This window comes from Rhodococcus sp. IEGM 1366 (assembly GCF_033142425.1).
GTDB classification, from domain to species: Bacteria; Actinomycetota; Actinomycetes; order Mycobacteriales; family Mycobacteriaceae; genus Rhodococcus_F; species Rhodococcus_F globerula.
Window position 1 is genome coordinate 332,800 of sequence record NZ_JAWLRZ010000003.1, and the last position, 57,671, is coordinate 390,470.

The following is a 57,671-nucleotide window of genomic DNA, read 5'->3' on the forward strand; positions in this document are numbered from 1 at the left end:
ACACCCCCGGGGCGGGGGGGGGGGGGCGACACCCCCCAAGAATGGGGGGGGCGCGTTGTCCCCCCGGGGGGGTAAAACACCGCCCCACAGCAGATTTGTCAGAGACGCTCGATAATCGTCACATTTGCGGTGCCGCCACCCTCGCAGATGGTGAGCAGGCCGTAGCGCCCACCGGTGCGCTCGAGCTCGTTGAGCAGCGTTGCCATCAGCTTGGTGCCGGTGGCGCCGAGCGGGTGACCGAGGGCAATTGCGCCACCGTTGACGTTGACCTTGGCCGGATCCGCGCCGATTTCCTTGATCCACGCGAGGACAACGGGAGCAAAAGCCTCGTTGATCTCGACGATGTCGATGTCCTCGATGGTCAGACCCGTCTTCTCCAGCGCATGCTGCGTTGCCGGAATGGGCGCGCTGAGCATGAAGATGGGGTCGTCACCGCGGGCGCTGAGGTGATGAATCCGGGCGCGGGGCTTGAGGCCGTGCTTCTTGACGGCTTCTTCCGACGCCAGGAGCAGTGCGCTCGCTCCGTCCGAGATCTGGCTTGCGACAGCAGCTGTCATCCGGCCGTCTTCGACGAGGACGTTGAGCGACGCCATCTTCTCGAGGCTGGTCTCACGGGGGCCTTCGTCGACGGTCGCGTCGCCCATGGTGACGATCTCGTTGTCGAAACGGCCTGCTGCGATGGCAGCCTTGGCGCGCTCATGGCTCCGCAGTGCCCACTTCTCGAGGTCTTCGCGGCTGACATCCCACTTCTCGGCGATCATCTCTGCGCCCTTGAACTGCGACACTTCCTGATCGCCGTAGCGCTCCGTCCAGCCGACGGAACCGGAAGAGGGAGTGTCGAATCCGTACTGCTGGCCGACGATCATCGCTGCCGAGATCGGGATCTGGCTCATGTTCTGCACGCCACCGGCGATGATCAGGTCTGCGGTGCCGGAGAGGATTGCCTGTGCACCGAAGTGGACGGCCTGCTGGCTGGAACCACACTGACGGTCCACCGTCACACCGGGAACGTGCTGGGGCAATCCTGCTGCGAGCCAAGACATGCGGGCGATGTTGCCGGCCTGGCCACCGATGGCGTCGACGCAACCGAAGATGACGTCGTCGACCTCTGCCGGATCGATACCGGTGCGCTCGACAACGGCCTTGATGACGTGTGCGCCCAAATCGATGGGGTGCACTCCCGACAGTGCGCCGCCGCGCTTACCGATCGGGGTGCGGATGGCATCGACGATGTAAACCTCGGACATGATCTTTACTCCTAGTTCGATAGTGCAGCAGTAGTTTTGGGTGCGGCAGCTGCCGCAGACGGATCAGAGAGTCCGTCGAGAACAATTGCGAGGTACTGAGCTGCAACGGTGTGCGCGGTCAATGTGCCACCCGGCCGGTACCAACGCACGGCAACCCAGACGGTGTCGCGCATGAAGCGGAAGACCAGTTCGATATTGAGATCGGAGCGGAAACTTCCGTCAGCGACCCCCGCCTCGAGTACTCCCACCCACAGGTCCCGGAACTCGGTGTTGCGTTCGACCAGGTACGAGAATCGCTCGTTTGCGACCAGGTGCTTGACCTCGTCCTGATAGATCGCGACGGCCGAATGCGACGCGTCGATCGCTTCGTACGACGTGACGATCAGCGCTTCGAGCGTTGCCCGACTGTCAAGACCTGCAGCCACGATCTCGCGGTACTTGCCGAACAAGTCGTCGAGGAACTGATGCAGAATCTCGTCGACCATCGACTCCTTGGAATCGAAATGGTGATAGAGACTGCCCGACAGTATCCCGGCTGCATCGGCAATATCGCGTACCGTCGTCGCCCGTACTCCGCGGTCGGCAAACAGGCCCGCCGCGATCGCGAGAAGCTCGTCGCGGCGACCGGATTTCCCTGCGGTGTCGTCGGAATTTCGGGATGGCGTCATGAATTCAATCCTATCCAGGGCTTCACTGTGCGCCGCTCTGGTAGTCGGTGCTACCACAAAGGCGCACGGCAGGCCTACGCCCTCTGCGAAGAAACAGAAACGATCTCACCAGTCATGTATGTCGTGTAGTCGCTCGCCAGCATCGCGATCACCGAAGCGATTTCCCACACTTCGGCCGCGCGGCCGTAAGCCTCACCCGACGCCAACTGGTCCAGCAGTTCTTCGCTGGTGACCTTTGCCAGGAAGGCATGGCGGGCGATGGACGGCGAAACGGCGTTGATGCGGACGCCGTACTCGGCAGCCTCGATCGCACTGCAACGCGTCAGGGCCATGACGCCGGCCTTGGCCGCTGCGTAATGGGCCTGCGAATGCTGTGCACGCCAGCCGAGAACCGATGCGTTGTTGACGAGCACACCGCCGTGCTCGACGCTCTTGAAGTAACGCAGTGCGGCGCGCGTCGCACGGAACGTGCTGTTGAGGGTGATATCGATGACACGATCCCACTGGTCATCGGTCATGTCGACGACCGGTGTTTCCCCGCCGAGGCCTGCATTGTTGACCACGATGTCGATGCGACCCAGCTTCTCGGCTGCGCCGTCGAAGAGTGCGTCGACCTGTGCGGTACTGGAGACGTCGCAGATGATCGATTCGACCTGCTGGCCGGGGAATTCGGCCTTCAACTTCTCGACGGTCTCACCGAGACGACGCTCGTGGAAGTCGGAGACGAGGACGTCGCCGCCTTCCATCAGGACACGACGCGCGGTCGAGAAACCGATACCCGTTCCCGCAGCGGCGGTGATGATGGCCTTCTTGCCCTTCAGCAATCCGTGGCCCGGAGTTTCCTCCGGCGCTACGGACAAGGGCGAAACCACTGTGGAGTCAGACATTTAGCGAGCCTCTCGGGGAAGACCGAGCACACGCTCGGAAATGATGTTGCGCTGAATTTCGTTGGAGCCGCCGTAGATCGTGTCGGCGCGAGTGAAGAGGAACAGTCGCTGCCACTCGTCCAACTCGAGATGTTCGGGATCGGTGATGTCCGATGGCTGGCCTTCGGAATTCTCCCACGGTGCGACCAACGACGACGCACCTTGGACGTCCATCGAGAGCTGCCCGAGGTCGCGATGCCAGTTGGCCCACAACAGTTTTGCGACGGATGCTTCGCCGCCACCGGTTCCGGCGTCGACCGCGTCGAGAGTACGCATAGCGTGGGCGCGCATGACGCGTAGCCCGACCCAGGCGCGGGCGATCTTCTCGCGGATGTGCGGATCCTGGTCGCTGCCATTGGCTTTCGCCAGCTTTACGACGCCTTGGAGTTCGCGGGCGAACCCGATCTGCTGACCGAGTGTTGACACACCACGCTCGAAGGTGAGCAGGCCCATGGCGATCTTCCAGCCTTCACCCGGTTCGCCGACCACGAGGTCTGCGTCAGTGACGGCGTCGTCGAAGAAGACCTCGTTGAATTCGGAGGTGCCGGTGAGCTGCTGGATGGGACGCACGGTCACACCGGGCTGATCCAATGGCACCAGCAGGAAGCTCAGGCCCTGGTGACGCTTGGATCCGACCTCGGTGCGGCACACGACAAAGCACCACTGCGCAACGTGCGCGAGCGACGTCCACACTTTCTGGCCGTTGATGATCCACTTGCCGTCTTCGAGACGGGCCGTCGTCGAGACGTTGGCAAGGTCGGAGCCGGCTCCGGGCTCGGAGTACCCCTGCGCCCACAGCTCGCTGACCGTGTTGATGCCCGGAAGGAAGCGACGCTTCTGCTCGTCGGTTCCGTAGGCGATCAGGGTCGGACCGAGAAGTTCCTCGCCGATGTGACTGACGCGTGCCGGGGCACCCGACTTCGCGTACTCCTGATGAAAGACAACCTGCTGGGAGATGGTCGCTCCGCGGCCACCGAACTCCTTCGGCCATCCAAGGCACGTCCAGCCCGCGGCCGCGAGATGCTTGTCCCACTCGAGGCGTTGCTCGAAGAACTCATGCTCGCTGCCCGGTCCGCCCTTACCCTTGAGCTGGGCAAATTTGCCGGTCAGGTTCTCTGCCAGCCACTGCGAAACTTCTGCCGCAAACTCGTCGTCGGTCATCTGCCCGTCCGGGCTCTCGCTCTGGTCCACATATGTAAGATAACCTACCAAGCACTTGCTAGGTAGCGTGTCAGGTAGGAGTCCAGTGACCGATCAACCGAGAACCATCCCATCAGCCCTTATCAGGGCCGCCGAGGAGTTCGGTGAGCTCGCGGCAATTGCCGATGGCGACACCCGACTGACCTTTGCACAGTTGCACCAGCGTGTTCGTGATTTTGCGGGCGCACTGATCACACGTGGAGTGAAGGCAGGCGACCGTGTTGTCATCTGGGCGCCCAACACCCACCACTGGGTGATTGCGCTTCTGGGCGCGCAGTACGCCGGAGCAGCAATTATCCCGATCAACACCAGATACACGGGCACCGAGGCACTCGACATCGTCGAGCGCGTCGACGCTGCTGCCCTGGTAGTCGTCGGCAAGTTCCTCAAGGCCGATCGATACCAGCAGTTGCTCGACGCTAATCCCGACCTGTCGATTCCGACGGTGATCCGCGTACCGGTAGACGGCGACGACGCTCGCGACGGCGTCATCGAGTTCGAGGACTTCCTCGCCCTCGCGACGGACGACACCCGCACCGAAGCCGACGCTCGGGCTACAGCAGTGACGCCCGACGATGTCAGTGACATCCTCTTCACCTCCGGTACGACGGGTCGCAGCAAGGGCGCCATCAGCGCTCATCGCCAGTCGATCGGCGTCGCACAGGCATGGGGAGACAATGCCGAGGTCACTGCCGATGACAACTTCCTGATCATCAGCCCCTTCTTCCATACCTTCGGATACAAGGCCGGAATTCTGGTCTGCCTTCTCAACGGTGCGACCATCGTGCCGGTGTCCGTCTTCAACATCGACGAGACCCTGTCACTGATCAACCGCGAGAAGGTCAGCATCCTCCCGGGCGCGCCGACGATCTACCAGACGATCCTCGATCACCCTCGCCGCGGCGAGTACGACCTCTCGTCGCTGCGCATCGCCATCACGGGCGCCGCACCGGTTCCCGTCGCGTTGGTCGAGCGCATGCAAAGCGAACTGTTCGACGCCGTCCTCACCGCCTACGGCCTGACCGAAGCAGTGGTGGCCACCATGTGCCGCACCGACGACGACCCGGTCACGGTGTCCACGAGCTCGGGCCGCGCGACGGCTGATTTCGAGGTCAAGATCGGCGACCAGGGCGAGATCCTGCTTCGCGGACCGAACGTCATGCTCGGATATCTCGACGATCCCGAGTCCACAGCCAAGGCCGTCGACGCCGACGGTTGGCTGCACACCGGAGACGTCGGAACCCTCGACGAGCGTGGATATCTCGACATCACCGACCGTCTCAAGGACATGTACGTCAGCGGTGGCTTCAATGTCTACCCCGCCGAGATCGAAGGAATGCTGGCTCGTCTGCCCGGTGTCCACGAATCGGCTGCCATCGGCATTCCCGATCACCGGATGGGTGAGGTGGGCCGTGTCTACATCGCTCAGCTCGACGGTGCCGGACTGACCGAAGAATCCGTCATCGCTTTCCTCAAGGAGAAGATCGCCGGATTCAAGGTGCCGCGCGAAGTGCGCTTCGTCGATCACCTCCCTCGTAATCCCTCCGGCAAGGTCCTCAAAACAGTTCTGCGCGAGGAACAGTCATGACCGTTCCTTTCGAAGCCGATGTCGTGACCTACGAGGTCCGCGGCACTGTGGCCGTCGTGACCCTGAACCGTCCCGAGTACCGCAATGCCCAGAACTCGGTGGTGACGTACGCACTCGACGCCGCTTTCCAGCGCGCTGTCGATGACGACGACGTCAAAGTCATCGTCCTGGCAGGCAACGGCCCGCACTTCAGTGCGGGACACGACCTGGGAACTCCGGGCCGCGACCATCACGTCGAGTACGAGAACAAAGCCGCCATGTGGTGGGATCACGTCGACAAGCCCGGTGGTGACCAACGTTTCGCGCGCGAGATGGAGGTGTACCTGGGAATGTGCCGCCGGTGGCGGGAGATCCCCAAACCCACAATCGCCATGGTCCAGGGCGCCTGCATCGCGGGCGGCCTCATGCTCGCATGGGTCTGCGACATGATCGTCGCCGCCGACGACGCGTTCTTCTCCGATCCCGTTGTCCGCATGGGCATCCCCGGCGTGGAGTACTTTGCCCATCCGTGGATGGTGGGCTCGAGATTTGCCAAGGAAATGCTCTTCACCGGCGATCGGTTCACCGCGCAACGTGCCTACGAAATCGGCATGGTCAACCGCGTTGTTTCCCGCGACGATCTCGAGAAGGAGACGTTTGCACTTGCCGAACGCATCTCCGAGATGCCGCGCTTCGGATTGGCACTCACCAAGAAGGCCGTCAACCAGTGTGAGGATCAGATGGGGATGCGTAACGGCATCGATTCCGTCTTCGGTCTGCATCACTTCGCTCACGCTCACAACGCCGAGGTAGGCAAAGACTCGCTTGGTGGTCTCGACGCCAAAGCTATGGCTGCCAGTGCTCGCACACCGCAGGAAGGAACAAAATAGTGGATCTCGTATTCGACGACGCCACAACCGCATTCCGTGACGAGGTCCGCTCGTTCCTGGAGGCGAATGTGCCCGCCACTCCCCTGAAGTCGATGGACACCGCCGAGGGCTTCGAAGAACACCGTCAGTGGGAGCACACTCTCGCCGACGCCGGCTACGCCGTTGTCTCATGGCCCAAGGAACTCGGCGGCCGCGACGCGACGCTACTCGAGTGGGTCATCTTCGAGGAGGAGTACTACCGCTCGGGTGCACCCGGACGCGTGAGCCAGAACGGCATCTTCCTGCTGGCTCCCACACTTTTCGAACATGCAAACGCCGAGCAGCTGGCACGCATCATGCCGCGCATGGCACGCGCCGACGACATCTGGGCACAGGCCTGGTCCGAACCCGAGTCCGGTTCCGACCTCGCCAGCCTGCGTTCGAGCGCGAAGAAGGTCGACGGCGGCTGGCTGCTCAACGGCCAGAAGACGTGGAGCTCACGCGCCAGCTACGCGGACTGGGGCTTCGGCCTGTTCCGCTCCGATCCGGATGCGCAGCGCCACAAGGGCATTACCTACTTCATGTTCGACCTCCGTTCGCCCGGCGTCACCGTGCGTCCGATCGATCAGCTCGACGGTGAGCCCGGCTTCGCCGAGATCTTCCTCGAAGACGTCTTTGTTCCCGACGACCCGGCCAACCCGGGTGAGTCCGGTGTGATCGGCAGCGTCAACGAAGGATGGCGCGTCGCGATGAGCACCGCCAGCAACGAGCGTGGCCTCTCGCTGCGTAGCCCCGGCCGCTTCCTCGCGACCGTCGACCGTCTTCTCGAGCTGTACAAGGCCAGCGGACGCACGGACGACAGCGCTCTGCGCAATCAGGTCGCCGACGCCTGGATCGGCGCACGCGCCTACCAGCTCAACACGTTCGGGACCGTCACCCGTCTCGCCGACGGTGGACAACTCGGCGCCGAATCCTCGATCAACAAGGTCTTCTGGTCCGAGTGGGACATCGCTACCCACGAGACCGCCCTCGAACTGCAGGGCCCAGAAGCCGAACTGGCCGACAACTGGATGGACGGATACCTGTTCTCCCTGTCCGGCCCGATCTACGCAGGCACCAACGAGATTCAGAAAAATGTCATCGCTGAGCGGCTGCTCGGCCTACCTAAGGCGGACCGATGAGATTCGCGCTCGACTCCTCCCACCAGGACTTCGCTGCGAGCATCGATGCGTTGCTCACCAAGTCCGACATGCCCGCCGTCATCCGATCCTGGAACGACGGTGACACCGCACCAGGCAAGAAGCTGTGGCAACGCCTCGCCGAGACCGGCGTCAACGGACTTGTCATCGCCGAAGAGCATGACGGTTTGGGCGCCGACGCCGTCGACCTGGTTGTTGCTCTCGAGCAACTCGGTCGCCATGCGGTACCTGGCCCGGTCGTCGAAACCATCGCAGTAGCACCGACTCTGCTGGCTTCTGTTGCACCCGAGCGCCTCTCCGCTCTCGCCGAGGGTTCGCTCGCCACGGTCGCAGCTCCCCCGCACACGCCGTTTGCGCTCGACGCCAACTCTGTTGACCTGGTTCTGCTGGCACAGGACGGCGCAGTCAGCCTCGGTGTTCCCGGCGAAGCCAAGGCGTCGGTTGACCTCTCGCGCAAGCTCTTCGAGGTATCCGCCGGCGAGTCGCTCGGCTCCGCCGACTTCTCCGCCGCATTCGACATGGGCGCCCTCGCCACTGCTGCTCAGCTTCAGGGCCTCGGGCAGACTCTCCTCGAGGTCACCACCGAATACGCAAAGCAGCGCAAGCAGTTCGGCAAGGTCATCGGACAGTTCCAGGCCATGAAGCACCACCTGGCCGAGGTTGCCGTCGCTCTCGAAATGGCTCGCCCGCTCCTGCACGGCGCCGCGCTGTCGGTGCGCGATCAGTCGGCCGATGCCTCGCGTGACATCTCCGCCGCCAAGGTTGCCTGCGGCGATGCTGCCTACAAGGCCGCTCGCGTCGGACTCCAGGTTCACGGCGCCATCGGCTACACGATGGAACACGATCTCTCGCTGTGGCTCACCAAGGTACGAGCATTGCTTACCGCGTGGGGCACTCCGTCCGAGCACCGCGCCCGGGTCGTCGCATCCCTGGTTGCGTCATGAGCATCGACACCGAAGACCAGGCAGCATTGCGCGCGTCGGTACGCGATCTCCTGAGCAAGCATTCAGACTCAGCTTCCGTCCGCGCCGCCATCACCACGGACAACGGTTACGACGCCGCGCTGTGGAGCAAGCTGTGCGAGCAGATCGGCGTCGCCGCACTGGCGATTCCCGAGGAGTTCGACGGCGTCGGAGCAAGCTTGGCGGAAGTTCATGTGGTCCAGGAAGAACTCGGACGCACGCTGACGCCGTCGCCGATGCTGGGTTCCGCGATTCTCTCTGCGCAGGCCCTGTTGCTCTCGGGCGATGCCGACGCCTGCTCGCGTCTGCTCCCCGGCGTTGCTGCCGGCGAAAGCACACTTGCACTGTGCTGGGCGGGTGCGAGCGGCTGGGATTCCTTCGGAGTCTCCGCCACTGAAGACGCGTTGAACGGCACCGCTGCCTATGTCCTCGACGGACACGTCGCCGATACCTTGCTGGTGCTGACGGCCGACGGCTTCTACGAAGTCGATCCCGAGGCCGAGGGTGTTTCCCGCCGACGCGTCCCCACCATGGACCCGACGCGCACGCTCTCGGAGATCACGTTCTCCGGTGTTCGCGGGCGGCCTCTCGCATGGTCTGCGGATCTGGTCGATCGCATCCGAACGGTTGTCTTGATTGCACTGTCCGCCGAACAGGTGGGTGCTGCCGCAGCCATCGTCGAACAGACGGTGGAATACACGAAGTCTCGCAAACAGTTCGGTCGCGCAATCGGGTCCTTCCAGGCCCTCAAGCACCGGATGGCCGACATGTACACGCTGGTCGAGACGGCTCGGTCCATGACCTACGCCGCGGTGGCCACACAGTCAGCCGGTGACGCAGCGATCGCCAAGGTGTACTGCTCGGAGGCCTTCCAGCAGATCACCTCCGAAGCCGTTCAGTTGCACGGCGGAATCGCGATCACCTGGGAACACGACGCTCAGCTGTACTTCAAGCGCGCGCACAGCAGCGCGCAGTTGTTCGGCCAGCCGAGTGCATACCTGCCCGAGTTGGCAACGGCCGCAGGCCTGTAGCAACGACACCCGAAGCCCCCTCAGCCTCACAAAGGCCGAGGGGGCTTTTGTGTCGAGCACACAGCACGATCACGTTACGAAGTTGCATCTTTCGCCCTAACGCTCGCCGAAGACCTCGCAGCAGGAATACGGTCAAAGAGCTTTGGCGTCAAACTCGCTCCACCCGTGACTCATGGCGGTTGGGGAATGCATGGTCGGCGAGCAGGATTCCTCCTTTCATCTCGCGGTGACCCGACCAGCGCCGCGCTACGTACAGCCTTGCGCTGTACGTAAATTGGATTGCGGCAGTGCGTTAACTGCCACTGGTTCGCTCAGCGTCGACTGCCACGTGTTCGCTCAATGGGATAACCCCTGGTTTCGAGCTTTTCTTCTCCGGAGAATCAAAAGTAGCAGCGCCGTTTTCTTCCACAGACCGGAGATTTTTCATGAACCGATTCGACAACAAGCGCGTCCTCATCAGCGGTGCCGGGTCCGGCATCGGGCAAGCCACGGTGGCTCGAATCCTGGAAGAAGGCGGCACCGTCGTTGCCGCGGATATTTCCGAAGCAGGACTCGAACTTACTCGAGCCGCAGCAGCTGCCGCCGGCCATGGCGACCGCCTCACCGTCGTCACCGTCGACATCTCGAAAGAGGACTCCGTTCGGCAACAGATCGGTTCTGCGATCACGGCACTCGGTGGTTTGGACGTCCTCGTCAATGCCGCTGGAATTCTGCGCTCCGAACGCACCCACGAGATGTCGCTCGACTTCTGGAACACCGTCATCGGCGTCAACCTCACCGGCACCTTTCTCATGACACGCGAGGCGCTACCCGCTCTGCTGGAAAGCGGCAACGGTGTTGTCGTCAACTTCAGTTCCACCTCCGCGACGTTTGCCCACCCCTACATGGCGGCCTATGCGGCATCCAAGGGCGGTATCCAATCCTTTACGCATGCACTCGCTCTCGAATACAGCAAGCAGGGACTGCGTGCCGTTGCCGTCGCGCCAGGAAGCATCGCGTCGGGAATGACCTCCGACCCCGGATTCCCCGCCGACATCGACTACACGTTGCTCGGCAAGCTGCTACCCGCGATCGGTGACGGTTTTGCTCCCCCGTCCGCGGTGGCAGGGGTGATCGCGATGCTCGCATCCGACGACGGCTCCTTCGTGACCGGAACCGAAATCCGCATCGATGGCGGCACGCATATGTGATCGCCTACTGTGCGCCTTTACCAACCGCCCGCGGTTAGTAAAGGCGCACAGCGCGAGGCGGCATACTTGTCCGAGAGTCCCCTGGAACCCGTCCGGCGGTACGAACTTCGGTGGGAGCGCGCGATGAGTGAACAGACAGAAACTACGAATCTCGAACCCGTATTGATCAGTCCTGTCGTCAGTGGAATGATCCGCACCTGGTCCGAGGACGAGACCCGTCTGTGGAGCATCGACAATCCCGAAGGTCTTGCCGAGCTGCTCGGTCGTGGACGTATCGCCCGTACCATGATGCCGGACAACAGATCTCGAGAAATTGCCTTCCTGGACGCACAGTCTGGCACCCTGTCGGTGCAACCGCGCTTCGCCTCTGCCGACAACGCCGAAGCCGCCGGATCGTTCCAACTCGGCGATCCCATCCCCGTCGACGGAGATCCGTGGGACGAACTCGAGCTGGCACTCGCACACGTTGCTCTCTCCGCTGCGGCGCGCAGCGAATTCTGGCTGGTAGAACAGGGTGGTTGGGACGCTCCAGCGCAGCCGCATTGTCTGTTTGCCGTGATCAGCGAGGACGGCGCAGCCAATGCCGTCATGGAGGCAGCACCCGCACCCGCCGATACCGGCGTCTGGCCTGAGGTTCCCAGCGATCAACCAGGGGTTTCCGTCGCGGCGCCGGCGTCGCAGGAGACCATCGAAGCGGCAGGCATCTTCGCCACAACAGCCATCCAGACGTGGAACGTCCATCCCTGGGATGTTGCTCTGACCTTCGGAAAGCTCGAGGATTTTGCCTGATCCACAGCCAAGTGAGTTCTACGTCTCCCGCCGCAACAGCAATCGCGGTTCGTCACAACACCCGGTATGACCACGACAGGACGACCTGCAATGGGCATACTGAGGGAACTGGGGTAACTCCCGGTCACAAATACCGTGAATCCGCGTCGGGGCGGAGATGCGGCCCTCACAACACGCGAGCGCTGGACAAACCGGCCGCTCCGAAAGGCTCAACCATGGCAACCGATCAATTGCAGACCGTTGTACTGCACGGTGACCAGCTGAAATACGTCGACCGGGGCAAAGGCCCCGTTGTCGTCCTGATCCACGGCCTTCTCGGCGCACATACCAATTGGGAACCGCAGATCGAGACGCTGTCGCGGCGCTACCGCGTCATCGCACCCGACCTGTTCGGGCACGGAGCGTCCGACAAGCCGGCCGGCGACTACTCCCTGAGTGCCCACGCCGCGACCGTGCGCGATCTCCTGGAAGCACTCGACATCCCCTCGGCCACGTTGGTCGGCCACTCCCTCGGCGGCGGTGTTGCCATGCAAGCCATGTACCTGTTCCCCGACCGCGTCGAGCGCCTGTGTCTGGTGGCCAGCGGTGGCCTCGGCCCCGAAGTCAGCCCACTCCTTCGGGCCGCAACCTTGCCTGGCAGCGAACTGGTTCTTCCCGTCCTGGCGTCCAAGACGCTGACCGACGTCACCGACAAAGCTCTCGAACTGTTCAACAAGATCGGGCTGTTCAAATTGGGTGCCAGCGCGAGTGAAGCCCGCAAGAGTCTTGCGACGGTATCCGACGCCGCAACCCGGCAGGCTTTCCTTGCCACTGCCCGCTCGGTGATCAATTACCAGGGCCAAACAGTCGCCGCAACACCACATTTCGCGAAGTTCCAGAACTTGCAGGCGCTCTTGGTCTGGGGCGCCGAAGACACCATCATCCCCAACGCGCACACCGAGAACGCCCGCGCCGAACTACCCCTGGGTCGGGTCGAAATCTTCCCCCGCGCAGGACATTTCCCGCACCTGGACTACCCGGACCGGTTCGATCGCGTATTCACGGAGTTCATGACGGATTGCGGTGTGGGCTTCGGACCGAAAGCCGTCACGGGCTGATCTACCGGCCCGCCGCCAATTCCTCCAGGTAGCTCGCGACGCCGTCCTCGTCGTTGCTCGCCAGCACTCGGTCTGCAAGTTCGAGAATTTCCGGTAGCGCGTTCGACGGCGCCAACGCCGTACCTGCCCACATCAACATCGGCAGGTCGTTGACGGCGTCACCTGCGGCCGCGACCTCCGACGGGTCAATGCCTTCAGCGGCGCACAACTGTGCGAGTGCACTGGCTTTGGACACCCCGGATGCTGCCATTTCCATGTACGGGGCACCGGAATGAGTGAGTTCGACGCCGGTAATTCCGGCTGCCGCGGCGGTTCGGTAGAGATCGGAACTCGACACGTCCGGATGCCGGGCAACAATCTTCACCATCGGTTCGATCTCCAGCGGTAACGTATCGGCAAGAACCATCTCGTGGACGTGCCTGTGGTGATCCGTGAAGTCGCACAGCGCAGCGTATTCGGGTTCCGCAAAGAACTGTGTCGGCCCGACATTCGCGAACACGACGCCGGGAACGAGTGTGCGGATTTGTTCCATTGCCGTTGCCGCCAAGGATGTTTCGATCGAGACAGTATCGACGATCTTCGGTGTACCGTCGGCAAGATCTAGTATCACAGCACCGTTGGCGCACACGGCCTTGCCCCGAAACCCGCATGAGCTCGCCAACGTATGCACCGAATGCCGAGCCCGAGCCGTCGCCCACACCACTTCGATTCCCGCCAAGCGTGCGCTCTCCGTCGCCTGCGCCGTCCGCTCCGAAATCGTTCGATCGGAGCGCAGCAGGGTGCCGTCGAGGTCGGTGGCAAACATTCGGATTCGGGTCACGTGAATACATGATGCCAGGCAATCCGTCTGCAGCCTCGCTAGCCTGAATACATGAGCATCCCCGACATCAGCCTGAATTCCGGAACCACGATCCCGCAACTCGGCCTAGGAGTCTGGCAGGCCACCAACGACGAAACCGAACACGCCGTGCGCTTTGCGCTCGACAACGCCGGCTACCGCCACATCGACACCGCTGCCGCGTACGGCAACGAAGAGGGCGTAGGACGCGGCATCGCGGCATCATCCGTTACCCGTGAGGACGTTTTCCTGACCACAAAGCTGTGGAACTCCGATCAGGGCTACGAACCGGCGTTGGCAGCGTTCGATACCAGCATCAAGAAATTGGGCGTGGACTACGTCGACCTGTACCTCGTCCATTGGCCGCTCCAGGACAAGGAACGACTGCTCCGCACCTGGGACGCCATGGAGAAGATCGCTGAATCAGGCCGCGCGAAAGCCGTCGGCGTCTGTAACTTCGAACCCCACCACCTGCAACTTCTTGTCGACCGAGGTGGGCTGCTTCCCGCTGTGGATCAGGTGGAATTGCATCCCCATCTCCCCCAGCACGCCATTCGTGAGAAGGCTGCCGAGCACGCAATTGCGGTCGAATCGTGGAGCCCACTCGGCGGAACCAGCAACGCGGGATGGGGTCCGGCGTCGAAGCCGAACACACTTTTGACGGACCCGATCATCACCCGAATCGGTGATCGGCACAGCAAGTCGGCCGCGCAGGTACTGATCCGCTGGCATCTGCAGAACGGCCTCATCGTCATTCCGAAGTCCGTGCACGATGCCCGCATCGCGGAGAACATCGACGTCTTCGACTTCGAACTCACCGAACTCGACCTCAGCGAAATCGCCACGCTCGACGACGGCACTCGCGTCGGCGCCCATCCCGACGAACTTAATATCGGTGCGCCACAGTAATTTTCGAGAGATCCTGCAGGGTTGCCATCACTCGCTCGAGGGGCTCGATGCTGCGCGTCGTCTGACACAGCGCGACGGCCCCCTCGATCGAGGCGATGGTCAGATTTGCCATCGATCGCGCCTGATCCGGCGGTGAGCCTGCCTCGCCGAGCGCCGTCTCGACAAGGGTCTGCCAACCCGCCAGAACCTCGGCAGCGGCCTGCGCAACTTCGGGTTCGCTCGCCCGGGCGAGCCCACCGGCGATGATCGGACAGCCGATCGCAAAATCGGAGTTCGCGAGGTTGCGACGCCAGATATCGCCGACGGCATCGATGATGTCGGCCGGCGATCCGGTAGCCGACGCCGCACTGATCCGACGCGTGATGACGGCGCCTGCAGCTTGCACGGCCTCGACCATCAGCTGAGTTTTGCCGCCAGGAAAGTGGTGGTAGATGGACCCGCGTGGGGCGCTGCTGTGTTTGATCACGTCGTTGAACGAGGTCGCGTCGACGCCGTTGCGGCTGATCAACTCGACGGCGCTGCGGATCATCCGCTCGCGCGAGGTCAGGCCTGCCATCGCAACTGCGCCTCCGTTCATCTCGTTCATCTGTCGGGTTCATGGTACGTGCCGGAGCTAGCACCCTTTCTGCACAGTGAGCACGGTTTCCTGCCTGCTGAAGTCCATGCTCACTCGAGACAAACCGTGCTCACTCGATCCTCGCCCAGTCCACAGACCGAGACGGTTCAGCAACCATGCGGGCACTCGATGTACCATCGGCTCGTGACCTTCCCCGCCCCGCACAGCTGGTGGCCTGACCGCTGACGGTCAGCCGCAACTGTGTGCTGCCCAGACGAGATCGGGTGGTCCGCAACGCTCCAGCATTGGATCACCCGATACCGCGAACCAGGTACCGAAATCCATGAAGGAGAGTTAGTTGACCACCACCCCACTCAACCGTTCGCTCGAACCATTGGGCGTTTCCATCCCGTCGAAGGTTCCGACGCACTGGTACAACCTGGCGGCCGACCTCCCCGAACCCGTTCCCCCGCACCTGCACCCGGGCACCCGCGAGCCACTCGGTCCTGAGGACCTGGCACCGCTGTTTCCGATGAATCTCATCGCGCAGGAAGTGTCGACGGAACGGTACATCGAGATCCCCGAGACCGTCCGCGAGATCTACGGCATGTGGAGGCCCTCCCCGCTCTTCCGCGCACACCGCCTCGAGCGAGCACTGGGAACGCCTGCCCGCATCTACTACAAGTACGAAGGCGTGAGCCCCGTCGGTTCGCACAAGCCGAATACCGCTGTGGCTCAGGCGTACTACAACGCCATCGAGGGAACTACCAAGCTCACCACCGAAACCGGTGCCGGCCAGTGGGGCGCGTCGCTGTCCTTCGCCGGCGCGCTGCTCGGACTCGACGTCGAGGTGTGGCAGGTCCGTTCGTCCTTCGACTCCAAGCCGTACCGCCGCATCCAGATGGAGGCCTACGGCGGAATCTGCCACCCGTCGCCGTCGGATCTGACGGAAGCCGGTCGCGCACTGCTGAAATCGCACCCTGACACCACGGGCTCCCTGGGCATGGCGATCAGCGAAGCAGTCGAGGTTGCCGCGCAGGATCCGAACACGCACTACTCACTCGGTAGCGTCCTGAACCACGTCATGCTGCACCAGACCGTCATCGGCCAGGAAGCCATGGTTCAGCTCGAAGAAGCCGGCGACGCCATCCCTGACACCGTATTCGGTTGCGCCGGCGGCGGTTCCAACCTCGCCGGCCTGACCTTCCCGTTCCTGGGACGGAATCTGCGTGAGGGCACCAAGACTCGTCTGGTTGCCTGCGAGCCGTCGGCCTGCCCGTCCCTCACCGAGGGTGAGTACCGCTACGACTTCGGTGACGTTGCCGGCCTGACCCCACTGCTCAAGATGCACACCCTGGGCAAGGACTTCGTTCCCCCGGCCATCCACGCCGGCGGACTGCGCTACCACGGTATGTCGCCGATGGTCTCCCATGCTGTCAACCTGGGACTGATGGATGCCATCGCCATCGATCAGGACGATGCACTGAACGCCGGTCTGATCTTCGCCCGCGCCGAGGGCATCATCCCGGCTCCGGAATCCACCCACGCAGTTGCGGGTGCGATCGCTCACGCGCGTTCCGTCACCGAACCTGAGGTGATCGTGATCGGCCTGTCCGGCAACGGTCAGCTGGATCTGCCCGCGTACTCGCCGTACGTCTGAGGCCCTGCGGGCCCTGTGCGCCTTTCTGGTAGTGCCGACTACCAAAAAGGCGCACGGGGCCGAAGGCCCTAATGCACCCGAGCCGGCCGCGCAATCACCTCTAGCGCAACCAACGCGAGCACTGTCACAAGCACCGTCACCGCTACGACAACACCCGACGGGTAGCGCCAGAAGACAAGTACAGCCACGGCGATGACAACGACCAAAACGCGAAGCGCCACAATATATTTTGCGCATATCGTCTCGATGGCACGTGGTTCACGATCCGTACTCGGTGATCTGACAGAGTCGACTGCCTTGCTGAATCCGCGGCGCACGGCAAGCGCCGACGACGATCCACCCGTCAGATAGCCGACGATCGCAATCACAACGCCGAGAACGAAGACAGCCCGCAGGCTGGTCTTGAGCGGCAGGAGAAGGGTGTCGACGATAACCCCGGCTGACGCGGGCGACAACACGTCTGCAGGAATGTCGTCCAGGTACACCGCGCGCCCGATGCTGAGTGCGACCGCGAGGAGCGCCATCGCCACGGCAACAGTGATTCCGACCAGCGACAAAGTCCGCAGACGCGATCCCTTGGGCGCGCACCAGATTGCCCCGGCTGCGAGAATGATGATCACCCACGGAAGAACCGAGGACGCTTTGTCCAGCGCAGACACAAGACGCTGAGCCTTGACCAACTTCGGGGATTCGAAGATCACGAAGGACTTGTCGACATCGGGAATCTTGTCGGCAAAAGCAAACCCACGATCGACGAGTGCGCTGCGCGCCTTCTCGATCAGCGGGGCCAGCGAGATGCTGACCTCACCCTTGTCACTGATATCGACCGCAGCTCGCGTGTCGCCGGTCAATACCGCCGTCAAGGATTGGTGGGCTTCACGATTCGCCTCGACCCACAGATTCTCGAATGCGTCCGAGGACACCACGGAGCCGACTGTCTGGTGGATGAACGATTTTGCCTGATCAGCAATGACCGGCGCGAGACCGACCACTACCTGCGGCACCCGCTCCGCATTCTCGGTCAGCGTTGCCAACGCGTCCGCTGTCACCTTCTCGATGTCCAACTGTGAATCGATCTCATCCGTGATCCGGTTGGTGATCTCACCTTGGATGACGGGATTCGACCCCAGCGGCGCCACCGTCTGCACGTAGCGTTCGGAATCGAGCAATTCGCTGCGTGCATAACGCGCGAGAACACCGGCGAACGACAGCACAAGAATCAAAATGAGCAAGATCCAGACGCCGATCCACCGAAGCCCCGAATGCTCAGCCCGTTGCCGCTCAGTCGGCTTGGTAGCCGCAAATTGGGCGCGTAACTTCTCGAGTTCGGCGCGTTCCGACTTACTGAGGGGTTCAGCATCAGCAGAGTCCATCTAGTGTCTCGTATCTCTCGATGAAGCATCGACAGCGGAGCATGCACAGAAGTACATACCCAGATACAAACGCACTCAACCGGCGAGATCGAACGACGCAGACGACTGCCTATTCGAAGAGGTTCGGCAGCCCACTCGACACAGCGTCAGGGAAGTCCGGCGTTCGCTTGGTGAGGAAAGCGTCAACCCCCTCCTTCACGTCGTCCGAGGTACCCCGCACATAGATGCCGATCGACTCCGCGCCGTGTGCCACTTCGGGACCCGACGCGCCCAGCATTCGCCACATCATTGCCCTGGTCAGCGCCACCGAGACCGGAGCGGTTCCCGACGTGAGTTGGCGCGCAACCTCGATGGCTCGCGGTAGTACCTGTTCGGCAGGAACCACCTCACGAACCAAGCCCCGTTCGAGTGCGTCCGCTACCGGAACCATCGCTCCGCCCAATGCCCACTCCAGTGCAGTGGAGATGCCGACTATTCGCGGCAGGAACCACGTCGAGCACGCCTCCGGAACCAGACCACGCCGGGTGAAGACAAACCCGAACTTGGCAGTGTCCGACGCGATCCGAATGTCTGCGGGCAGGGTCATGGTGACACCGACACCCGCCGACGGTCCGTTGATCGCCGCAATCACCGGTTTTGTCGACCGGTAGATGCGCAGAGCTACCTCCCCACCCGAATCCGCCGGCGCTCCGGACTCGTTCGGGTCCTTCTCCAGCACAAAGGTATCGCCGCCCGCAGCAAGATCCGCACCGGCGCAGAATGCGCGACCGGTACCGGTGATCACGATTGCCCGCACCGAATCATCGGCGTCGCACTCGTCGAAAATCTCGAGGATCCGATCCCGCATCTCGAGGGTGAACGCGTTGAGTCGATCAGGACGATTGAGTCGCACGATCGCAATCTCGCGATCCCGCTCGAGAACGACTACGGACTCACTACCGATACCAGTCACTGCATTTTCCAATCTTGATCATCCCAACGCGCAGTCAGCGCATCTTCTCGAATCGGTCCGCAACATCCGAGTATTCGGACCTGATGGCCGTCTTCGACAGTTTGCCGCTTGGTAAACGCGGCAGGGGCTCGTTTCGGATCACGATGTAGCGCGGCACTTTGTAGTCGGTCATCAAACGATCACAGTGCTCGATGATCGCAGCCTCGTCTACCGATCCGGTGACTGTGACGATCGCTGCCGGGGTTTCACCGAATCGCGGATCCGTTGCGGAAATAACCGCAACCTCCTCGATTCCGTCCATCTCGCCGATTACTCGCTCGATCTCGACCGGAGAAATATTGATCCCGCCGGTGATGATGAGATCTTTGAGGCGGTCGACAAACTTGACGCGTCCCTCGGAATCCCGCGTACCGAGGTCGCCGCTGTGCAGCCATCCGTCTCGCAAGGCAGCCGCGGTCGAGTCGGCATCATTCCAGTACCCCGGCGTGACACCTGGACCGCTCAGCAGGATCTCGCCCTCTTCACCTGGTTCGGCTTCGGTTCCATCAGGACGTACCACCTTCACAGACGTGAAGATGGACCCGTTTCCACAGGTGTCCGGATGATCAAAAGCTTCGGCGACGGGTGTCGCAGTGGCAACACCTCCCGCTTCGGTCATTCCGTAGATCTGACGGAGCGCAACACCCTTGGCAGCCCAACGCTCGAGCAACGCCGGCGCGACGGCAGCGCCGCCGACAATCGCAGTGCGCAACGACGACAGATCCGCTGTCTCGAACTCTGGTGCCCGCGAGATGGCGTCGAAGATCAGGGGAACACCGAATATTGCCTGAACGTCGTTTTCGCCCAGCAACTTTGCTGCCCGGCCGGGGTTGAAGTCCTTCTCGACGATGAGTGTGCCACCGAGCACGGTTGTCATCAACAGACCCCACACAAGACCCGGAGTGAACACCAACGGAAGCACCAGCAGAGTTGTTGTCCCCGGACGCAGACCCTCTTCGGTCAGACTGGCCTCGAAAACGATACTCAGCAGTGTTCGATTGGTGCAGATGACGCCCTTCGACAAGCCAGTCGACCCGGACGTGAAGATCAGCGCGGTGGGGTCGTCCGGATCGATGTCGACTCGGAAGTCGTCCGCCGATCCCTCACGTAGAGAGATGAATTCGTCGAACCGCCGGACGTCGAACCCACTGCCGAGTGCAACAGCCTCCGCGACGCCGCCGGCGTACTCCTCCGGCGTGATCACCAGAGTCGACCCGGAATCATCGACGATCTTCCGCAACTCGGCAGGCTTGAGCCGAGGATTGAGCGGTACCAGGACCGCACCCGCCTTGATCACACCGAGAGCCAGTACCGGCCACTCGAGTGAATTCGGACCGAGAAGTCCCACGCGGTCACCCGGCGAGATACCGGATTCGGAGAGTCGCCGAGCTACACGGCTCGACCAGTCCTGCAACTGTCGATAGGTCAGCACCTCGCCGTCGACGACAATCACATTCTGATCACCTTTGGTCCGCGCCCACCACTGCAGGGCAGAGCCAATCGTCGCTGCCATGTAATTCCTCAATCTCTCTGATTACTGTCTTGTTCAACTAATTTGGAAATATTCAGCCGGAATCAGGAATCGGAGCATCGCACAGCGAGGGGGCCCATGCCGCGCTTGGGACACGGCATGGGCTACGCATCACGCTTCCGGAGTGAACCTAATCGGCAGACGCGCACAACCACGCACCTGACCGGCATGAAGGATCGGCGGATCGGATTCGATCAATTCGTAGTCCGGGATTCGCCGGTGTAGTTCTTCGAGTGCCAACGACAACTCGATACGAGCCAGGTGCGAGCCTATACAACGATGCGCACCAGATCCAAATGACAAGTGCCGATTGGGATGTCGCTCCAGGTTCAGCTCTTCTGGATCCTCGAATTCGGTGTCGTCCCGATTTGCCGAGCACAACATCAGGATCAGTTGCTCACCCTTCTTGATCTGCACACCACCGAGTTCCACATCCCGGGTTGCGGCCCGCCCCGGTATCACCGCAGCTTCGATACGGAGGATTTCTTCGACCGCGCTCGGAATCAATGTCTCGTCGTCGACGAGGGCATCACGCTGGTCCGGATTGTTGAACAGGTGAATGATGCTCCACGCCAACGATCCCTGCACTGTATGCAGACCGGCGATGAGAAGAAGAAAGAACATCCGATTGAGCTCTTCATCGGTCAGCAGTCGCTTTCCGTCTTCGAGTTCGACCTCGGTGTGAATCAGCGTCGACGTGATGTCATCGCCGGGGTTGGCACGACGTTCGTCGACGATCTTCTGGAAGTACCCGATCATCTCGAGCCCGGCCGCAACGGTGGCCTGACTCGACGCCTCTTCGCTTGCACCAGGTTTTCCCATCAAGACGGTGTCGGTCATCTCGGTGAACATCGGTGCGTCGTCGGCAGGCCAGTCCATGAGAGTCAGGAACACGCGAGTGGGAAGCTCATGGGCGAACTCCGAAATGAACTCGGCTTCACCCTTCCCGGCAAATCCGTCGAGCAACTCGTTGATCACATCACGGATCTCATCGGTCAGCGCCTTCATCCGATTGGGACTGAACAGCGGTTGCAGTGCAACGCGATAGCCGGTGTGTTCCGGTGGATCGAGTTCGATCGGAATGAACTTACCCATGCCTCCCGGCCCGGTCACCAGGTTGTTCGGGTAACTGGAGAACGTTTCGGTGTCGCGAAGCACTTCGTGAATCTCTTTGTAACGCGTCACAATCCAGTGTCCGCCATGCGTTGGCGAGTAGACAACCGGGCCCTTACCCGCCAACTCCGCAACCCGCGCCTGGACCGTATCAACGGGTTGTGCGAGCGACTGGTCGTAGACATCGAAATCGACTACAAGGTTCGCGGGTATGTGTTCAGTGGTAGTCATGGAGCCACTCCTCGAAAAGTTGACGAAATCAAAGATGTTCGACGGTCAACACACGCTCGGGGCACACTATTGCGGCGGCGCGCAGGCCAACCGATCAGCTACAAGACGCACATCAGGCATCAGCGGTGAGCGTCGGCGTTCCTTGATCCTCGGGGAACCACATGCCGACGCGCGACAGTGTGCCACCATCGGTGGTCGGCAGAGTGACGCCGGAGATGTAGGCGGAGTCGTCGGAGACGAGGAAGAGCGCTGCATGCGCATTGTCGCGCAGTGACGGGGGGCGGTTGAGCTTGAGCGAAATCGGGGAGATACCCGAATCCCACGGTCCTGCAGTCTCTTCGTAGGACTGGCCGACGACGGGAGAGCCGGCGGGCATCAGGAAGTTGGGCGACATTCCGTGAGTGGGCGCAATGGCGTTGACGCGAATGCCGTACCGGCCCAAATCCAGGCTCAAGCCGCGCACGAGTCCGTTGACACCGGCCTTCGTGGCGGAGTACATCGCGATACCGTGGTAGGCCTGCAGCGACGCAGCCGACGAGGTTGCGAGGATGACGCCACCGCCGTTGGCGCGCAGGGCCGGAACTGCCGCCTTTGCGGTGTAGAACACGCCACTGAGGTTTACGCCCAGCACTGCCTGCCAGTCGCCGTCGGTGAGATCCTGAAACTCGACTACCTCGCCGCCGGCAACGGACGGCACGCCGCCGCGAGAGATCACGCCCGCATTGGCAAATGCGATGTCGAGCTTGCCGAAGGCATCCACGGTTGCGGCAACGGCGTCAACAATTTCCTGCTCGACAGAAACGTCCGCAGTGATCGCAATCGCCTTGCCGCCCTGCTGTTCCACGAGATCTACAGTCCCGGCCGCACGCTCGGGATCGATGTCGACAACTGCGATCGACGCGCCCTCGGAGGCGAAGAGTTGCGCAGACTGCCGACCGAGGCCGGATCCGCCACCGGTGATGAGTGCGACTTTGCCGTCAAGCTTCATGTGAGCTCCTCTTTGTTCGAGTTGTGTGTGAGAGTCCGGGTACTACGGATTCACCCATTCGCAGGACTCGGATAGACTGGACCGAATGGTCGAATCAGGTTTATTTGCAATGAATTCGAGGTTGCAGTCACCGCAGATCCGCTCGAGTTGCGGGACAGCTGCACTGCCGTGTGACTGAGGTTACTCCGCACTTGATGAGACGTCAATCAAATTTTGTCATTTGATACACGACTCGCCCATACCGCCACGACACACGCCATTCCGGCCGCTACACCCCCGACGCAGAATGCAAGGACGTACGCCCGTTCGGAGGCAATCTGCGTACCCGCCAACGTGATCGACGCAAGTACGGCGGCAACAAACGCGCTCGCCACCGAACTGCCGAAGGTGCGAGCGATTGCATTGATCGCGTTCACCACCCCGGTATCCGACTCGGCAACCCGCTCCACCAGCAAAGCCGGCAGCGCCGCGTACGAGGCGCTGACAAAAATGTTGACAACGATCAAGGCGATGATCAGCTGCCACGCATGATCGTGCGCTAGAGCAAGCAGGGTGAATCCTGCGACGCCGATGACGCAGGAAACGATCAGAACCCGAGCGCCGCCGAACTTTCCGATCAGTTTTCCACTGAGTGAGGCTGCGATGACGCCGGCGATCGATCCCGGAAGCAGATACACAACACTTGCCTGTAGCACCGATGCGCCGAATCCGTACCCCGCCACAGCGCGATCTACTTGAACGAACTGCGCCGCTCCCAGGAATTGCACGTACATTGCCGCGCCGACGAGCAGTGCCGCGAGGTGTGTCGGGCCAACAGCGCGCCCGGTGAGCAGACCTGGCGGTACCAGAGGCAACGCGACCCGCCGTTCGTGTAAATACCAGCCACACAACACAAGTACACCACCGAGCGCGAGAGCAAGCGTCGGCGCTGAGCCCCAGCCCCACCGTCCTCCCTCTGCCAACGCCAACAAGAGCGCGGACAGCCCGATCGCGAGTGCAACCGTGCCCAGCGGGTCGAGCCCGCCCGGTAGCGGCGGCTGCGAACTAGCCGGAACGACAAACCATGCGAGCCCGAGCGCTACGGCACCGAGCACCAGTAGCAGCCAGAACACCCGACGATAATCGGCATCGCCCGTGTGCAACAGGCCGGCTGCCACCATGCCGACTCCACCTCCGACACCGAGGAGACCCGACATCAGCCCGATGGCACCGGACATCCGGTCCGGACTCAGCACACCCCGCAGGACTGCAACACCGATCGGGAACAGTGCAAATGACAGTCCTTGCAACGTTCGACCGATAACCAACGGGACTAGGCTCTTCCAGGCAAGACACAGCACCGACCCGGCGAGCACCAGGATCAGGATGGTCAGCAACACCCAGCGCGCACCCCGCCGATCGGCCAATCGACCCAGAACCGGCGTACACACAGCGGCCGCAAGGAGATTCGCGGTCAAAGCCCAGGCAACCGCAGATGGACCGACATCGAGTTGCTCAGCCATGGCAGGCAGAAGCGGAACCACCGATGTCTGCACAACTGCCGTCGTCATCACGATGAAACACAACGAAGGTACCAGCGCCCGGCTTACCCGGGGAGCGGTGGAAACAGTTGTCACCATAGACAACCAGGTGTCCCGGGAACTACGTCGATCAGCATCTTTCCCCTTCGAGTGGTGGCCTAGAGATCGATCACGAGTTTTGGTGTGCGACTGCGTGAAACACAGATCATCATCGCGTCTCCGGCTTCCTGCTCTTCCTCGGTCAGGATCGAATCACGATGGTCGGGTTTTCCGCCCAGCACCGCAACTTCACACGTGCCGCACGTACCTTCTCGGCACGAGAAGTCGACGGTCACACCGCCTCGTTGCAGCGCGTCGATGATGGATTCATCCGCGCCGACGCCGATTGTGCGACCGCTGCGGGCAAGCTCGACGTCGAAAGCGTCGTCGACTACGCCCTCCTCGAGCTGCTTCGGCGAAAAGCGCTCGATATGCAGATTCAAGTGCTCGCGTTCGCGGCATACAGCTTCGATAGCCTGCAACAATGGCTCGGGCCCACAGCAGTAGACCGCAGTGCCTGGTGCTGCCGCGTCCAATGCCGAGGCGAGATCGAGGATCCCGTACTCATCCTGCGGACGCAAGGACACGTTCTCGCCGAACTCTTCTGCCAATTCGTCGGCAAAGGCCATCGAACCACGGGTTCGTCCACCGTAGAGCAACCGCCAGTTCGCGCCGCGCGCCTGGGCAGCGCGGAGCATCGGCAGCAGCGGTGTTATACCGATTCCGCCCGCGACGAACACATACGATTCGGCTTCCACCAACGCGAAATGGTTTCGCGGTCCACCGATCTCGATGACGTCACCAGTCTCGAGTTTGTCGTGCACATGGATCGATCCACCACGCCCACTTCCCTCACGCAGCACAGCCACGGTCAAGGTCGAGGTGTCCGAGGGATCGCCGCACAGCGAATACTGCCGTGTCATCGAGGTATCCAGAACAAGGTCGATGTGTGATCCGGGCTCCCACATCGGGACACTTCCCCCAGCCGCGTCGGCCAGACGTAGAGCCACTACACCGTCGGCAAGCGGATCCTTGGCGATCACACGCATCGATTGCTGTCCGGGACTGCTGATGGTGTTCATCGATACTCGTTCCACTGTCGGGATGCGCTTGCGTTTAAATCTTATGCAATTAGATTTAATCTAGGCAAGGCCCCCACCCGAAAGCAGGCAAACACGCATGAACCAACACACCCGGACGCCCATCCTTGATCTGTTCCGACTGACAGACTCCGTCGCAGTAGTCACCGGCGCGGGCGGTGGTCTAGGCACTGGATTCGCCCGCGCGCTGGCCGAAGCGGGCGCAGACGTCGTTCTGGCCGGACGCCGCAGGGAAGCTCTCGAACCGGTTGCACGAACTGTGACCGAACTCGGCCGACGCGCGCTGATCGTGCCGACCGACGTGACCGATCCACAGCAATGCGACACTCTGGCGGAACAAACGATCAGTGAGTTCGGCAAGCTCGACATCCTGGTAAACAATGCCGGCGTCACGCATTCCGCACCGGCCACGCGTGAGCGTCCGGAGGATTTTCGCGCCGTCTTCGACGTCAATCTCTTCGGTGCGTACTGGGCGGCCCAGGCGTGCGCCCGCGTCATGGAGCCCGGTTCGAGTATCGTCAACGTGTCGAGCGTTCTCGGCCTCGTCAAATCCGTTCTCCCCCAGGCCGCGTACGCCTCGAGTAAAGCCGCGATGATCGGGCTGACACGCGACCTGTCACATCAGTGGTCCAAGCGAAAAGGTATTCGCGTCAACGCCATTGCGCCGGGATTTGTCGAAACGGACATGATCGGCGAGATGCCTTCGGATACTCTCGAAGAATTCCTGACCGGATCCACGCTCGGCCGCACCGCGACGCAACGCGAAATCGATGCCGCGGTAATTTTCCTCGCCAGTCCCGCAGCAAGCTACATCACCGGATCGACGCTCGCTGTCGACGGCGGAACCTCCGGGCACTGAGACACGAAAGCTGTTGAACATCATGACGGTAGAAACCACACTGGTCAGAATGCAGGGCGACGGACTCACTCTGACAGCCGATTGCTGGACTCCCGCTTCCGGCACATCGACCGGCACGGTGCTGCTGCTGCACGGCGGTGGCCAAACTCGGCATTCGTGGCAGCGCACGGGCCATCGGCTCGCCGCGAACGGTTGGCGAGCCTATGCCATCGATGCCCGCGGCCATGGCGACAGCGAGTGGAGTGCAGACGGCGACTACAGCCCACGGGCACACGCTCGGGACATCGCGTCCATGGTTCAGCACCTTGGTGAACCACCGGTACTCGTAGGCGCCTCGATGGGCGGAATGGCGGCACTGCTGGCCCAAGGCGCCGATCCGAACCTCGGACGCGGCCTCGTGCTCGTCGACATCACCCCGCGAGCAGAGGCATCGGGCATCGCCAAGATCACCTCTTTCATGGAGAGCGGCCTTGGTGGATTCGACAGCCTCGACGACGCCGTCGCAGCCGTTGTCACCTACAACCCGCATCGCCGACGCCCGCCCAACGCCGAGGGGTTACGAAAGAACCTGCGCCGACGAGACGGGCGTTGGTACTGGCACTGGGACCCGAGGATGCTCTCCGACCGCGAGAACTCGCCCGAGCAGTCCGATGCTCGCGAGGCGCGCGCCCGCACGGCAGCGCGGGCGATTACCGTCCCCACCATGTTGATTCGAGGTGCACAGTCCGACGTGGTAAGCCACGAAGGGGCCCGTGACCTGCTCGAACTCATTCCGGGAGCCCGTCAGGTCGATGTCGGCGGGGCTGGTCACATGGTGAGCGGCGACGACAACGATCTCCTGAGCGAGGGCCTTCTCGAATTCCTGACCGTCATCCCGGAACAACCGAACCGCTAGGCTTCCCAGGTGCCGAGCAACGGCATCAGACCCGACCGCCCAGCCGAAAGCCGCACATGCCCAGACCGTCCAAGCCCCTCATCTCCCGCGCCTCTGCTGTCGCGGCCTCCATCGACATCATCGATACCGAGGGCCTCGACGCGTTCAGCTTGCCGCGTCTGGCCAAGCATCTCGGCGTGCGCGCTCCCTCGCTTTACCACCATTTCGAGGACAAGTCCGCGATCCTGTCAGCCGTTGCACGCCAGATCGCCGGTGCCGGCACCATTCCGCGTCGCAAGCCCGGACCGGACTGGCCGGAGTACTTCGTCACGCTGAGTCTCAATCTGCGGCGATCGATATTGCGGCACCGCAATGCCGCCCCCATTCTGCTGCAGTACCTGCCGCGCGACCTTCTGATCGGACCATACGAGGAGACCGCCCACTTCCTCGAAGCGTCGGGTGTCCCGACGCGGTTGCATGTTCAGATTCTCGACGGCATGGAGCGAATTACGCTCGGTGCCGTACTCACGGAGGCGATGAGCAAACCCAGCACGCGCTCCTCGATCTTCCCGAACATCGATCCCGAGTCGCAGCCCATGCTGTCGAAAGCTATGGCGGCAAACGAGTTCACGCAGAAACAACTGTTCGAGGAAATGATCCGCAGTTTCCTGTACGGCGTCATGCGCAACGAAAACTGAACGGACACACAAACGCTCGGCCGGAACATTCCGGCCGAGCGTTTGTGTGTGATCACCCGGGAATCCGGGACGCAACTACCTACTGCGCGGTTGCCGGCATGTGTACGGCCTTGGTCTCGAAGAACTCCTCCAGCCCTTCGAGCCCACCCTCGCGGCCGAGTCCGGACTGCTTGTACCCGCCGAACGGCAAGGTGAAGTCCATCGTCGAGGTGTTGACGCTGATCGTTCCGGTCCGGATGCGCTGCGCAACCTCGAAGCCGTGATCAAGATCCTCGGTGTAGACGGCTCCGGACAGACCGTAAACGGAGTTGTTCGCGATCGCGACAGCGTCGTCTTCGTCCTCGAAGGTGATGATCGAGATGACCGGTCCGAAGACCTCTTCCTGAGCGATGCGCATGTCTGGCCGCACACCGTCGATGAGAGTCTGCTCGACAAAGAAACCGTGGTCGTAGCCGGCCGGGCGACCACCACCGAGCGCGATGGTTGCGCCCTCTTCCTTCGCGATCTCGATGTAGCTTTCGACGCGTTCACGCTGACGCTCCATGGCAAGCGGGCCGAGGAAGTTGCTGGGATCCCACGGATCGCCCATCGGCAGTGAGCCGTACGCGACCTTCAGCGCCTCGAGCACCTCGTCATGGCGCTTACGCGAAACCAGGACGCGGGTGAGCGCGATGCAGGCCTGGCCGGACTGCAGGCACCCACCCATAGGCAGGCTCTGCAGAACGTGGTTGATGTCCGCGTCGTCGAGGATGATGGCAGCGGACTTGCCACCCAGTTCGAGAGACACGCGAGCGATGCGCTCGCCCGCCAGCGACATGATGCGTCGACCCGCTGCGGTACTGCCGGTAAAGGTGATGTGGTCGACGTCGGGGTTCGTGACAAGGGTTTCCGAAACCTCGCGGTCAGCGCACAACACGCTGACGACGCCCTCGGGAATGTGCCCTTCCTCGACAAGCTCACCGATGATGTCGGCAAACACCGACGGCGAGACCGGCGCCTCCGGAGCAGTTTTGAGCACGACGGAACAGCCCGCAGCAAGAGCCGGGGCAACCTTGAATGCGATGGTTCCGATCGGCCCGTTCCACGGGATGATCGCCGCGACAACGCCGGTGGGCTCCTTGAGGATGCGAGTGATGCCGCCGTCGGCGCGAGTTCGATCCTCACGAGTCTCGAAGTCACGAGCGAACGCCGCGGTCGCGCGAAACAGCCCGCCCGTCATTTCCTGCGTGGGGCGGCTCACCGAGATGGGAACGCCGACCTCGACAACGCCGATCGGGGTGAGCTCGTCGACTCGCTGCGCCAGACGGTCCGCGATCATGTCGAGCACGTCGGCACGCTGCGCCATCGTGCGCGATGCCCACTCCCCCTTGTCGAAGGACTCGCGTGCGGCTGCAACTGCCCGGGCGACGTCTTCGGTTGTGGCGCTGCGGATTCGCGCGACCTTCTGCTCGGAGAAGGAATCGACCAGGTCGATCCACTCGTCACCGGTCGAATCGACCCATCGTCCGCCGATGAATACCTGCTCGCGATCGGCGATCACCGGAGTAGGCGCTGCCGAGGTTTCTGTCGTGGTCATGGTTGAAAGGCTCCTTCACTCAACGGATGTTGTAGCCGGCGTCTACCGGGAACGTCACACCGGTGACGTATCGACCCTCGTCGGAGGCGAGGTAGAGGATGGCATTGCTGATGTCGACGGACTCCACGAGTTCGACAGGCATCGGGTTCTTGAACGATTCGTCCGCGGCGACATCCGGGTGGGTATTGATGAACTCCCCGTACTCCGCGTTTGCGACCATCGGAGTGTTGACGCCGGTCGGATGCACCGTATTGACGCGAATGCTGTGCGGAGCAAGCTGTTTCGCATACAACCGCATCAACCCGACAACGCCGTGCTTTGCCGCACTGTAGGCAGCCTGACCCGGCAAGGTGTTGAGGCCGATACTGGTCAGCCCGGCTGCCGAACTGGTGATGACGATGGAACCGCCCTCACCACGCGAAATAAGGTCGGGCACAGTTACTTCGAGCACGTGCCACACGCCGGTCAGCATCGTGTCGAGCGCGTCGTGCCAGGCTTGCCGCTGCTCGCCCGGCCCGATAACCGGCATGATTCCGGCATTGGGAAGCACGATGTCGACCTTGCCGAACTGCTCGATGCCGGCGTCGTACGCGCGCTGGACGTCCTCGATCTTGCGAACGTCGCCGACGGACGTGACGATCGATCCGCCGGCTTCCTTGACCAGACGCTCGGTTTCAGCGAGGTCGTCCGTGGTCGCCATCGGATAGAACACCGTCGGGATCTGATCGCAGATGTCCATCGCAATGATCGACGCGCCCTCCTCCGCCAGACGAATTGCATGTGAGCGGCCTTGCCCACGCGCCGCACCGGTAATGAATGCGACCTTGCCTTCTACGCGGCCCATGATGTGTCCTCTCTCTGATCGGCCAACCCGCGAGCGCCCAGACATGCCTGATTTGCATGGGGCAGAACAACATACGGGTCTGATTACCGATTCACACGGCTACTGTCGATTATTCTTTTACACACGGTTGGATTGCACTCTCTCCACAAGATGTTGTGAAGCGTGTCACAGAAGACTACCGACACCGGGGGCAATCGTCAACAAATGACATAAATCGTCATTCGTCTCGCTGTTTCACGATTCGACACCCTCCTTCCATACACCGACCTGGAAGCACGCATGCGCATCCTCCTGCTCGTACGACAGCAGCCTGAGCATGCGCACCGCACCCTCGTCTTCGGGATCTATTCGGATCAGCGAAGTTTGGGCTCCAACCGCCTCGAGTTCCTCGAGCGCACGAGTGAGCAGCGCGGTCCCCAGACCGCTGCCCCGCGATTGCGGAGCAAGCACCAGCGCCCGCACCCAGGCAGCCCGAAGTTCGAGATGTTCATGCAACTCGGGGTCGAACCACACAAATCCAACCGGTTGACCGCCCTGATCCGACGCGATCAACACCGACCCGGTTCCCGACGCGATCCCGTCCGAAACCTCGGCCGCTTGACGCGTCGGCAACCCTGCCACACCAACAATCTCAGTGACTGCGACCATGTCGCTCGCCTCGTTGACGGCATACCCCGCCGGCACCGATGCCGGTGCGAGATCCACCGCGAATGGGCCGGTCAGATTTCGGGAGAGCGTCCACAACCGTCGTACGGCCTCGATACCGAACCGTCCGGTCAAGCGCTCGGAAGCGGGATGGCTGCCGTATGCCCACGCTCGCAATGCCGTGGCCCCGGTACCCACCCACCCCCCAGGTTGGGTGACGTCGATTCCGAGTTCTTCGACAAGCATCGTGGTGACGCCACGTGAGCGGTAGTCCGGATGGACGACGTACGCCACCGATCCCTGACCATTGTCGTCGATCGACAAATGCAGGTACGCAACAACAAGCATCGGTGCATCGTCACGGGCACTCAGGTCCCGGCGAGCCTTGATCGGCAGATGCCTGACCACCACGCTCGCCCGCGAAACAGCCTCGACGTCAGCGGCCGGTATTGCCGTGAAACCCGCCTCGTGATCGTAATCGGCGGCCACGCGCACGAGCTCCAGAACCTCGGCCCGATCGTCGTCGACGAGCTGTTCGCACCATCGGTAGGAAATCATCGTCCATCGCTCCTTATCTGCCCATCTTGTGCCCTAAATCTAATGACTATCGGTAAACTTCGCAACGAAATCGAGATGGCCGAGGGTTTACACCTAAACCTATATGAGTTAGATTTACGGCAATCAAGACGCACACCAACGTAAGGACGAGCCATGACTGAAGTCGGAGCACCCCGCGAGGAACGCATTCGCCGGACCTTGGATCACTTGCGCAACGACACCACGGACGATTTCGGACACCTCACGTGGTTCCGCCCCGAGGAATTCCGGGACACCGACATCGCCAAACTCGAACGCGACCGCATCTTCGGCCGCGTCCCGTCGATCGTCGCTCACGGATCCGAGATCCCGAAGGCCGGCGACTTCTTCACCCTGCAGATGCCGCGCAACAACGTCATCGTCGTTCGCCAGCGTGACGGCAGCGTCAAGACCCTCGTGAACGTGTGCCGACACCGCGGCGCCATGGTCGAGAAGGAAGAGAAGGGTCGCTGCCGGCTCTTCTCGTGCCCGTACCATCGCTGGTCGTACGACACCGACGGCAGCCTGCGCACCATTACCCGAGAGAACACGTTCGGCGAGACCGATCAGTCGGACATGGGTTTGATCTCATTACCCACCGAGGAACGCCACGGTTTCATCTGGGTGGTGGACGACGCCGACGCCACCATCGACGTCGCCGACTGGCTGGGTCCGGACATGGATGCGATCATGTCTGGCTACGACATCGAATCGCTGACCTGCTTCCGCGCAGAAGGTTTCGACGAGCCGGTCAACTGGAAGCTCATGCAGGATGCCTTCCTCGACGGTTACCACATTCAGTACGCGCATCCGAACAGTGCCGCCAAGCACATCCATACCAACGTCATGGCATTCGAAGATTTCGGTCGCCACTGCCGCTTCGTCACCCCACGTAAGTCCATCGATCGCTGGATCGAGGAGGATCCCGGAAGCCGGAGCCTCGCGAACGACGTGACCGAGAGCCATCTCGTCGGCCCGAACAGCACGCTGCTTCGTCAACCCGACCACTTCCAGCTCCTGACATTCCGGCCGCACCCCACAGATCCGCAGCGTTGCCGGATGGAAATGCGTGTGATGGTTCCGCCCGTCGAAAAGACGGAGTTTTCGCAAGAGAAGTGGGAGCGCCGCTGGAACAAGAACTGGGAAATTCTCCTGGCCGTCCTGCATGCCGAGGATTTCCCACTGTTGCGCGACTCCCAGGTCGGTCTGACCAGTGCAAGTGCCGGCCGCATGGTGCTGGGCCAGAACGAGGTCGCAAACCAGGTATTCCGTCGCGAAACGCAGAAGCTGCTCGACCAGAACTGAATTGGAGATAAAGCAAGTGGAAAGTGATCTGTTCGAGAGCGATCATCTGTTGTTCCGCGACTCCGTGCGCTCGTACGTCGAGAAGCACGTTGTACCCAACCTCGAAAAGTGGGACGCCGATCGTCTGATCGACCGCGAAACCTGGCTGGCCGCAGGCAAACAAGGGCTCCTGGGGTTGTCCGTCCCCGAAGAATACGGTGGACCAGGCGAGGTGGACTACCGCTTCCGCGTGGTCGTCCAGGCTGAAATCGCGCGGGTCGGAGCGTCAGCCCTTCAGTCGGGCTTCTCGACCAACGACGACATCGTGCTCAACTACCTGCTCCGCCACGCAAACGAGGAACAGCGCAGACGCTGGCTCCCCGGCTTCGTCACCGGACAGACCATCGGCGCCATCGCGATGAGCGAGCCCATTGCGGGTAGTGACCTGCGCGCCATCGGGACTACCGCCGTGGCGGATGGAACGGACTGGGTGATCAACGGTTCGAAGACGTTCATCACCAGTGGCATCCTGGCCGACCTGGTGATCGTGTTTGCCAAGACGGATCCCGACGCAGGCTCCCGTGGATTCAGCCTGTTTGTCGTCGAGGAAGGAATGCCGGGGTTCAGTCGAGGACGCAAACTCGACAAGATGGGCCTGCACGCGCAGGACACTGCGGAACTCTTCTTCGAGGACGTACGAGTTCCCCAGGAGAACCTCCTCGGCGAACTCGGATCCGGCTTCGCCTATCTGATGCAGAGTTTGCCTCTCGAGCGCCTGGGCATCGGTATCGCCGCCCAGGTCTCCGCGGAAGCGGTGTTCGGATGGACGCTCGACTACGTCAAGGAGCGCACCGCCTTCGGCAAGAAGATCGGCGAGTTCCAAGGCCTGGGTTTCACGTTGGCGGAATTGCAGACGGCGATCGAGGTCTCCCGGGCATACATCGACCGTTGCGTCCGTGCGCACAACGCCGGAACGCTCACGGCGGTCGACGCCGCGAAGGCAAAGCTGTGGGCCACAGAGTTGCAGGGACGAGTCAACGACGCCGGCGTTCAGTTCCACGGCGGGTACGGCTACATGATGGAGTACCCCGTCGCAAAGGCATACATCGACGCGCGCATCCAACGTATCTACGGTGGCACGAATGAAATCATGAAGGAAATCATTCACCGAGATCTACTGAAGGCGTAGCACTCTCATGACTGTGGGGTGGACCGGACCGGTCCACCCCACAGTCGTATCCGGAAAGCGGGGACACGATGATAGAAGAACACGCGATGCTGACCGTCAGCGCCGGCAGCGAAACCGAGTTCGAAGCGGCGTTCCATCTCGCGAAGCCGGTGATGGAGTCTGCGCCAGGATGTCTGCGCGCCGACCTGTTGCCCAGCGTCGACCGGAAACACACGTATCTGTTGCGGGTTCGGTGGGAAACACTCGAATCGCACACTCGAACATTCCCGGGTACCGGGCAGGCCCGTGAATGCGGCCGCATATTACAACCGTTTCTCGCAGGTCCGCCGCGTGTGACGCACTACCTGACGCCCATCACCTCCGGGTGAATCGCCTGCGCGGCCGCCCCCGGGAAACAGGGACGGCCGCGGCGGAGGAAGTCTGGCGGATCAGACCAATTCCTCTGCTGATCTTCGTGATTCATGCGCTCGGTCGTCGGCAGGCGGCTGCAGCACAGAAGTGCGGACCAGGTGGTCGACCTCGGCGGAACTGAGTCCGAGGAGGGATTCCGCGATCTCGCGGGTCTGTTCGCCGGCGATCGGGGCCTGCCGAAGTTCCGGATCCGCGATGGTGCCGAAGCGAACCAGCCGAGTTGCGGCCGGTAGTTTCGCTGGGAGCAAACTGTGTTCGATCTCGGTATAGGCATTGCGCGACGTCAACTGAGGATCGGTGAGCAGTTCGGGAAGCCGTACCATCGCACCGGCCGGGATTCCCGCAGCCTGCAACTGGTTCATGGCCTCAGCCGGTGACCAATTCGAAAGCCACTGGGAAAGAACATGATCAACCTTGTCCCGATTGAGCACCCGAGCTGCCGACGTTGCGCAGTCGACATCCTCGACAAGGTCTTCACGACCGATCACTACGCACAATCTGGCCCAGTCCTCGTCATCACGAACGGTGACAACACACCACTCGTCGTCGCCGGCACACGCGAAGACACCGGACGGTGCGGCATACGGATCCGAATTGCCGGACGCAACAATCGATCCCGGAGCCAACGACTCCGCGGTCAGCAAACTACCCAGATGAACAAGCGCGGTATCTGATTGCACCACTTCCACGATATTTCCGGTTCCGGTGTGCGCACGCTGGATCAGCGTGGCAAGTACTGCCACGGCCCCCGCTTGTGCAGCGATATGGTCCGGGTAGACCGTCGACCCGTCGCACAGCAGTTCTGCGTCGTCCGGATACCGCCACAACGCTGATACTCCGCCGGACGCCCGGACCAACGGTCCGTACCCCATTCGCTTACTCCACGGTCCGGTACTCCCGAAGGCACTGGACTCGTGAACGATGATGCGCGGATTGATCTCGGCAAGTTCGTCGTACGAGAGCCCCATCGACTTCAGTGTGCCCGGCTTGAAATTGGCCAGAACCAGATCAGCGTCGGCAGCCAGTTGGCGGAACAGCGCCAGTCCCTCCGGATTTCGCAGGTCGACGCCAAAGCTGCGCTTGTTGCGATGCCCCCAGGCCACGGAGGCCGCGAGCGCCGATCCGCGCTTCGACTGACGAAGACCGTCCGGGAAATTAGCGTTTTCGATCTTGACGACGTCGGCCCCGAAGTCCGCGAACTGTCTGCCGAGTTCAGCGCCGAACACGACAACGCCCAGATCCAGGACACGCAGCCCCGCGAGAGGGCGTTCGCCGGATGCGCGATCCGCGGCGGGAGCGGGCGAGGGCTTCGATCGGGCCGCGACTTCCCCCTGATGCTCACCGAGTTGTGGTGCACGCGTGCGGAAACCGATGCGGTTCCCACCGATCGAACCGTAACCCGACGGCACTCGAGCATGCAGATTCGGTGCGATTTCAGCGTCGATCAGCGCGCCGGACGCCTGGAAGTGCTCAGCCGCAAGTACTTCGCTCGGTGCCAGGACGCCGCCGACCGGGATACCCCGCGCTGCGCCCTGGGCAACAAGTTCGTCCCTGGTCTCGCCGGCAAACAACTCGGCGATCAGCGGATGCAGCCGATCGGCCGCCGCAAAACGAGCCGGAATCGTGTCGTATTTCGGATCGGCGAATTCTTCTGGACTACCAAGCCATTCGAACATCGATCGCCACTGTCGCTTGGCCAGGAGGCAGATCCGCACCTGTCCGTCGGCGCACGCGAAGACCGGGTAGAAGTTGGAGGCGTTGGGCCGTCCGCGAGGAAAGTCCTCGGTTCGGCCCGCAGCGGCAGATCCCTGCGTCCCGAACCCCGGGTCGAACCCGTGGACGACAACTTCGTAGGCGGAGACGTCGATGATGTCGCCCCGGCCAGTGGTCAACCTGTTGTAGTAGGCCAGCAGCGCCGCCCAAGCGGCGTGCACGCTCACCGTTCCCTCGGCCAACCCCGCCGGCGGTAGCAGCGGCTCTCTGCCCGGCGCCCCGGATCGCGACAGCACACCGCTCATCGCATACAGGACCGGCTCGGTGACGGCCCAATCACGGTACGGGCCGGTGCGCCCGAACGGCGAGATGGACATCCACACGAGTTCGGGGTTATGCGCCGTCAATTCGGCTACGCCGATGCCTCGTTCGTCCAACCAACCCGGTCGCAGCGATTCGATCAAGATATCGGCCCCGGCCGCGAGAGCGCGCAGCTCGCCGCGGCCCGACTCCGATTCGACGTCGAGCACGATGCCGAGCTTGTTGGCATTGCGCAGAGCAAACGGAATGCTGACACCGCCGCGAATCGGCTCAGCCGTCCGTGATGCAGATCCACCGGGCAACTCGATGCGGATCACCTCGGCACCGAGATCGGCGAGATACCGGCTGCTGGACTCACCCAATCCGTCGGTGATATCCAGTACGCGTATCCCGGTCAGTGGTGTTGTCGGTGTTGTCGGTGTTGTCATCGGAATGCTCCAATCGTCTCGCCGCGCGCGTGCGGCTGGGACCCTTCGGGCGGGTCAGCGAGTCGCGAGATAGATCGACTTCGCGCTGTAATAGGGCCGCAGTCCTTCCGGCCCGAGTTCACGGCCGAGTCCGGATGCTTTGACGCCACCGAACGGGGCTGCCAGATCCAATTCGTAGTGGTTGACTCCGACAGTGCCACTGTGGATTTGTGATGCCAGGGCCAAACCGTGCTCTTCGTCGGAGGTCCACACCGTGCCGCCGAGCCCGTATTCGGAATCGTTGGCGATGGCAACGGCCTCCGCCTCGTCGCCGTACGGAGTGATCGTCAGGACGGGACCGAAGATTTCCTCCTGGGCGATACGCGCAGCGTTGTCGACACCCTCGAATACCGTCGGTTCGACGAACCACCCGATCGGCTGATCGGCAGGTACTGCTCCGCCGGTGGTGATGCGGTAGCCGGCACTCCGACCGTCCTCGACGTACCCGAGAACACGATCGCGTTGGGCCGCGCTGACCAATGGTCCGATCTGAGTGGACTTTTCGAGCGGATCACCGACCCGCAGAGCGCGAACGGTCTCGGTCACCGCCTCGACCACTGCGTCGTAACGTGATCGCGGTGCGAGGATCCTGGTGCTGGCGTGGCAAGTCTGGCCGTTGTTGACCAGCGAGACTCCCAGCAGACCCGCCGCGAAAACGGAGAGGTCTGCATCATCCGCCACGATCGCAGCGGATTTTCCACCGAGCTCGAGTGTGACCGGTCGCAACAATCGACCGCACACCTCGCCGATTGCACGCCCGGCCACAGTGGAGCCGGTGAACGCGACCTTGTCGACACCGGGATGCTCGACGAGATAAGCACCCGCTTCCCGCCCTGCCGGTACGACATTGAGGACGCCGGCCGGCAAACCGGCTTCCTCTGCCGCCTCGGCAAACGCATACGCGTCGAGTGCTGTCTCCGGTGCGGGCTTGAGCACGACGGTGCAGCCCGCAGCCAGTGCCGGAGCAATCTTCATGGCGGCCAGGGGTTGTGGATAGTTCCACGGAGTGATCGCAGCGACAACACCAACAGGTTCGTTGCGGACGACGGTCCGACCGCCGAACGCGCTGGGGCGCACGTCCTCGGTGGGGGCGTTGCGAATCAACGACGCGTAGTAGCTGACCATGACGGATGGTCCGAAACCGTTGACGCTGCCGGACAACGAGATAGGCATACCGTTCTCACGGCTCACCAGTGCCGCGGTCTCGCGGCCTCGGGACTTGAGAGCCGCCGCGAACCGGTCCAGCAGGTCGGCACGCTCGGAGTTGCCGAGCGCTGCCCACGGGCCTCGCAATGCTTCCCGCGCCGCTGCCACCGCGGCGTCGATGTCACCGACGCCGGCCATCGCAGCGGTGCCGAGAACCTTCTCCGTCGCGGCCTCCACGACGTCGAAGCTTGCGCCCTGCAGCGGCGCGACCCATCGGCCGCCGATGAACAGCGATTCCCTGTTCACGCTCGTGTTGTCCGCGTTTCCCATGCCGGTCCTTTCGGGTGGTTCGATGAGCTCAGAGCGCGTCGGCGTGCGCAAACAGCGTCGAGCTGACGATCGGAGCCATCGGACCACCGATGAACAACGACGTCTTTGCATCTGCAACTTGATTGGTGGATGTGCCTCGAAGCTGCCGCACGGCCTCGACTGCAAGTCCCATGCCGTTGACAAAGGAATCGGCGATGTTGCCGCCGCTGGTGTTGATCGGCAGCTTGCCAGTCGGTGCCGTCAGGTTTTCGACGGTCAGCACGTCGCCGGCCGCAGGGCCGGACGGCGCCAGCCCGTGATCGATCAGTGCCGAGACCGCTGGCCCGGAGAAGTTCTCGTAGACCTGGACGACGTCGACGTCGGACGGGCCGATCCCGGCTGCCGCCCACAGTCGATCTGCGACGCCGGGCCGGCCGTCTACCCCAGCGAAACCTGCACTCGTGTACTGGTTGTCGTTGTCGATGATCGACGAGTATCCGCCAGGCGCACCCTGCGCGCCGGCCAGAACGTAGGCCGGGGTCTGTCGAAGATCGCGGGCACGTTCCGCGGACACGAGAATCAAGGCAACTGCCCCGTCGCTCTCACGCGAGCAGTCGAACAGATGGAACGGCTCGGTGATGAGGCGCGAGTTCTCGTAGGTGTCGATATCGAGCGGTCGGCCGTATCCCTGTGCGGTGGGGTTGTTCTGGGCGTGCTGGTACGCGGCGAGCACGAGTGATCGCATCGCCTCGCGCGGCACTCCGTCATGTTCGAGCAGTCGTTGCGTGCGCAGGGCGCAGACCTGAGCCGGTGAGCCGACTCCGTGAGCGAGAAAGTGTGGGCCGTAGTGGTACTTGGCGTAGCCGAGGCGCCCGGTGTCCTCCTGCGACATCGCGCGATAGACCGCGACGACGTCAGCTTGCCCCGACGCGATCGCGACGACGGCATTGTTGACGGCCGCAGCGACGGTCCCGCCGCCGCCGCCCCACATCATGTTCGACCATTTCACGTCGTTCACCATGAGCGCGCCGCCGATGACCGCACCGTCGTTCGAACCGCCTGCGTAGGAGACGAATCCGTCGATCTCACGCGGCGAGATGCCGGCGTCGGCGCAGGCCGCGACTATTGCTTCCAGCGTCATCCGCTGCTCACCGTGCGGGCCTTCGCCCCGGCGGTAATGGTGTTCGGCGACTCCGACGACGGCAGCAGCTCCGCGCAATGCAATCGAGCTCATACCCGTCCTTCCTTACGGCTCCAACGCAGCATCGGCCACGTCGCGCCCTGATCAGTTTCGAAGTGTCCGACAACCGTGTCGCCGATCTGGACGGCATCTGCGTCGGCACCCGTGAGAATGCCGAGGACCCTTCGATTTCCGGCATCGGGAAGTTCCACGAGAACCGTCAAGTACGGAACCTTGGCAGCTAGTTCCGTCACGAACGGGTACCAACTTCGGGACCACGAGTACACGGTGCCAACCGGTTCGACCGCCTCCCAGGCGGGATCGAAGGTGTGGCATGAACCGCACATCCACTGTGGGCCCCAGATCCAGGTCCGGCACTGTGTGCACCGCTGCAATCGCAGCTCACCCGCGCGCAGTCCGTCCCAGTACGGCTGATCGAGTCCGTCCGCGGTCGGTCCCCACGGCTCTTCGCCGCTCACTTCGATTCACCTGCTGCGGCGAAGTTCTCGAGCCTGGCGGCCTTCCAGGATCCGTCGTGTAGCTCCCAGATCGAGCGCAATCCGATAACACCCGTCGGGGTGTTGTACACGGTCTCCCCGATGCGCAGATCGCCCTCGGCACGCACATCCTTGATCTCGTGGCTGTCCACGGCGCCACGTGGCACGACAACACCGTCGAATACGGTTGGGAGGTTCTCGGCGACCATGTCCGCGATCGCGGATTTCATGTCGCCGGACACCACGTAGCCCACATGGCGCTCGTACAGTGCGCGGAAGTCTTCGATCGACATTGCCGAACCTTTCTCCGATTATCGGATCCGTGTGCTCCTGCACCGAATCCCGCAATAGTTTTACCTTAAGCCTTTAGATAAATGTGGTCAATCTACCGAAACCGAAAAGATCCGTCCGCGGATACCGAAACCTTTGCCTCGGCCACATCCGACTCCGTCATGCGGGCAAGCTCGTCAGCCTCGTCGGTCACCGCAAGCGTGCGTTCACCAGTAGCAATGCGGGCGGCAACAAAACCCTTCTCGGGCTTGCCCTCCCGGTCATACACAACGGTGAAGGACTCGATGCTCGCGGCACCTTCGTACGACGTCAACGCTGTTGTTGTCGGTTCGGAATCAACTCGCGCCTGCACGTCTTCACAGCGGAATCCCGTCGCCGCCGGCTCGGTACGGTAAACGCCGAACGCATGCTTGCTCAAGTACCCACTGTTCGCGGTCAGCAGACCCCACGCCCCCGGATCGGCTCGCAGTTTCGTGGTCAGTGTCGCGATCGCGTGAGTGCTGTAGTTGTTCCAGGGTCCGCCGGCAAATGTGAGTCCACCGGTCTGCGTCAGCGGCCGAGACGGATCGCCCAGCGCCAACCCCAACTCTTTTGCCGCAACCTGCACCGCAGACGGGAAGCACGAATACACGTCCACCAGGGAAACGTCGGCGATACCGATCCCGGCCAGTTCGAGCGCGCGAGCACCGGCGATCCGAATCGCGGGCGAACGATCGAGCGCTGCGCGTTCCGCGACAGCATAGGTGTCGTGCGCTTCGGTTCCGGACTGCGGAAACACCCAGTTCTCGCGCGGAATACCCAACTGCTGAGCGGTCCCGACAGAGCACATCAACAGGGCCGCAGCCTGTTCCACCATATTGTTGGAGTTGAGAAGCTTTGTATACGGCCAGGCGATCGGACGATTCTCCGGCGACGGCGTCGTGATCTCGGAAGGTGAGTACTCGCGCTGCGTCCAGGCGTGCGGGTTTGTGGCAGCAACTCGAGAAAATTCGGACCACAGCGCGCCGATATGATCGCGATGCTCGGAATCCGCACGGCCCGAAGAGATTCGCAGCGCCTGCTCGAACAGCGGGTACAGATACGCCGGGCGATCGAGCCCGATGCGTCGTTCACTCTCCGCCGTCATCGGCACCTCGGGAACGAGGATCGGCGCCGACGGGACCGAATCGCCTTGCACCGTCCACTCCGGGCGCTCCCCCTTGGCGCGCAACTTCATTCGGGTACGCCACGACTCCGCACCACCGATCAACACGACATCAGCGCGTCCGGCTGCGATGTCCAGGGCTGCGCCGTTGACCAGAACCTGTGGCGAACTACCACCGCTACCGGTGTATCCGGTTGTGCGCGGCACCGCACCGATTCGCTCCCCGACAAGGGCGCCAGGATCGCGATACTTCCACGACAACATGCCGACGATGCGCACGGAGTCCACGAGCTCGAGCAGCCTTGCCGAGCCCGCTTCTGCTGCAGCCTCGCGAGCTGCCGAGACAATCAGATCTACCGGTTCGATGCCTCCGGAGCGCTCGTTGATCTGTCCGCCGCCGACCAGAATCGGGGTTCTCGGGTCCAGCGTCATGACATCACCGCGTCGAGGATCCGTTCGCGGTTCTCCGGTTTCGGCCAGCCGCCCAGAATCAACGTCGTCAGACAGGTCTTCTTCCACTTGCCGACAATTTCGTCGATGATCTTGTCAGCGGGTCCGACCAGAGCGACATCTTCCACCATCTCAGTGGGCACTGCTTGCGCCGCGAGCTCCGGACGGCCGCTGAGGTACAGCTCCTGAATCTCGGAACACACCTCGCCCCAACCCATTCGGGTAAAGACGTCGTTGTGGAAGTTCGCACCCTTTGCACCCATCCCGCCGGCGTACAGAGCAACAGTCGGTTTGAGCCTTGCGGCTGCCTTCTCGACGTCGTCGTGCTCGACGAGCCAGCATGTGTTGGCGATTTCGAAATCCGATTCGCTCCGGCGGGCACCATCACGGGCAAATCCCTCGGCCAGCGCCGCGCGGTAGAACTCGTCGCTCTTGGGCGAGAACCACAGCGGTGTCCATCCGTCGGCGATCTCCGCGGCCAACGCGACGTTCTTGGGCCCCTCAGCGCCAAGGTAAACCGGAATGTCGCTACGCAGGGGGTGGACGATCGACTTGAGCGGCTTACCGAGCCCGGTTCCGCCGTCGAACGGCAGTTGGTAGTGCCGGCCCTGGTACGCGACGGGCTTCTCACGGGCCCACACCGCACGCATGATCTCGACGTATTCGCGGGTGCGCTCGAGCGGCCTGGGATACGGCTGGCCGTACCAACCCTCGACGACCTGTGGTCCGGATGCACCGATCCCGACGATCATCCGTCCACCGGACAGATGATCAACGGTCTGTGCCGCCATCGCGAGTGCGGTCGGAGTGCGGGCGGACATCTGGCACACCGCAGTGCCCAGTTTGATCGACGTTGTCCGCGCGCCCCACCACGCAAGGGGCGTCAGCGCATCGGACCCGTACGTCTCCGCTGTCCAGAAACTGTCGACGCCAAGCGCTTCTGCCTCGTCCACCATCCGCTCGACGTGACGCGGCGGACCCGAGCCCCAGTAGCCTGCGGCAATTCCAACCTTCATGTGTGCCTACTTCAATCGTCAGGGGGTCAGGTACTAGTTGTTCCGGTACTCGGCTGGCCGCTTCTCGAGGAAAGATTGAACGGCTTCTCGGTGATCTTTTGTCAGGGCACTGAGAATCTGCGTGCGATTCTCCAAATCGATTGCGGCCCGCAGCGACGGCGCTTCGAGGTTCGACCACATGACCTCCTTGGTCATCCACACCCCGAACGGACTGTTCCTGGCGATGGCCTCGGCGGTATCGAGCGCAACATCGACGAGCTTGTCCGCGGGTTCGACCGACGAGGCGAGGCCGATCCGCTCGGCTTCGAGCGCATCGATGGAACGGCCGGTGAGCATGATCTGCGCCGCCCGGGAAAATCCGATCATGCGGGGAAGCAAGTAGCTCATGCCGATATCGCAGTTGGACAGACCCCGGCGAATGAATGCGGCGTGCAGCACCGCATCCTCTGACAAAATCCGGATGTCCGCCATGAGCGCAAGCGAGAGTCCCCCGCCCGCTGCGGCACCGTTGACCGCTGCAATGATCGGTGCCCGAACACTGCGGCACAGGTCGACAAGGCTCGCGATGTGCTGCTGAACCCGCAACCCGGCTTGCGCCCGCCCCTCCCCTTCAGCGGCACCAGGCGGTGTTCCATAGCCACGCAGATCCAGACCTGCGCAGAATGCCCGTCCAACTCCGGTGAGGACGATCGCGCGGACCGTGGAATCGCGGCGAACCTCGTCCAACGTCTGATACAGCGCCTCTACGAGGTCGGCGTTCATCGAGTTGAGAGTTTCCGGGCTGTTCAGTCGGATCACCAGAACGCCGGGACGAGGCTGCTCGGTAAGGATCAGGTCGGACATTGTGTTCTCCGTCTACTCGGCCCGTCGACCGGGGCATGGAACCGTCGTACGACGGAAGTGACTGTGAAGTCTCGACATCCACAGACTAAAGACATTAGATTAAAACCTCAAGACGTTAGATAAAGAAACAATCGAAGGGGTTCTGCCACCATGACTGATCTCGCCGGAAAATCCGCCATCGTCACCGGAGCCGCAAGTGGCATCGGAGCTGCCACTGCCAGAGAGTTGGTGGCGCGCGGAGCCAAGGTTCTGATCGCCGATATCGACGATGTCCGCGGCGCATCCGTTGCCTCCTCGCTCGGCGATTCGGCAATCTACCTCCACACCGATGTGACAAGCGAAAACGACATCGCCGCAGCGGTTTCCATTGCAGTCGACCGATTCGGACGCCTTGATTGCATGGTCAACAACGCCGGACGCGTCGGATCGTGGACGTTCCTCGAAGACACGTCGGCAGATGAATGGGACAACTCATTTGCCGTGCTGGCTCGCAGTGTGTTCTTGGGCTGCAAGCATGCCTCCCGGGTCATGCGTGATCAGGGCAGCGGCAGCATCGTCAACGTCTCCTCCGTCGCCGGAGTCCGAACGGGCTTCGGCCCGCATCCCTACAGCGCCGCAAAAGCGGCAGTACTGCAGTTGACCAACACCGCCGCCATGGAACTCGCCCCCTTTCGCATCCGCGTCAACGCTCTGATCCCCGGCGGCGTCGCGACCAGGATCGTCGGGCACGGCTCCGGCTTGGAAGCGGACGCACTCGACAACAGTGTCGAATCCGTCCGCCGTGGCCTTCACAAATTCCAACCGATCCCGCGCGCCGGCGAGCCCGAAGACCTCGCGCAAGCAGTGGCATACCTGGCCTCCGACGGCGCGTCCTTCGTGACCGGACAACACATCGCCGTCGACGGCGGTCTCATGCTCGGCAAGAAGTGGCCGGCCAACTACCTCGAAGAGGCGCGTGCCGCCTCAACCCGGGTTTTCGAGGCCTGACCCGCAACGCGGTCCGGTTTCGCTACGTGAGTGTTCACGCAGCGAAACCGGAGGCGGCGGGCGTTCAGTGTGGCGGATGCTCAGGCAGAGCGTTGCTCGGCCGCTCCGCCCAGATACGACGATTCGAGCTCGGCTCGCCGCAACAGCAAATCGTCCCGAGTTCCGGACATCACGACGGACCCGTGCCGCAGCACATAGCCACGATCTGCCGCTTCGAGCGCAAGCTCCAGGTGCTGCTCGACCAACACGACTGCGATGCCGGTTGTGTCGGCAAGTCCCCGAAGGATGCTCACCAGTCGAGCACAGATCAGCGGTGCAAGACCCAGGCTCATCTCGTCGACCATGAGTACCTTCGGGCGTTGGCGCAGTGCGCGGGCCAGCGCCAACATCTGCTGTTCGCCGCCCGAGAGAAGACCGGCCCGTCGGTCGATCAATCGCTCCAGTTCCGGAAAGAGCTCGTAGACCTGCGCCAGTTCCGACTTTCCGCGCGAACCGGCGATGATCAAATTCTCACGAACAGTCAACCCCGAGAACAACGCTCGTTCCTCAGGCACATGAGCGATTCCGGCCTTGGTCGCCGCATACGGACGCCCCGGCGCAACAACTCGCCCGCCGACGCTCACCGTTCCACCACGCGCTTTGAGAATCCCGGAGAGTGTGAGCAACGTGGACGTTTTTCCCGCACCGTTGCGTCCCAGTAGCGCAACCACTTCGCCTTCCTCGACCTCGAAGGAAACGTCTCGCACCGCGAGGGCCCGCCCGTAGCCTGCGGACAGATTGTCGACCGACAACACAGTGCTCATGCGCTTGCTCCCAGGTATGCAGTGCGGACAACTTCGGAGGACCCCACCTCGGCAGGCGTTCCGGAACCGATGACCTTCCCGAAATCGAGGACGTACACGCGATCGCAGACCGCAAAGACCAGATCGACGTCGTGGTCGATGAGCAGAATCCCGATGCCTTCGTCCGCGAGCGCTCGGATCGGCTCCACCAAGCCGATCGACTCGGACGAATCGAGTCCAGCCGCCGGTTCGTCGAGAAGAAGCAGATGTGGCTCCGAAGCCAGCGCTCGCGCGATTCCCACGAGTCGCTGATGGCCGTGCGAGAGATCCTCGGGATACGCCTGGGCAAGACCTTCGAGCCCGAATCGTTCCAGCAGAGCAACACTCGGGTCTGGCGCTGTGGATTTTGCCGCCACTCTGATGTTGTCGGCCACCGACAGATCCTGGTAGAGCTCGAGTTGCTGGAAGGTTCGCACCACTCCGGTCCTGGCCCGTCGGTGCGGAGCAAGATGTGCAATATCGTTGCCGTCGAACATGACTCGTCCTGTGGACGGAACAAATCCGGTCACAGCGTCGATGAACGTCGTCTTGCCAGCACCGTTCGGCCCGATCAAACCGACAACCTCACCGGCCGCCACCGACAGATGTGCACCGTCGAGGGCTTTGACACCGCCGAAGGCTACCGACAGTTCTTCCGTCTCGAGCAACATCACGCCTCCTTCATTCCGGCGAGCACGGGAGCCTGGTCGGATATGCCCTCGAGTTCCGAATCATGCTCGGCGCCCGTCTTGGTACCGCTGGTTCGATGCAGTTTGAGTCGATGCACCATGCCTGCCACACCCTCGGGATTCATCACTGCGCCCGCTACGAGAGCAATGGCAAGGATCAGCGATTCGTAATCACCGAGACCCAACCACTCGTCGAGTGCTATCGACACCAATCCACCGGAGAACATCAGTGCCGCAACAAGTCCACCGGACACGCTGGAGATTCCACCGATGTAGACAACCGCCACGAGCAGCAATGACGTCATCACACTGAAAGTCTCGAATGACAACTGTCCCTGCTGGTACGCCATCAGAGATCCACCGATTCCCGCGAGGAACGACGCAATCGTCGCGCCGATCAACTTGATGCGCGCAGCATCGATACCCGAAGCGGCAGCGGCGCGTTCACTGCTGCGGACAGCGAGCATCTGACGGCCGAGCGAACTACGACGCAGCAACGCGACCCCGATCGCAACAACCGATGCAACAGCCAGAACGAGATACCCGAACACCGGTTGCGGGAACTCCCCACCCCCGCGGATACCCAATTCAATGCCGAACAAGGAAGGCTGCGCCACCGGAGACCCAGTGAGGCCGCCGGTGAATTTCGGATTCTTGAAGATCAACTCCTCGATGGCAACCGCCGCGGCAATTGTCACGACTGCGAGGTGCAAGCCGCGAACCCGCAACGCCGGAATGGACACGATCACACCAAGAATCGTCGCAACACCGGCCGACAGAATCATCGCGACGGGGAACGGCATCCAACTGTTGCCCCCGATCTTCGCGAGGGTGAATCCGGCGACTCCTGCCAGCGACATCTGGGCCAGTGATATCTGCCCGACGTATCCGGTGAGCACTACGAGCGACAGACACAGAATCGAGGCCGTCATCGTCGTGATGAGTCCAAGCCTCCATTGAGAACTCAGGAGCGGTATGGCCACCGCGAGCACAGCGATCCCCACTGCAATGAGCCACGGCCTCATCGGCCCGGCCGGTGCGGGAGGAAGCTTCTCCTCAGCGGCGCCGCGACCGGGCAGTTTGTTGCCCATCACGATCAAAGCGATGATGATCACGAGGAAGGGCAGGCCTTGTTTGAGGCCGTTCTGCGGCAACCACGGCACGGTCTGGGTGATGTAGAGCAACATCGACTGAGTGGCACCGAGAATGAAACCACCTGCGACCGCCCACGGCACGGAGGACAGACGCCCGATAAGCGCCGCGCCGAGAGCCGGAACGATCAGCATCGTGTAGGTACCAGCCTCGAGTGAGGTTGTCGGGGCAATGAGGATTCCCATCGCGGTACCGCCGACGCCGGCGATCAACCAGTTGATCGCAGCCAAACGCTGCGGGCGGTAGCCGAGCAGCACAGCAGCCTTCTCATTCTCCGCCGCACCTCTCGATGCCATACCGAAACGTGTTCTGCTGATGACAAAACCGAGTATCACCGCGAGAACAATCACGATCCCCGCGAGATAGAGCCGATCTGCCGGCATCTTTGCACCAAGGACCGTCACGGCGTCATTGGGCAGGATCGGAGCAACGGACCGAGGAACCGACCCGAACCGCACCAGTACCAACGCCTGGACCGCGAGCATCACACCAACCGAGACGACGACGCGGGCCAGCGGAGGCGCCGCATGAACCGGACGGAAGCACAGGGCGTAGATCACCAGCGTCAGCAGCGCCGAATGGAGAAGAACGACGGCAAAAGCCACCAGAACTGAAGGCCTGCTGCCAAAATCGATCGAACCGATCGGTAGCACCAACACTCCCGTGGTGCGAAGGTCGGCGAACTGATAGACACCGAACAAGATCATTGCGCCGTATCCGAAATTGATGATTCCGGACGCGCGGTACGTCAAGATGAGACCGAGAGCGAAGATCGCATAGATAGCGCCGGTACCGAGACCGAGCAAACCGAAGGAGAACAATTCCACAGCACACCTCCTTTGTGGCAAAGGGACATTCGAAGGAGACAACGCGCGGCGCGGATCAGATCGAGATACCCCGCCGCACAGGTTGTTTCCGGATTAGGGGACGATCCAACCGTCGGAGGCTTCAACCTGCTTGCCATTGTCAACGGTCACCATGCGCACCGTCGCGTTGCAGATCGTGGAGAAGCCTGCCAGCGCCGTACCGTCGCACACGACCGGGGAGTCCATGAAGCCTTCAACTCCGTCCGCGGACCGCAGTGCCGAACTGACCGTCGCGGTTGTCGGGTTATCACCGGCTTTTGCCAGGAACGCGGCCAAGGTCATGACCGAGCTGAAGCCGACCGGAGAACGACCACCGGCCTGATCGGAACTGATCCCCGCGTAACGATCCAACGCATCGAGGTAGAGCTGTACCTGCGGGTCATCACCATGCACCGCCGGGGTCAACAATTCCTGCGCGAAGTAGGCTCCTTCGGCAGCATTACCGGCGCTGGCAAGAACATTGGGGTCAAGGCATCCCGAACTGAACGCCAGCTTGCCCTCGTAACTGAGCGACCGAGCCGCCTGCATGATCTGTCCACACGTCGGAGCGACGAACAGCACTGAAAGAGCATCAGGATTGTTACGCGTTGCAGCGGTGACCACACTGGTGAAATCGGTGGCCGTCGGCGACTCCGGAACTACTGTGACGTCGGTGATTCCGTTCTTCGTCAGCGCGGCCTTGAACAGATTTGCACCCTGTTGTCCCGACGGCGTGTCGTTCACGACAACAGATACCGACTTCACGCCGTCCCGCGCCAGGAAAGCGGCCTGTGCCGCGTACTGCCCCGCCGAAGAACCGACAAAGGCAAAGACGTTCTCCCCGTTGTAATCGGTGCCCTGAATCGGGTTGGAAGCGACGTAGGGAATTCCGGCGGCATTGAGTACCTCGTACGCAGCCGGCCCGGAGAAGTCGAGTCCGGCCATCGCTACGACCACTCCGGCACGGACCAACTCGTTTGCACAGCCCTGGGATGCTTCGGGCGATCCGTTGGTGATACAGGTGTGGAGTTCGATCGGTCGGCCGTTGACACCCCCACCGTCGCGATTGACGTATTCGACCGCAGCCTCAGCTGCAATCCGAAGATCAGGGAATGAACCCGACGGCGCCTGCTCCTGGTTGATGTAGCCGACCTTGATCGGATCACCGCTGGCCGGGTTCGAACCGGGTCCGTCGTCGGCGCTACTGGAGCTACCGCAGGCGGTTGCCAGCAGCGCGGCAACGGCAAGGATCGATAGAGATGCAAGTGTCCGTGTGGATTTGGCCATCGAAGGCTCACTTTCGAGTTCGGAAGTCAGTGAACTGAACGCAGGGGTGCCGTACTGGGCCCAATGCGTACGACGGCATCTCGGGTGCATCCAGCGGCACCCCGTAACCTACACGCATTAGGTGGCATATGTCACATCAGGACCCGGACGTGTCCGGATTCTCGCAATCACTTAACACTCGAAAGATATTTCTACACAATATGTCTCGGCCAACCTACTTCTTTTGCAAAACAAAGGGCACCGTCACGCAAGCGCGCAACGGTGCCCTTCTCGAATCTACGGTCAGAACCCGACGGGCCCGCCCTTCCACACCCCGATCTCCTCACCGGAAACATGGCGTCCGTCCGCACTGACAAGGAAGGCAATAGTCGACGCAATGGACTCGGCAGGAATCTTAGGCCATTGCGAGGCAAGCGTTTCCACAGCATTATCTCCACCGGAGGCAATGATGTCGGTTTCGACGAACCCTGGAATCACTGTGTTCACCGTGATGCCGCGCCGGGCAACCTCCTGAGCCAAGGTACGAGTCATTCCGACGAGGCCGGCCTTCGCCGCCGAATAGGCACTCATCCCCGGTGACGGACGACGCCCACCCGACGCCGACCCCAGGAAGATGACCCTCCCCCAATTCTGTTCGTACATAGCCGGTAGCGCGGCATGGGTGCAGTAGAAAGGGCCGGAGAGGTTGACGCCGATCACACGATCCCAGTCGGCCGGACTCTGCTTGCGGGCCGAGCCGGCCAGATTCATGCCCGCGTTGTTCACGAGCACCGTAGGCGCTCCCAACTGCGCGGTCGTCTGCGAAATCAGTTGTGCGGCTTGCTCCGGATCAGAGATGTCGGCGCGAATCGATGCTGCCACACCACCTGCTGCGACGATTTTCGCAACCACGCCGTCCGCGTCCTGCGCACTGCGCGAATAGTTAACTGCAACAGCCATTCCCTCGGATGCAAGTCGTTCACAGATAGCGGCACCGATGCCCCGGCCACCACCGGTGACAACGGCGACTCGACGTTCACTCGACATGATTGTCACCGAACCTTCGCGTAGGTGTCGGGGACGTCCGCATAGGAATCGCGCAGATCTCGTTTGGCGATCTTCCCGCTGGCCATCCGGGGAAGCGGTTCATCCACGAAAACCACGTAGCGCGGAACCTTGTAGTCCGCCAGGTTCTGATTGCAGAAGTCAATGATGTCCGACTCTGTCAGGGGTACTGCAGTTTTGACAATCGCGGCGGGCGTCTCGCCGAACTTCGCGTCGGGCACACTGATGACAGCAACCTCCTCGACACCCGGAATTCGGTTGACAACCGTCTCGATTTCGGCGGGCGAGATGTTCAAACCGCCGGAGATGATCATGTCCTTGAGTCGATCGACGTAGGTGAGGTAGCCGTTCTCGTCGAGTTTGCCGAGATCGCCGGTCTGCAGCCAACCATCGATAATGGTTGCCTTGGTGGCATCTTCGTTGCGCCAGTAGCCCGGCATCATGCCGGGTCCGCGAAGCAGAATCTGGCCCGTCTCGTGCGGTACACAGTCGTTGCCCTCTGCATCGACGACACGGATCTTGGTGAAGATTCCACCCCAACCACACTTGTCGGGGTATTGCGCGGCTTCCTCACGCGGCATGGCTGTTGCGGATCCACCGATCTCCGTCTGCCCGTAAATCTGCCGAAGCTGCACCCCCTGTGCCTGCCAGGCATGCAACAGATCGACCGGAACTCTAGCGCCGCCGACGTGGGCCGTGGTCAGGTGACTCAGGTCCGCGTCCGTGAACCCCGGGACCTTGGAGATCTGATCGAAGAGGATCGGCGGCCCCGTGAGCGTGGTTGCCTTGTCCTCGGACAACACCCGAAGTGCTTTCTCCGGATCGAATTTGGGCTGCAGGAAAAGTGTTCCGCCCTGCAGCGTCACCCGAGAGATGCCCCAGATGATTCCGGCAGCACTGAACAGCGGTAGCACCAAGAGCGGACGCAGGCCGTTCGGCAGAATCGGTTCCATCAACGACCACTCGTGCATTTCACCGGAAATCGATGCGTGCGTGAAGATCACGCCCTTCGGGCGGCCCGTTGTACCGGAGGTGAACACGATGGCGGTCGGATCTTTCAGATCGACAACAGGCGTGCGGTACCCAGCGTGCGCGGCGGTACGCAACGGCCGCACATCCTGCTCGAACACTGCCAGCGAGAATCCTTCGCGAGCAGTTCGGACCTCTTCGAGCCTTGACCGCAGGTCTTCATCGCAGTACACGACGGCCGGTTCGCAGTCTTCGACAAGGGCCGTCAACTCACCGGCAAGCATGCGCTGATTGAACGGTGCCACTATCGCGCCGACTTTCAGCGCGCCGAGGGCGGCGGCACACCATTCGAGCGTATTGGCACCCACCAAGCCGACGCGGTCGCCAGGCTTCACTCCGCGGGCCGCCAGATCGTGCGCGACCCCGTCAGCCCATCGAGCCAGTTCCGCATACGTGATGACATCGCCGTCGAAGTTGATCGCGGGTAGATCGGGTTTGGTGCGTGACCAATAGGTCAGTGCATCGATAACAGTGCCGCTCATGAAGGGCCTCCCGCGTTCTCACTGGGCCGCACGAATGCGACCGATAGGTCCGAAAGATGATGTGCGCACGACAAACAGAATCATCAGTGGTTCACATCACAGTAAACTTAATCTAAAGGTCATCGGTTAATTGAGCAAGCCCTGGGACGGTGAACTTTCCATGACGGCGTGTGCAATGGCCGCAGCCTCCCGCCGATCTACCAACTTCACCCTGGGACGTTCCTGGCGGCGCCCACTCTCGAGCTCATGACGGTCGATCGCCCGCCAACCGTTGCCATCGATCAGGCTCGGGCGTCGCTGCAGGATCAACGCATGCAGAGCGCGCACATCAGCCATCGGCGTTCCCAGTCGCCCAGCGCGGTGGTCTTCGACGATCGACCTCACCGTTTCACCGGCGCAGTATCGATTGGTGCCGATCACACCGGTTGGCCCCCGCTTGATCCACCCCGCAACATACAGGCCGCGGCTTACAGTACCGGCGTCTGGATCCTGCACTCGCCCTGCCGAGTTCGGCACTGTCCCGGACCTCATGTCATACGGCAGCCCGTCAACCGGGCGCCCCCGATATCCGATCGAGCGCAGCACGAAGCCGGCGTCGAACTCCGAAACCTCCCCCGTACTTGTTGCCGCAACCCGTACCTTCTCCACTCGACGCGATCCAAGCAACTCGAGGGGTGTCGTGTCGAACCGAAGGATGATGCGCTTTTTCTCCGGATCAGTTTGTCGGGCAGCATATTCGGCAAGAAGGCGAGTTTTGGTCGTAGACGACGCGTCGACGTTCACGTGCCCTTCCACCACAACGTCGATACCCGGCAAGGAATCGAGCGCGAGCAACTCCGGCGTCGTGGCGGCCGTGAACTCCGGACCACGGCGTCCGAGAACCACAACCTCCTCGATGTCACTACCCTCGAACGCCGCCAATGCGTGGTCGGCGATGTCGGTGCGTCGCAGTACGTCCGGATCGGAGACAAGAATTCGGGCCACGTCGAGAGCGACGTTACCGTTACCGATCACCACTGCACGCGGAGACGACAGATCGAACGTCGCATCCGCGTGATCCGGGTGCCCGTTGTACCAGGCCACGAATTCACGCGCTGCGTAGCTTCCCGGGAGGTCCTCTCCCTCAATCCCGAGTCGGCGGTCGTCGGATGCACCTGACGCATACAGGACCGCGTGATGGTGGTTGAGCAGTTCCTCGGTCGTCACATCCCGACCTACCTCAACGTCGAGAAGGAATGTAAAACCGTCGCGTCGTGCAGTCCGGTCGAACACCCTCGCTACTGACTTGGTGTTCGCATGGTCCGGTGCGACTCCGAATCGGACCAGCCCACCGGCAACCGGCAGTCTCTCGAACATCGTCACCTCCACGTCGAGTCCGGACGTGGTGAACAATTCTTCGGCCGCATAAAAGGCGGAGGGTCCGGAGCCGACTATCGCCACACGCAGTGGCGCAAGCGGGGTTTCATCATCACGCGTCACTCGTGGGCCAGGTTGCACGTGCGCACCCGGCGGTTCGTTTCGCGGATGCGCGGCAAAGTACTCGGCATTGATCTCGAGGTAGCGTGCCGTGCGCTCGGTCAACGCGTCCTCCGGGACTATCGCGTCGACGGGGCACACATCGGCGCACGCACCGCAGTCGATACAGGAGCCCGCATCGATGTACAGCATCTCGGTGCTCTGGTACTCGCGTTCCTCCGGCGTCGGATGGATGCAATTGACGGGGCACACCGCAACGCAGGTCGCATCGTTGCAACAGTTCTGAGTGACAACATAGGCCATGTCGGCAATTCCTAACGCGTGCGCGTCACAGTGACAGGCACGCCGTTGAAGATGGGGGAAGCAGTGAGTGGTTCGACAATCACGTCGTCTACGAGAGCATTGACGTTGGCGCCTGGCGCGGCCGCCGAAGCAGACGTACGCAATCCACTACCGTCGTGACCCCAGCCGTGCGGCAGACTCACCACACCAGGTCGCATCTCGGCGGTCACCCGAACTTCGGCGACAACGCTCGACACCGCCGAGGTCACGTCGACTCGATCCCCGGTGTGTACGGACAAAACTGCTGCATCATCCGGATTCACGAAGAGTGCGCATTGTCCGTCGTCCGGTTGCGCCAATGCATTGTGCAGCCACGAGTTCATTCCCCGCCGCTGCCTTCGGTTGATCAGCAACAGCCCGTCGGTCGAGCGTTCCATACTTGCCCTCAAGCGCGGAATATCGTCGACGATCATCTTCGGTACCACATTTACGCGCCCGTTCGGCGTTCGCAGCACCTCAGGCAATCGGGGCTGCAGCGGCCCGAAGTCGATGCCGTTCGGAGTCGACTCGAGCATTGCCAACGTAAGTCCTCCGGGATTGCTCCCGAACCGGTCACCGAACGGCCCACTGCGCAGCCGAAGGTCCAGCAGTCTGGCGGGTCCTGTGCGCCCGGCACTCTCGCGTTCGACGTCCTCGACGCCGCAACCGGCAAGCTTTGCTGCGCGGCGCATCGCCACGGCCGCTACCTCCTCGTCGATCTCGCCGACAGCACGGTTCGGGGTGCCACTCGCGATCGCAGCAAGGCGTAGGAGGATGTGCCATTCCGACATCTCGTCAGTCGAGGTATCGAGCAATGGCGGCGTGTAGCGCGCAACGTTGCGGACTTGAAAGTGTGTGAGGGCGATGTCGTAGTGGCCGCGCGTAGCAAGCGGAGGTGGGGGCAGGATGATATCGGCATATCGAGTTGTCTCGTTGACGTAGCAGTCGATACTGACCATGAATTCGAGTTGCCCCAGGGCCTTTTCGATCGCGGTGCTGTTGGGTAGCGAGCGCGCGGGGTTGCCGGCGATGGTGACCAGCGCTCGGGTGCGGCCAGGACCGGGAGTCAGAATCTCCTCGGCAAAACACACTGCCGGCAGTTCCCCCATTGCCTCGGGTAGAGACCGCACGCGAGAATGCCAGCGAGCGAAGGTAAACGGTGGAGTCTTGGTCACCGGCCAGGTGTTCTGCCCACCGGCAGGCGGCATCGGGAACATTGCACCACCCGGACGGTCGAGATTGCCGGTCGCGATCGTGAGCACCTCGACGAGCCAATTGGCCAGCGTCCCGAATTCCTGCATACAGGAACCGATCCGAGAGTTTGCCACTGCCCGCGGTGCGCCGGCAAAACCACGTGCAACAGTGAAGATGACAGCCGGATCGATACCGCACACCGGCGCCACCACAGCGGGGGGAAATTGCGCCGCGATCGATAGCGCGTCATCGAGACCGTCCACGTGCGGAGCAGCATCACCGAGACTCGCGAGTCCCTCTGCGGCAATGACCGAGAGCAGGCCGAGCAGGAACAGCGCATCGGTGCCGGGCCTGATCGCCACGTGCAGATCACTGACCTCTGCGGTTCGAGTACGCGCCGGATCGACCACAACGAGTGTGCCACCGCGCTCGCGCAGCGCACTCAGTCGGCGAGCAATACCGGGCGCGGTAATCGTGCTTCCGTTGGAGACCAGTGGATTGCTCCCGAGGAGCAGAAGATAGTCGGTGCGGTCGATGTCCGGAATCGACAAGCCGAGACCGGTGCCGTAGAGCAGCATGTGTGCGAGGTTCTTCGGCAACGTGTCGACACTCGCGGGCGAGTACAGGTTTCGGGTGCGCAGGGCCGCAACCATCGTCCCGAGATAGAGCGACGGATCCAGATGATGGGCAGCGGGGTTGCCGGTGTACACGGCGCAGCTACCGGGATCGTTGCTCACGTACTCGGGTAGGCGTCGACCGATCTCGGCAAACGCTTCGTCCCACGTTGCCTCCCGGAACTCACCCCTGGCGCCATCGCGGATCAGTGGGGTCCGCAAGCGGTCGGGATCATTCTCCAGCCGCCCCAAACCGAGACCCTTCGCGCAACTGTGACCAGCACTGAAGACATCGTCGACGTTTGGTGACACCCCGACAACTGTGCGACCGTCGAGTTCGAAGAGGAGTCCGCACGTAGCTTCACACAGCGGGCAGATCCGAGCCCCTACGTGCGTACCGCTCGAATGGTCGGTGACAGTCGACGTCATGGGTGATCCTCTCTCCCGGCAGTCGGGATGACCTGATTCATAAACCTAATGGTCGAAGTTTTACTTGGCAAGTGCCGACGGCAGTGGATACACGGCCACGGGTACCGCCGTCATCGTCGGCATCGCGTTGATCGCCTGGGCGCCCTCGGACCGGCCGGTGAGAAGATTGACATTGCTGCCACTACTACGAGGGTCGGCATCAGGATCCAAGTCGCCGAAACAATGGGTCATCGACACCACACCGGATGGAACGGTGCGGTCGGAACGTGCGACCGCTTTCAGCTGTCCCGACTTCGAGCGCACCATGACAAGATCACCGTCGTTCACACCCAGACGAGCCAGGTCTTCAGGATTCAGATGAGCGGGATTGTGTCCACCGGGTACAAGTCCGTCCAGCGCCGTACCAACCGAGTTCATCGCCTCACGGATACGACGCACGGTCAGGCGCATCGTGAAGGCGGGATCTTCAGCCGAGATAATCGACTCCGACAGCGCCGAAACCAGTTCTGCGTAAACATCATCCGGCAAAAGCCGCAATCTGTGACCACGACCTTCCGCACGTGCCGGCCCTACCACCGAACCGCTGTGCCCCGCCACATAGCCGTGCTGTGCGGTACGGAGCCGCTCGAAGGGCACCCGACCGCGCTCGGCCAGCATCGCGAGTGCTTCGGGTGACGTCGGAGGCTTGTCCGGATCAAGAACTCGACCGGCGAATTTCAACGGCTGCCCGGAAGCGGCGGCAAGATCGAAGAAGAACCGCCAGTCGTCGACAGCACCTGGTGGCGCCTCGACAACTGGAGAGGTGTACTGCGCGAACGGTATCGGAAAGAATGCTTCCATGAGCATCGTGTGATCATCGCGCTCGTACATCATGGTTGGCGCAATGACGTAGTCGGCAAGCCTCGCCGTATCCGACATCAACGGGTCGATGCAGACCAGCAGATCCAGCGATTCGAGTGCTCGTACCGCCTTGGCCCGGTCAGGAAGTGCCGCAGCCGGATTGCCACCCGAGACGACAAGCGCTCGAATTCGATCCGGCCCGTCTTCGAGTATCTCGTCGGCAAGAATTCCCGACGGTAATTCTCCTCGCATAGCGCGGATACCACCGATGCGACTGCGGAATCCGGTCTCGAATCCCCTTTCCGGAGGTGAGACTTCGGCCCGGGCCGGCACGGATCGGCCGAGAGCCGAACGATCGTCGACAGGCTCTCCCTCACGTAGGTATCGGCCGCACACGACGTTGAGCGCCGCCACAAGATGTTCGGCCAGGTTGGAGTGCGGACCCATGCACACTCCCGTGCCCGTTGTTGCCATCCCGCGAGACGCGGACGCAAACATTCGCGCGGCTGTGCGCACGTGATCCTCCGGAACGCG

General features: G+C 62.2%; 50 protein-coding genes (1 of these 50 running past the window's edge). 17 read left to right on the forward strand and 33 right to left on the reverse strand.

All coding sequences use genetic code 11. From position 1 onward, the window contains the following. Nucleotides 1-98: 98 nt before the first annotated feature. From R4P64_RS11305 to R4P64_RS11320, 4 genes are all read right to left on the reverse strand, one after another. On the reverse strand, nucleotides 99-1,247 hold the full coding sequence (locus R4P64_RS11305) for an acetyl-CoA C-acetyltransferase (protein ID WP_317820780.1): 1,149 nt from the start codon (nucleotides 1,245-1,247) through the stop codon (nucleotides 99-101). A gap of 11 nt (nucleotides 1,248-1,258) precedes the next feature. After that, nucleotides 1,259-1,915, reverse strand: a complete 657-nt coding sequence (locus tag R4P64_RS11310; protein WP_045068555.1) for a TetR/AcrR family transcriptional regulator — start codon at nucleotides 1,913-1,915, stop codon at nucleotides 1,259-1,261. A 74-nt stretch (nucleotides 1,916-1,989) separates the two neighbouring features. Then, nucleotides 1,990-2,802, reverse strand: a complete 813-nt coding sequence (locus R4P64_RS11315; protein ID WP_172935854.1) for an SDR family oxidoreductase — start codon at nucleotides 2,800-2,802, stop codon at nucleotides 1,990-1,992. Beyond that, on the reverse strand, nucleotides 2,803-4,032 hold the full coding sequence (locus R4P64_RS11320; protein ID WP_317820783.1) for an acyl-CoA dehydrogenase family protein: 1,230 nt from the start codon (nucleotides 4,030-4,032) through the stop codon (nucleotides 2,803-2,805). Nucleotides 4,033-4,087: 55 nt separating this feature from the next. On the opposite strand from R4P64_RS11320, the gene R4P64_RS11325 reads away from it, so the two are divergent. The 8 genes from R4P64_RS11325 to R4P64_RS11360 all read left to right on the forward strand — a co-directional run bounded on the left by R4P64_RS11325 (nucleotide 4,088) and on the right by R4P64_RS11360 (nucleotide 12,745). Beyond that, nucleotides 4,088-5,629: a FadD3 family acyl-CoA ligase gene (locus R4P64_RS11325; RefSeq protein ID WP_045068549.1), complete on the forward strand. Its 1,542-nt coding sequence runs from the start codon at nucleotides 4,088-4,090 to the stop codon at nucleotides 5,627-5,629. Then, nucleotides 5,626-6,498, forward strand: a complete 873-nt coding sequence (locus R4P64_RS11330; RefSeq protein WP_317820786.1) for an enoyl-CoA hydratase — start codon at nucleotides 5,626-5,628, stop codon at nucleotides 6,496-6,498. Before R4P64_RS11325 ends, R4P64_RS11330 begins: the two co-directional genes overlap by 4 nt. Next, on the forward strand, nucleotides 6,498-7,658 hold the full coding sequence (locus R4P64_RS11335; protein ID WP_317820788.1) for an acyl-CoA dehydrogenase family protein: 1,161 nt from the start codon (nucleotides 6,498-6,500) through the stop codon (nucleotides 7,656-7,658). Before R4P64_RS11330 ends, R4P64_RS11335 begins: the two co-directional genes overlap by 1 nt. Then, entirely contained in the window at nucleotides 7,655-8,620 is a 966-nt protein-coding gene (locus R4P64_RS11340; protein ID WP_233363989.1) for an acyl-CoA dehydrogenase family protein, read from the forward strand. The genes R4P64_RS11335 and R4P64_RS11340 overlap by 4 nt, the downstream gene beginning before the upstream one ends. Next, a complete protein-coding gene (locus tag R4P64_RS11345) occupies nucleotides 8,617-9,669 on the forward strand; it encodes an acyl-CoA dehydrogenase family protein (RefSeq protein ID WP_317820790.1) in 1,053 nt (350 codons plus the stop codon). The genes R4P64_RS11340 and R4P64_RS11345 overlap by 4 nt, the downstream gene beginning before the upstream one ends. A 425-nt stretch (nucleotides 9,670-10,094) precedes the next feature. Next, complete coding sequence (locus R4P64_RS11350) at nucleotides 10,095-10,859, forward strand: SDR family NAD(P)-dependent oxidoreductase (RefSeq protein WP_317820792.1); 765 nt, start codon at nucleotides 10,095-10,097, stop codon at nucleotides 10,857-10,859. Nucleotides 10,860-10,982: 123 nt separating this feature from the next. After that, nucleotides 10,983-11,648, forward strand: coding sequence for a hypothetical protein (locus tag R4P64_RS11355; protein ID WP_317820794.1), 666 nt, complete (start codon nucleotides 10,983-10,985; stop codon nucleotides 11,646-11,648). A gap of 215 nt (nucleotides 11,649-11,863) precedes the next feature. After that, nucleotides 11,864-12,745, forward strand: a complete 882-nt coding sequence (locus R4P64_RS11360; protein ID WP_317820795.1) for an alpha/beta fold hydrolase — start codon at nucleotides 11,864-11,866, stop codon at nucleotides 12,743-12,745. A 1-nt stretch (nucleotide 12,746) separates the two neighbouring features. Here R4P64_RS11360 and R4P64_RS11365 read toward each other — a convergent pair whose 3' ends face one another. After that, complete coding sequence (locus tag R4P64_RS11365; protein WP_317820797.1) at nucleotides 12,747-13,565, reverse strand: HAD family hydrolase; 819 nt, start codon at nucleotides 13,563-13,565, stop codon at nucleotides 12,747-12,749. Nucleotides 13,566-13,616: 51 nt separating this feature from the next. On the opposite strand from R4P64_RS11365, the gene R4P64_RS11370 reads away from it, so the two are divergent. Next, nucleotides 13,617-14,492, forward strand: coding sequence for an aldo/keto reductase (locus R4P64_RS11370; protein WP_317820799.1), 876 nt, complete (start codon nucleotides 13,617-13,619; stop codon nucleotides 14,490-14,492). On the opposite strand, the gene R4P64_RS11375 is transcribed toward R4P64_RS11370, so the two are convergent. Further along, nucleotides 14,470-15,048, reverse strand: coding sequence for a TetR/AcrR family transcriptional regulator (locus tag R4P64_RS11375; RefSeq protein WP_317821095.1), 579 nt, complete (start codon nucleotides 15,046-15,048; stop codon nucleotides 14,470-14,472). The two genes, R4P64_RS11370 and R4P64_RS11375, sit on opposite strands and share 23 nt — an antisense overlap. Before the next feature lie 358 nt (nucleotides 15,049-15,406). Between R4P64_RS11375 and R4P64_RS11380 the strand changes: the two genes are divergently transcribed. Further along, nucleotides 15,407-16,708 (forward strand): TrpB-like pyridoxal phosphate-dependent enzyme, encoded by a 1,302-nt coding sequence (locus R4P64_RS11380; protein WP_033232418.1) that lies wholly within the window; start codon nucleotides 15,407-15,409, stop codon nucleotides 16,706-16,708. A 68-nt stretch (nucleotides 16,709-16,776) separates the two neighbouring features. Here R4P64_RS11380 and R4P64_RS11385 read toward each other — a convergent pair whose 3' ends face one another. From R4P64_RS11385 to R4P64_RS11415, 7 genes are all read right to left on the reverse strand, one after another. Continuing rightward, a complete protein-coding gene (locus R4P64_RS11385; RefSeq protein WP_045068530.1) occupies nucleotides 16,777-18,081 on the reverse strand; it encodes a hypothetical protein in 1,305 nt (434 codons plus the stop codon). A gap of 109 nt (nucleotides 18,082-18,190) precedes the next feature. Then, nucleotides 18,191-19,033, reverse strand: a complete 843-nt coding sequence (locus tag R4P64_RS11390) for an enoyl-CoA hydratase-related protein (RefSeq protein WP_172935856.1) — start codon at nucleotides 19,031-19,033, stop codon at nucleotides 18,191-18,193. Nucleotides 19,034-19,067: 34 nt separating this feature from the next. Next, nucleotides 19,068-20,585, reverse strand: a complete 1,518-nt coding sequence (locus tag R4P64_RS11395; protein ID WP_317820804.1) for a class I adenylate-forming enzyme family protein — start codon at nucleotides 20,583-20,585, stop codon at nucleotides 19,068-19,070. A 129-nt stretch (nucleotides 20,586-20,714) separates the two neighbouring features. Continuing rightward, a complete protein-coding gene (locus R4P64_RS11400) occupies nucleotides 20,715-21,947 on the reverse strand; it encodes a cytochrome P450 (RefSeq protein ID WP_317820806.1) in 1,233 nt (410 codons plus the stop codon). Nucleotides 21,948-22,059: 112 nt separating this feature from the next. Then, complete coding sequence (locus R4P64_RS11405) at nucleotides 22,060-22,935, reverse strand: SDR family NAD(P)-dependent oxidoreductase (protein WP_317542532.1); 876 nt, start codon at nucleotides 22,933-22,935, stop codon at nucleotides 22,060-22,062. A 206-nt stretch (nucleotides 22,936-23,141) separates the two neighbouring features. Continuing rightward, a complete protein-coding gene (locus tag R4P64_RS11410; protein ID WP_317820808.1) occupies nucleotides 23,142-24,554 on the reverse strand; it encodes an MFS transporter in 1,413 nt (470 codons plus the stop codon). A gap of 59 nt (nucleotides 24,555-24,613) precedes the next feature. After that, nucleotides 24,614-25,576, reverse strand: a complete 963-nt coding sequence (locus tag R4P64_RS11415) for a PDR/VanB family oxidoreductase (protein WP_317820810.1) — start codon at nucleotides 25,574-25,576, stop codon at nucleotides 24,614-24,616. 97 nt (nucleotides 25,577-25,673) lie between these two features. On the opposite strand from R4P64_RS11415, the gene R4P64_RS11420 reads away from it, so the two are divergent. The 3 genes from R4P64_RS11420 to R4P64_RS11430 are packed head-to-tail and all read left to right on the forward strand — an operon-like array spanning nucleotide 25,674 to nucleotide 28,025. Further along, nucleotides 25,674-26,453 (forward strand): SDR family oxidoreductase, encoded by a 780-nt coding sequence (locus tag R4P64_RS11420; protein ID WP_317542535.1) that lies wholly within the window; start codon nucleotides 25,674-25,676, stop codon nucleotides 26,451-26,453. Between the two features lie 22 nt (nucleotides 26,454-26,475). After that, the gene (locus tag R4P64_RS11425; protein WP_317820813.1) at nucleotides 26,476-27,348 is read left to right on the forward strand and encodes an alpha/beta hydrolase; all 873 of its coding nucleotides are present in this window, start codon (nucleotides 26,476-26,478) and stop codon (nucleotides 27,346-27,348) included. 56 nt (nucleotides 27,349-27,404) lie between these two features. After that, nucleotides 27,405-28,025: a TetR family transcriptional regulator gene (locus R4P64_RS11430; protein ID WP_287487939.1), complete on the forward strand. Its 621-nt coding sequence runs from the start codon at nucleotides 27,405-27,407 to the stop codon at nucleotides 28,023-28,025. 79 nt (nucleotides 28,026-28,104) lie between these two features. Here the strand turns inward: R4P64_RS11430 and R4P64_RS11435 are convergent, their stop codons facing one another. The 3 genes from R4P64_RS11435 to R4P64_RS11445 form a co-directional block, all read right to left on the reverse strand. Beyond that, nucleotides 28,105-29,601 (reverse strand): aldehyde dehydrogenase, encoded by a 1,497-nt coding sequence (locus R4P64_RS11435; protein WP_317820816.1) that lies wholly within the window; start codon nucleotides 29,599-29,601, stop codon nucleotides 28,105-28,107. 19 nt (nucleotides 29,602-29,620) lie between these two features. Continuing rightward, the gene (locus R4P64_RS11440; protein ID WP_138871846.1) at nucleotides 29,621-30,445 is read right to left on the reverse strand and encodes a mycofactocin-coupled SDR family oxidoreductase; all 825 of its coding nucleotides are present in this window, start codon (nucleotides 30,443-30,445) and stop codon (nucleotides 29,621-29,623) included. Between the two features lie 234 nt (nucleotides 30,446-30,679). Beyond that, nucleotides 30,680-31,648 (reverse strand): GNAT family N-acetyltransferase, encoded by a 969-nt coding sequence (locus R4P64_RS11445; RefSeq protein ID WP_317820818.1) that lies wholly within the window; start codon nucleotides 31,646-31,648, stop codon nucleotides 30,680-30,682. 153 nt (nucleotides 31,649-31,801) lie between these two features. Between R4P64_RS11445 and R4P64_RS11450 the strand changes: the two genes are divergently transcribed. The 3 genes from R4P64_RS11450 to R4P64_RS11460 all read left to right on the forward strand — a co-directional run bounded on the left by R4P64_RS11450 (nucleotide 31,802) and on the right by R4P64_RS11460 (nucleotide 34,507). Then, nucleotides 31,802-32,971 (forward strand): aromatic ring-hydroxylating oxygenase subunit alpha, encoded by a 1,170-nt coding sequence (locus R4P64_RS11450; RefSeq protein ID WP_138871844.1) that lies wholly within the window; start codon nucleotides 31,802-31,804, stop codon nucleotides 32,969-32,971. Nucleotides 32,972-32,987: 16 nt separating this feature from the next. Continuing rightward, nucleotides 32,988-34,139: an acyl-CoA dehydrogenase family protein gene (locus R4P64_RS11455; RefSeq protein ID WP_172935867.1), complete on the forward strand. Its 1,152-nt coding sequence runs from the start codon at nucleotides 32,988-32,990 to the stop codon at nucleotides 34,137-34,139. 68 nt (nucleotides 34,140-34,207) lie between these two features. Continuing rightward, the gene (locus R4P64_RS11460; protein WP_172935868.1) at nucleotides 34,208-34,507 is read left to right on the forward strand and encodes an antibiotic biosynthesis monooxygenase family protein; all 300 of its coding nucleotides are present in this window, start codon (nucleotides 34,208-34,210) and stop codon (nucleotides 34,505-34,507) included. A 60-nt stretch (nucleotides 34,508-34,567) separates the two neighbouring features. On the opposite strand, the gene R4P64_RS11465 is transcribed toward R4P64_RS11460, so the two are convergent. From R4P64_RS11465 to R4P64_RS11500, 8 genes are all read right to left on the reverse strand, one after another. Next, complete coding sequence (locus R4P64_RS11465; protein ID WP_317820822.1) at nucleotides 34,568-37,012, reverse strand: CoA transferase; 2,445 nt, start codon at nucleotides 37,010-37,012, stop codon at nucleotides 34,568-34,570. A 54-nt stretch (nucleotides 37,013-37,066) separates the two neighbouring features. After that, entirely contained in the window at nucleotides 37,067-38,527 is a 1,461-nt protein-coding gene (locus R4P64_RS11470) for an aldehyde dehydrogenase (protein ID WP_317820824.1), read from the reverse strand. 28 nt (nucleotides 38,528-38,555) lie between these two features. Further along, nucleotides 38,556-39,740: a thiolase C-terminal domain-containing protein gene (locus tag R4P64_RS11475; RefSeq protein WP_172935871.1), complete on the reverse strand. Its 1,185-nt coding sequence runs from the start codon at nucleotides 39,738-39,740 to the stop codon at nucleotides 38,556-38,558. Then, nucleotides 39,737-40,165, reverse strand: coding sequence for a Zn-ribbon domain-containing OB-fold protein (locus R4P64_RS11480; protein ID WP_172935872.1), 429 nt, complete (start codon nucleotides 40,163-40,165; stop codon nucleotides 39,737-39,739). Before R4P64_RS11480 ends, R4P64_RS11475 begins: the two co-directional genes overlap by 4 nt. Continuing rightward, nucleotides 40,162-40,476 (reverse strand): hypothetical protein, encoded by a 315-nt coding sequence (locus tag R4P64_RS11485; RefSeq protein WP_138871837.1) that lies wholly within the window; start codon nucleotides 40,474-40,476, stop codon nucleotides 40,162-40,164. Before R4P64_RS11485 ends, R4P64_RS11480 begins: the two co-directional genes overlap by 4 nt. Nucleotides 40,477-40,568: 92 nt before the next feature. Continuing rightward, nucleotides 40,569-42,050 carry an acetyl-CoA acetyltransferase gene (locus R4P64_RS11490; protein ID WP_317820826.1) on the reverse strand — a complete coding sequence of 494 codons (1,482 nt, stop codon included), beginning with the start codon at nucleotides 42,048-42,050 and terminating at the stop codon, nucleotides 40,569-40,571. After that, a complete protein-coding gene (locus R4P64_RS11495) occupies nucleotides 42,047-43,084 on the reverse strand; it encodes an LLM class F420-dependent oxidoreductase (RefSeq protein WP_172935874.1) in 1,038 nt (345 codons plus the stop codon). The genes R4P64_RS11490 and R4P64_RS11495 overlap by 4 nt, the downstream gene beginning before the upstream one ends. 33 nt (nucleotides 43,085-43,117) lie before the next feature. After that, nucleotides 43,118-43,927 carry an enoyl-CoA hydratase-related protein gene (locus R4P64_RS11500; protein ID WP_138871834.1) on the reverse strand — a complete coding sequence of 270 codons (810 nt, stop codon included), beginning with the start codon at nucleotides 43,925-43,927 and terminating at the stop codon, nucleotides 43,118-43,120. A gap of 150 nt (nucleotides 43,928-44,077) precedes the next feature. On the opposite strand from R4P64_RS11500, the gene R4P64_RS11505 reads away from it, so the two are divergent. Continuing rightward, complete coding sequence (locus R4P64_RS11505; protein WP_317820830.1) at nucleotides 44,078-44,914, forward strand: glucose 1-dehydrogenase; 837 nt, start codon at nucleotides 44,078-44,080, stop codon at nucleotides 44,912-44,914. Between the two features lie 80 nt (nucleotides 44,915-44,994). On the opposite strand, the gene R4P64_RS11510 is transcribed toward R4P64_RS11505, so the two are convergent. The 9 genes from R4P64_RS11510 to R4P64_RS11550 all read right to left on the reverse strand — a co-directional run. Beyond that, nucleotides 44,995-45,717: an ABC transporter ATP-binding protein gene (locus R4P64_RS11510; protein ID WP_317820831.1), complete on the reverse strand. Its 723-nt coding sequence runs from the start codon at nucleotides 45,715-45,717 to the stop codon at nucleotides 44,995-44,997. Then, the gene (locus tag R4P64_RS11515) at nucleotides 45,714-46,406 is read right to left on the reverse strand and encodes an ABC transporter ATP-binding protein (protein ID WP_172935877.1); all 693 of its coding nucleotides are present in this window, start codon (nucleotides 46,404-46,406) and stop codon (nucleotides 45,714-45,716) included. The genes R4P64_RS11510 and R4P64_RS11515 overlap by 4 nt, the downstream gene beginning before the upstream one ends. After that, nucleotides 46,406-48,403 (reverse strand): ABC transporter permease, encoded by a 1,998-nt coding sequence (locus R4P64_RS11520; protein ID WP_317820832.1) that lies wholly within the window; start codon nucleotides 48,401-48,403, stop codon nucleotides 46,406-46,408. Before R4P64_RS11520 ends, R4P64_RS11515 begins: the two co-directional genes overlap by 1 nt. Before the next feature lie 93 nt (nucleotides 48,404-48,496). Then, on the reverse strand, nucleotides 48,497-49,708 hold the full coding sequence (locus R4P64_RS11525) for an ABC transporter substrate-binding protein (RefSeq protein ID WP_317820834.1): 1,212 nt from the start codon (nucleotides 49,706-49,708) through the stop codon (nucleotides 48,497-48,499). A 282-nt stretch (nucleotides 49,709-49,990) separates the two neighbouring features. Continuing rightward, on the reverse strand, nucleotides 49,991-50,734 hold the full coding sequence (locus tag R4P64_RS11530) for an SDR family oxidoreductase (RefSeq protein ID WP_172935880.1): 744 nt from the start codon (nucleotides 50,732-50,734) through the stop codon (nucleotides 49,991-49,993). Nucleotides 50,735-50,739: 5 nt separating this feature from the next. After that, entirely contained in the window at nucleotides 50,740-52,263 is a 1,524-nt protein-coding gene (locus R4P64_RS11535; RefSeq protein ID WP_172935881.1) for a class I adenylate-forming enzyme family protein, read from the reverse strand. A 126-nt stretch (nucleotides 52,264-52,389) separates the two neighbouring features. Beyond that, nucleotides 52,390-54,042, reverse strand: coding sequence for an FAD-dependent oxidoreductase (locus R4P64_RS11540; protein ID WP_317820838.1), 1,653 nt, complete (start codon nucleotides 54,040-54,042; stop codon nucleotides 52,390-52,392). Nucleotides 54,043-54,053: 11 nt separating this feature from the next. Further along, on the reverse strand, nucleotides 54,054-56,297 hold the full coding sequence (locus tag R4P64_RS11545) for a molybdopterin-dependent oxidoreductase (protein WP_317820839.1): 2,244 nt from the start codon (nucleotides 56,295-56,297) through the stop codon (nucleotides 54,054-54,056). 60 nt (nucleotides 56,298-56,357) lie between these two features. Further along, a protein-coding gene (locus R4P64_RS11550) for a molybdopterin-dependent oxidoreductase (RefSeq protein ID WP_317820841.1) crosses the window boundary here: on the reverse strand, nucleotides 56,358-57,671 show its 3' portion. The gene runs 834 nt beyond the window's last position; 1,314 of the gene's 2,148 nt are visible here — the last part of the coding sequence; the start codon falls outside the window, past its right edge; it ends in the stop codon at nucleotides 56,358-56,360.

Excerpts from the sequence above, each read along its gene's own strand:
- R4P64_RS11305 (WP_317820780.1), bottom strand. The coding sequence starts at position 1,247 with ATGTCCGAGGTTTACATCGTCGATGCCATCCGCACCCCGATCGGTAAG.
- R4P64_RS11310 (WP_045068555.1), bottom strand. The coding sequence starts at position 1,915 with ATGACGCCATCCCGAAATTCCGACGACACCGCAGGGAAATCCGGTCGC.
- R4P64_RS11315 (WP_172935854.1), bottom strand. The coding sequence starts at position 2,802 with ATGTCTGACTCCACAGTGGTTTCGCCCTTGTCCGTAGCGCCGGAGGAA.
- R4P64_RS11330 (WP_317820786.1), top strand. The coding sequence starts at position 5,626 with ATGACCGTTCCTTTCGAAGCCGATGTCGTGACCTACGAGGTCCGCGGC.
- R4P64_RS11340 (WP_233363989.1), top strand. The coding sequence starts at position 7,655 with ATGAGATTCGCGCTCGACTCCTCCCACCAGGACTTCGCTGCGAGCATC.
- R4P64_RS11345 (WP_317820790.1), top strand. The coding sequence starts at position 8,617 with ATGAGCATCGACACCGAAGACCAGGCAGCATTGCGCGCGTCGGTACGC.
- R4P64_RS11350 (WP_317820792.1), top strand. The coding sequence starts at position 10,095 with ATGAACCGATTCGACAACAAGCGCGTCCTCATCAGCGGTGCCGGGTCC.
- R4P64_RS11355 (WP_317820794.1), top strand. The coding sequence starts at position 10,983 with ATGAGTGAACAGACAGAAACTACGAATCTCGAACCCGTATTGATCAGT.
- R4P64_RS11360 (WP_317820795.1), top strand. The coding sequence starts at position 11,864 with ATGGCAACCGATCAATTGCAGACCGTTGTACTGCACGGTGACCAGCTG.
- R4P64_RS11370 (WP_317820799.1), top strand. The coding sequence starts at position 13,617 with ATGAGCATCCCCGACATCAGCCTGAATTCCGGAACCACGATCCCGCAA.
- R4P64_RS11375 (WP_317821095.1), bottom strand. The coding sequence starts at position 15,048 with ATGGCAGGCCTGACCTCGCGCGAGCGGATGATCCGCAGCGCCGTCGAG.
- R4P64_RS11385 (WP_045068530.1), bottom strand. The coding sequence starts at position 18,081 with ATGGACTCTGCTGATGCTGAACCCCTCAGTAAGTCGGAACGCGCCGAA.
- R4P64_RS11395 (WP_317820804.1), bottom strand. The coding sequence starts at position 20,585 with ATGGCAGCGACGATTGGCTCTGCCCTGCAGTGGTGGGCGCGGACCAAA.
- R4P64_RS11400 (WP_317820806.1), bottom strand. The coding sequence starts at position 21,947 with ATGACTACCACTGAACACATACCCGCGAACCTTGTAGTCGATTTCGAT.
- R4P64_RS11405 (WP_317542532.1), bottom strand. The coding sequence starts at position 22,935 with ATGAAGCTTGACGGCAAAGTCGCACTCATCACCGGTGGCGGATCCGGC.
- R4P64_RS11410 (WP_317820808.1), bottom strand. The coding sequence starts at position 24,554 with ATGGTGACAACTGTTTCCACCGCTCCCCGGGTAAGCCGGGCGCTGGTA.
- R4P64_RS11415 (WP_317820810.1), bottom strand. The coding sequence starts at position 25,576 with ATGAACACCATCAGCAGTCCCGGACAGCAATCGATGCGTGTGATCGCC.
- R4P64_RS11420 (WP_317542535.1), top strand. The coding sequence starts at position 25,674 with ATGAACCAACACACCCGGACGCCCATCCTTGATCTGTTCCGACTGACA.
- R4P64_RS11425 (WP_317820813.1), top strand. The coding sequence starts at position 26,476 with ATGACGGTAGAAACCACACTGGTCAGAATGCAGGGCGACGGACTCACT.
- R4P64_RS11430 (WP_287487939.1), top strand. The coding sequence starts at position 27,405 with ATGCCCAGACCGTCCAAGCCCCTCATCTCCCGCGCCTCTGCTGTCGCG.
- R4P64_RS11435 (WP_317820816.1), bottom strand. The coding sequence starts at position 29,601 with ATGACCACGACAGAAACCTCGGCAGCGCCTACTCCGGTGATCGCCGAT.
- R4P64_RS11440 (WP_138871846.1), bottom strand. The coding sequence starts at position 30,445 with ATGGGCCGCGTAGAAGGCAAGGTCGCATTCATTACCGGTGCGGCGCGT.
- R4P64_RS11445 (WP_317820818.1), bottom strand. The coding sequence starts at position 31,648 with ATGATTTCCTACCGATGGTGCGAACAGCTCGTCGACGACGATCGGGCC.
- R4P64_RS11450 (WP_138871844.1), top strand. The coding sequence starts at position 31,802 with ATGACTGAAGTCGGAGCACCCCGCGAGGAACGCATTCGCCGGACCTTG.
- R4P64_RS11460 (WP_172935868.1), top strand. The coding sequence starts at position 34,208 with ATGATAGAAGAACACGCGATGCTGACCGTCAGCGCCGGCAGCGAAACC.
- R4P64_RS11465 (WP_317820822.1), bottom strand. The coding sequence starts at position 37,012 with ATGACAACACCGACAACACCGACAACACCACTGACCGGGATACGCGTA.
- R4P64_RS11470 (WP_317820824.1), bottom strand. The coding sequence starts at position 38,527 with ATGGGAAACGCGGACAACACGAGCGTGAACAGGGAATCGCTGTTCATC.
- R4P64_RS11475 (WP_172935871.1), bottom strand. The coding sequence starts at position 39,740 with ATGAGCTCGATTGCATTGCGCGGAGCTGCTGCCGTCGTCGGAGTCGCC.
- R4P64_RS11485 (WP_138871837.1), bottom strand. The coding sequence starts at position 40,476 with ATGTCGATCGAAGACTTCCGCGCACTGTACGAGCGCCATGTGGGCTAC.
- R4P64_RS11490 (WP_317820826.1), bottom strand. The coding sequence starts at position 42,050 with ATGACGCTGGACCCGAGAACCCCGATTCTGGTCGGCGGCGGACAGATC.
- R4P64_RS11495 (WP_172935874.1), bottom strand. The coding sequence starts at position 43,084 with ATGAAGGTTGGAATTGCCGCAGGCTACTGGGGCTCGGGTCCGCCGCGT.
- R4P64_RS11500 (WP_138871834.1), bottom strand. The coding sequence starts at position 43,927 with ATGTCCGACCTGATCCTTACCGAGCAGCCTCGTCCCGGCGTTCTGGTG.
- R4P64_RS11505 (WP_317820830.1), top strand. The coding sequence starts at position 44,078 with ATGACTGATCTCGCCGGAAAATCCGCCATCGTCACCGGAGCCGCAAGT.
- R4P64_RS11510 (WP_317820831.1), bottom strand. The coding sequence starts at position 45,717 with ATGAGCACTGTGTTGTCGGTCGACAATCTGTCCGCAGGCTACGGGCGG.
- R4P64_RS11515 (WP_172935877.1), bottom strand. The coding sequence starts at position 46,406 with ATGTTGCTCGAGACGGAAGAACTGTCGGTAGCCTTCGGCGGTGTCAAA.
- R4P64_RS11525 (WP_317820834.1), bottom strand. The coding sequence starts at position 49,708 with ATGGCCAAATCCACACGGACACTTGCATCTCTATCGATCCTTGCCGTT.
- R4P64_RS11530 (WP_172935880.1), bottom strand. The coding sequence starts at position 50,734 with ATGTCGAGTGAACGTCGAGTCGCCGTTGTCACCGGTGGTGGCCGGGGC.
- R4P64_RS11535 (WP_172935881.1), bottom strand. The coding sequence starts at position 52,263 with ATGAGCGGCACTGTTATCGATGCACTGACCTATTGGTCACGCACCAAA.
- R4P64_RS11540 (WP_317820838.1), bottom strand. The coding sequence starts at position 54,042 with ATGGCCTATGTTGTCACTCAGAACTGTTGCAACGATGCGACCTGCGTT.
- R4P64_RS11545 (WP_317820839.1), bottom strand. The coding sequence starts at position 56,297 with ATGACGTCGACTGTCACCGACCATTCGAGCGGTACGCACGTAGGGGCT.